The sequence below is a fragment of the Pseudomonas ficuserectae genome (genome assembly GCF_024584585.1).
GTDB lineage: Bacteria > Pseudomonadota > Gammaproteobacteria > Pseudomonadales > Pseudomonadaceae > Aquipseudomonas > Aquipseudomonas amygdali.
Genome location: NZ_CP085684.1, coordinates 3,565,274 through 3,622,944, shown reverse-complemented (window position 1 = coordinate 3,622,944; position 57,671 = coordinate 3,565,274). Strand labels below are relative to the sequence as shown.

The window sequence follows — 57,671 nt, the reverse complement described above, 5'->3', positions numbered from 1 at the left end:
TCAGAAGAGAAGCTTGGAGTGCTTAGGGTTTTTGTTGAGGGAGGGCTAGCACTTCCATATGGCTTTCTTTCAAAAGAAGCAAGTGGGGTTCATTTTGTCAAGTGTGATAAAGATAAAGGCAGTGGTATAGAAGATATATTTCCGAGGCACTATATTTACGATCCGTCAAGGCAGACTGAATATGTTGAATGGAAGTTAAGTGATGGGCTTTTAAGAGCCCGCACTGACGCTGGCGAGTGGGTTCAATATGGAAGCAAGGCTGATAGCCAATATGCCATGCATGAGTTTGTAGGTGGCTGCTGGTTTGTTTTTGAAGGTGTTTCCTTTTCAAAAAGGATAACTACTGAATACGCAGCGGATCGTAAAAGATCAACTGGCAATGAAACAGTCGAAGAGTTTGGCTGTCGTGCTTATATTGAGCAATCTTCTAGAGAGTATTTATTAGAGGGGGTTCTAAATGTTTCGCCAGGGCCAGGCTGGATGTCTTGGGAGATTCATTCAGAGTTATTTTATATTGAGGTCCCAGAAAAGTCGGGGGTAGGCCACGGTTAACTAGCTTTTCTGCTTTTACCGTTGTGATATATATCCTGTTGTGATTGCTTGGTGCAAAAGCGACAGGTGGTGCAGTAGAGCTAACGTTTGACAAGTCTACCCGGACCTGGACAACTCCAGCCGGTCTAGACTATGGACAAGGATCGGTTCAAGGAAAGAGAGTTTTGCATGTTTTAGAGCATGCGGAGCCGAATCCGGCCAAGACAACACGTAGCGTCTTTAATATGGACAGAAAAGAGATTTTAGGCGCTGTCGATGAAGCATGGCTCAAGAAAGGTAGTTCTGTAGTAGATGATCCGGGTGCATATGTTGTCCCGAGTGGGCGAGCGATTGGTACTTCGGGAGAAACGAGTATCAAAATTATTGTTCGGCCTAGGACCAATCAGGTCATTACCGCTTATCCTGTTAAATAAAGAGGTTTTATATGTTGTGTCCAAGATGTGGGTAGGGAGATATTGATAAGGCTAAAGTTATAGCTAGCGACACTTGTCTGTTCGTATGTCAAGAGTGCGAGGCGTCATGTTTTTTATACGAATACATTGGGTTAGGGCCTTTTTCGACTATGGGACTTATATGGAAAGTTTAGGACTGAAACCACTATTGAGTGAGTTAAAAATTATTCCTGAGTAGGTGCAAAAGCGACAGGCGTTGCGGATGAAACTGCAGGTTCAATTAGGAACGTCAACCCAGGTTATCCAGATGCTGGACGAACCCACAACTGCGTTAATTGTTCGATTGCTACTGATGCAACACTGGCAGGTAACCCAGCATCCCTACGCCCGGTATAGTAGGGCCAGGACCTCAGCGAATTGTGGTAGTTAAAGGCGGCGAAATATATTACACAGCCGACCACTACAAAACCTTCATGATGTTGGCGGACATGCTCAGGCGTGTAGTCAAGGTGGTACTTGTGATGGTTATAATCTTTTTCCACAAGATGCAAGTTTTAATAACTCTGTTTATAAAGTATTTTATGAAAATAAAATCAAAGCAGCTTTGAATGATCCTGCTCAAGTGGTTGGTAAAATAACTATAAAGTATGAAAGAAAAGGTCCGAGCTCTCCTGGGCCAGATTCTCTACAGTTACATATACAATTAATGGTAAAGTAAAGACTGTTGATTTTAAGAATTAAGCAAAAGCACCGCCGTTGGAGTGATTATGATTGCCAAAGATTTTGAAGTGGTACAAGAGATTTTTTCGCTAATTAGGGATGGCATTGTTAACGGGTATGATTCATTTTCTTTTAAGGCGGAGGTTCACTCGAGCTACATAGAGTCAGAATTGTTAGGGAAACTCTGAAAAAGACTTCCTAATTTGGCAAAATCTCCGGACACCAGTCGCCGAGCTTTTCGATGATGAAACAGATGACCTTCGCCGACGCCGAGTATGCCGGCAAGCGCAAGCAGACCCGTAAGGAATTGTTCCTGATCGAGATGGATCAGGTGGTGCCCTGGAAAGGTTTGATTGCCCTGATTGAGCCCTATTATCCAAAAGGAGAAGGTGGCCGGCCCGCCTACCCACTGATGGCGATGCTGCGTGTTCATCTGATGCAGAACTGGTTCGGCTACAGCGATCCGGCGATGGAAGAAGCGCTGTATGAGACGACCATCCTGCGTCAGTTTTCAGGCCTGAGCCTGGAGCGAATTCCAGACGAAACCACCATTCTCAACTTCCGTCGTCTGCTGGAAAAGCACGAGTTGGCGACCGGGATTCTCGGCGTAATTAATGGTTATCTGGGCGACCGTGGCTTGTCGTTGCGTCAAGGCACCATCGTCGATGCCACGCTGATTCACGCGCCCAGTTCGACCAAGAACAAGGATGGCAAACGCGATCCTGAGATGCATCAAACCAAGAAAGGTAACCAGTACTATTTCGGCGCCAAGGCTCACATCGGCGCCGACGACGAGTCAGGCCTGGTGCACAGCGTGGTAGTAACAGCGGCCAATGTGGCAGACGTCACGCAGGTTGCCAAACTGCTGCACGGCGAGGAAAACGTAGTCTGCGCCGACGCAGGTTACACCGGGGTCGAGAAGCGCGAAGAACACGCTGGGCGCAAGGTCATTTGGCAGATTGCCGCCCGCCGCAGCACTTACAAAAAGCACGGAAAACGCAGTATTTTGTACAAGGCGATCCGCAAAATCGAGAAGGCCAAGGCCCAGGTTCGCGCCAAGGTCGAGCATCCGTTTCGGGTCATCAAACGCCAGTTTGGCTATGAAAAAGTGCGCTTTCGGGGCTTGGCCAAGAACACCGCGCAGATGGTGACGTTGTTCGCCCTGTCAAACCTGTGGATGGCCCGCCGACATTTGTTGGCGAGCGCAGGAGAGGTGCGCGTGTAATGCAGGAAATGGTTACCGCAAAAGGCTTTGCAGCGGCCGAAAGAGCTAAAAAGCGAAGATAATTGAGCAAATTTCGACATGCATCGTTTTTTGAAAAGTGCTGAGGACTCGGTAGCCGGAAAACATCCGGCTACTTCAGACCTTCCTTAGAGCCTTGTGACGACGCCTATGGCATTGCCAAACGAGGGGTGGCTGCATTTATTGAAGAGTTGCTGAAGCCGCGTAATAACAACGAGCCGGTCAAAAAAGCGCTGGTTGACCGGATGATTACCGAGATTGACGTCAAGCTGAGTCGCCAGATGGACGAGATCATCCATCATGTAGAATTTCAGGCATTGGAAGCTTCATGGCGTGGTTTGAAGTTACTGATTGATCGAACCGATTTTCGTGAAAATATAAAAATCGAGTTATTAAGCGTTTCCAAACAAGACCTTCTAGAAGATTTCGAAGATTCACCTGAAGTGGTTCAGTCGGGCCTCTATAAACACGTCTACACCGCTGAGTACGGCCAGTTTGGCGGTAATCCCGTTGGCGCAATCATCGCCAATTACTTCTTCTCGCCAAGCGCCCCTGATGTCAAGACCATGCAATACGTTTCAAGCGTTGCCTGCATGGCGCATGCACCTTTCATCGCTGCTGCGGGTGCCAATTTTTTCGGGCTTGAGCAGTTCACCGGTCTGCCTGATCTCAAGGATCTGAGCGATCATTTCGAAGGCCCGCAGTTCGCCAAATGGCAGAGCTTTCGGCAGCAAGAGGACGCTCGGTATCTTGCCTTGACGGTGCCGCGTTTCCTGCTGCGCAGTCCTTACGAGCCAGAGGAAAACCCGGTGAAAACGTTTGCCTACAAGGAAAACGTTGCGAACAGCCACGAGCACTATCTATGGGGAAATACGGCCTATGCATTTGCGACGAAGCTGACAGACAGTTTTGCCAAATTTCGTTGGTGCCCCAATATCATCGGGCCACTGAGTGGTGGTGCGGTGGAAGACCTTCCCTTGCACCGATTCCACAGCATGGGTGAAATCGAGACAAAGATTCCGACGGAGGTCCTGGTCTCTGATCGCCGTGAGTATGAACTCGCAGAAGAGGGGTTTATCGCGTTGACCATGAGAAAGGGAAGCGATAACGCCGCGTTCTTTTCCGCCAGTTCCGTGCAAAAGCCCAAGTTCTTTGGCAACCATTCGGAAGGCAAAATAGCCGAGCTTAATTACAGGCTGGGGACCCAACTGCCCTACATGATGATTGTCAACCGCCTCGCGCACTACCTCAAGGTGTTGCAGCGAGAGCAGATCGGGTCCTGGAAAGAGCGAGCGGATCTGGAGAGTCAACTTAATAAATGGATTCGCCAGTACATTGCAGACCAGGAAAATCCGAGCGCGGAAGTGCGAGGAAGACGCCCGTTACGCTCGGCGCAAATTATTGTAAGCGACGTGGAAGGTGACCCTGGCTGGTACCGTGTCAGTTTGAATGTCCGCCCCCATTTCAAATATATGGGGGCTGATTTTACTCTGTCGCTGGTCGGGAAAATGGAGAAGGAATAGGTAGTGCTATGGGATCTCTCAGTAGCCTTTTTGAACGCCTTGCCGGAGTGACGTTACAGCAGCCAGGTATTTCTGAGGAAGAACAGCTAAAGGCATCGATAGCGGCACATTTGTCGAACATGCTTGGCGCTCGAGCAGGAAGCGTGAAAATGCTACCTGATTATGGCTTGCCTGACTTGAATAACATGAGTATGAGCGCTCACGAGATATTGAGGCAATCCCGTGTGGCAATTGAAAACGCTGTCAGGCTCTATGAGCCACGCTTGTCAGAGGTTTACGTTATGTCTGAAGGGCACTCGGAAAATAGACTGATACTGCAATTTTTTATTGACGCAACTTTAAAAGCTGACGACCTTAAAAAGGCTGTTCGGTTTTCCGCAACTGTCAGCGAATCCGGGAAGGTGAGGGTGAGTTGAGTATGCCAAGTGGTTCTCACGAATCAGTGGTCTCCTGTTTCTCTACATAAACTCCGTATTCATTCACAAAACAAGATCCAGCAGGTGAGCATTGTCATTTAACCATTACTATCAAGAGGAACTAATGGCCCTGCGTCAGTCGGGCCGACAGTTTTCTGATCGCAATCCGGCACTGGCTTCTTTTTTGGGGCAGGCAGGTCAGGATCCTGACGTTGAACGGTTGCTTGAAGGGTTTGCTTTTCTGACGGGTCGTTTGCGTCAAAAGCTCGATGATGATCTGCCTGAGTTGACTCATTCGCTTATGCAGTTGTTATGGCCCAATTATATGCGACCGATGCCGGCAGTGAGCATGTTGCAATTCGATCCGTTGATGGCTGTAGGGCCTGGCATAAGGGTCGAGCGCGATACCCCGGTAGAAAGTGAGCCCGTGAAGGGGCAGGTCTGTCAATTTCGTACCTGTTTTCCAACCGACATTCTTCCACTGAAGTTGGCAAATGTTTCCTACTCGGCCAGCGCGGAGGCGGCGACATTGACATTGTCTCTGGTGATGACAGGTGATGAACACCTGGGGGCGCTGGAGCTGAATAGGCTACGCCTGCACTTTGCCGGCGATCGCGCTATTAGCCAAGCGCTGTATCTTGGCCTCATGCGCAAACTTAAAAGCGTTAAGTTATTACTGTTGGATGAACAGGGCAAGCCGCTTCTGAATGGGGATGGCAAATCATATGAACTGAGCATTTCTGCAGATCAAGTGCAGCCAGTGGGCTTTGCAGAAGATGAGTCATTGATCCCTTATCCGCTGAACACTTTTCGCGGTTATCGCTACCTGCAAGAGTATTTTTGCTTTCCGGAGAAATTCCTTTTTTCTGATATTGGCGGTCTTCAGATCATCACATCAGTGAGTGAAGATGTATTGAAAGTTGCTCGTGGCTTTCAGCTGATCTTTGAAATGCATGGCGAGGACATGCAGCACCTTCGGCCGAGTGTTGAGCATATAAAATTATATTGCACACCTGTGGTCAACCTATTTAAACAGGATGCACTACCCATTCTGGCCGATGCACGACAGGATGAATACCTGCTGATTCCTGCGCATTACGGTCACGACAACTGCGGGGTTTACTCGGTTGATACCGTTACCGGATGGCAGCCGGGAGGCAGGGGATATCAGAACTATGTGCCCTTCGAGTCATTCGAACATGACCCGGCCGTCGATGTGCAGAGCAACTCCCCTTATTACAGTGTGCGTCATCGTGACTCTGTAGCGCATGGAGGGCTGGATACGTACCTGAGCTTCGATACGCGTGGCGATCGAGACAACGAAACAATCTCGATTGGATTAACCTGCACCAACCTTAACCTTCCACAGAAGATCAGGGTCGGTGAAATATGCAATTCGTGCGAGGGCACTCCAGACTTCCTGAGGTTCAGGAATATTACACCAGCAACTAAAAGCTATGCGCCACCCATAGGGCGTGACTTTCTATGGCGCGTCATTAGTAACATGTCGCTGAATTATCTGTCTCTGGCAAGTATCGAAGCGTTAAAAGTCATTATCGAAACCTATGACTTGCCGCGTTATTACGACAAGCAAGCGGAGAAGGTCAGTCAGCATTTGTTGAATGGACTGAAATCGATACGTCACCAGCACGTTGATCGCTTGCATGATGGCCGGCCGGTGCGAGGCATTAAAACCGAGCTGCTCATTGCCCCAGGCGCGCTTGCAGACGAAGCCAGTCTGTTTCTGTTTGCTTCAGTCCTAAATGAATTCTTTGCGCTTTATGCCAGTTTGAATTCTTTCCATGAACTGCATGTAAAAACCGCTCAGGGAGGTGCTTACGAATGGACGCCACGCATGGGGCAGCAGCCGCTGCTCTGACTACGCTCAGCCAGCATATACGGGAATATTCGGTGTATCAGGCGGTACCTTTGATCCTCGGGGTTTTACGTGAAGTTCACCCGGATGCCGATGATGAGCAGCTGCATGCTTTTCTTGAATTAAGGGCAAATCCCAGTCTTGGATTTCCCTGTGTATCTTCTGAAAAAGTCCATTTTTTTGGAGAGGAACCGGGCTGGAGCGCCTGTATTTACTGGCTTCGACTTTTGAAGAAAAGGCTTTTTCAGACCTTCCCTGTAGCGACATAGAACGTCTGGATTTTTTTCATGAGCACACTGACCTGTATGTCCGGTTGTACCTCAACGTGATGAGCCTGGTCGGGTCCGGTTCACCGCTGCCGGCTTTCTATGCCGAGCAGGCGTTGGGGGAACGGGACAAGCCTAATGCCACTCGGGATTTCCTGGATATTTTTAATCATCGCCTGCAAAAACTGATGTTGCCTGTCTGGCGCAAGTACCGCTATCACGCGGTGTTCGCCAGTGGCGCAACCGATCCTTTTTCCGAACATCTCTTTGCATTGATCGGTTTACATGGCGCGCGCATTCGAGAAACAACCGAGTTGAACTGGAAGCGGCTGTTGCCCTATCTGGGGCTCTTGAGCCTGCGTGCTCATTCTGCCGCGTTGATCGAGTCGGTGCTTCGTTACTACTTCAAGCATGCCCGGATGTTCATCGAACAATGTGTCGAGCGAACGGTTGAGATCAGTCGTGCTCAGCTCAATTGCCTTGGCAAAGCCAACAACCAGCCAGGGCGGAATATGGTGCTGGGTGTTCGTGTTCCAGATCGGAGTGGCAAGTTTCGCATTCATATAAAACAGCTTGATTGGGAGCGCTTCCACGAATTTCTACCCGCCGGCCGGAGCTACCAACCGTTGGGCGCACTTGTGCGGTTCACGTTGCGCGATCCACTGGATTACGACGTTTGTCTCGAGCTTCTTAATTCGGATATCAGGGATCTGCGCATTGGCCAATCGAACACTTGCCACCTGGGTTGGACCAGTTGGCTCGGGCGCGAGCATGCCCAAGGGCTTGTGACGTTCAACAGACCGACTAATAAGGACTATTCATGATCGATGTAGACCTGCAGCAGCTCGTCAGAGCCCTTGATGCCCCTACACGCAGCGAGCTTGAGGGTGCCGCCGAACGTTGTGTTTCCAGAGGCAGTAGTAAAATTTCGGTTGAGGATCTGCTGGTTGCCCTACTGGAACGGCCTGATGGAATGCTTGCGCGTGCGCTGCTGGAGGCCGATGTTGCAGCTGACGAATTTGCAGTCTTCCTTCGCCAGCCGATCGAGCAAAGTGCAATCCGTAACCCGGTATTCTCTGCCGAGCTTGTTCAGTGGCTTCAAGACGCGCTGTTGATTTCCAATCTGGATTTGGGCGAAAGCCTCATTGACCAGGCTGCGTTGATTCTTGCCTTGCTGCGCAATCCTTCGCGCTATGCGGACCGTCCATACCAGCCGTTATTGGGCAGGATCAAGATTGAACGCTTTCGCGATTACGCCCTTGCCCAGCAATCACCGGACGTAGCAAAGCCAGCCCGGAATCAAAGTGAATCGCTGCTTGCACGTTTCACTCATAACCTGACGCAGCAGGCCCGAGAGGGTTTGCTGGATCCCGTACTATGTCGTGATGACTGCTTGCGCCAGATGGTCGACATACTGGCTCGTCGACGCAAGAACAATCCGATTGTGGTGGGCGAGGCGGGTGTCGGCAAAACGGCAGTTGTCGAGGGACTGGCGCTACGGATCGTTCATGGTGAAGTGCCTGATCTGTTGAAGGATGTCGAGCTACTGTCGCTGGATATGGGGTTGCTCCAGGCGGGTGCCAGTATCAAGGGTGAGTTCGAGCGTCGTTTGAAGGGGGTCATTGAGGAAGTCCAGTCTTCACTCAGGCCTGTCATTCTGTTCATTGACGAAGCCCACACACTCATCGGGGCCGGTGTTCAGGCCGGAGGGTCGGATGCCGCCAACCTGTTGAAGCCTGCGCTGGCACGCGGGGAGCTGCGGACCATTGCAGCGACAACGTGGGCCGAATACAGACAATATTTCGAAAAGGATCCGGCGCTTGCACGTCGCTTTCAACCGGTCCGCGTAATGGAGCCCACGGTGGAGCAGGCCATCACCATTCTGCGTGGGCTCGCGCCGTTATATGAACGCAGTCATGGCGTCTATCTGCGCGATGACGCTGTGGTTGCCGCTGCCCGGCTTTCGGCCCGCTACCTTTCCGGGCGTCAGTTGCCGGACAAGGCAGTTGACCTGCTCGATACAGCGTGTGCTCGTGTGCGAATCGGTCTGGTTGCCGTGCCTGAACGTCTTGAGCATCTGCGAGGTGAACTTGCTCGGCAACGAAGGCATTTCGAGGCAATACAGCGTGATGCCGATGCCGGGTTGTCGGTTGATGAAAGCTTGCTGAATACGCTGGTTTCTGACCTGTCACTAATGCAGAGCGACGCGGATGCGCTTGAGTGCAGGTGGGTTGATCAACTCGCAGCCGTCAAGCGGCTCATTAATCTGCGCAGTCAACTGGCTGACCGAAAAGTACAGCAGGCAGGCGAGGGGAGCGACTCTCAATACACGCACGCGCTGGAGTCCGAGTTGACTGAAGTCCGGCAGGCTCTGATCGATACGCAAGTGGACGAGCGTCTGGTGAGCTTTGAAGTGTGCCCCAGACTGATCGCAGAAGTGGTGAGTGCCTGGACTGGAATTCCGGTATCGCGATTGGCTCAGGAGCACAGTGAACGGATTGACCGCTTCTCTTCGGAGCTACGTTTGCGCATCAGGGGACAGGAGCAGGCGATGCAGGCGATTGAAAAATCGGTGAGGGCATCGGCTGCCGGTTTGAATACACCCGGTGCTCCAACCGGAGTATTCCTTTTGGTCGGCCCAAGCGGAGTCGGCAAGACCGAAACAGCTATTGTTCTGGCTGACCTGCTGTATGGCGGCGAGCGTTTTCTCACGACGATCAATATGTCCGAATTTCAGGAAAAACACACCGTTTCCCGTTTGATCGGCGCACCGCCGGGCTACGTCGGTTATGGCGAGGGAGGCATGTTGACTGACGCTGTTCGACAGAAGCCCTACTCGGTGATTCTGCTTGATGAGGTTGAGAAGGCGGACCCGGATGTGCTGAATCTGTTCTATCAGATATTCGATAAAGGCGTAGCCAACGATGGAGAGGGCCGGGAAATCAATTTTCGCAACACGCTAATTCTGATGACCTCCAACCTCGGCGCTGAGGTGATCCATGCCAACTGCCACGAGAGCACGCTCCCGGATGCCAAACAGCTGGCGATGCGGCTGGAGCCGGTACTCAGCGCCCATTTCAAACCGGCATTACTGGCCAGAATGCGCGTTGTGCCTTACTACCCCATTACGGGTGTAGCGCTTCGTGAACTGGTTGAACTAAAGCTGAGTCGCCTTGGAGAGAGACTTGAATCCCGTGCTCTCACCTTCAGCTACTCGCAGAGTCTGGTTTGTCATCTGCTGGAGCATTGCACACAAAGCGACAGCGGCGCCCGACTGATTGATCAGTTACTCGAGTCTTCCCTGACCCCGTTGATAGCGGACCGTTTGCTCAGCGCCATGAGCAGCGGTAAAGCCTTATGCAGGGTTCATGCCAGGCGGAATTGTCTGTGAATTCGAATAACTATGGGCTTACAGGACGTAGCGCTGCCCTGGGCCGAACAACCCATCTTCTGGGCAAGATTCTCGACAGCACCTGCACTGTATTGCTCACTGGCGAGACCGGAACGGGCAAGGAGGTTGTGTCTCGCGCTATCCACGAGCATGGACCTCGCCGCTCCAACGCATTTGTTGTGCAGAATTGTGCTGCGTTTCCCGAAGCTCTTCTGGAAAGCGAGCTGTTTGGCTATTGCAGGGGCGCGTTTACCGGCGCTGATCGTGATCGACCTGGCCTGTTCGACATTGCTCATGGCGGCACGCTTCTACTCGACGAAATTGGCGATATGCCGATGCTGCTGCAAGCAAAGCTACTGCGAGTGTTACAGGAAGGAGAGATTCGGCCGCTGGGCGCCAACAAGGTTCGCAAGGTCGATGTGCGAATCATTGCCGCTACTCATCGCGATTTGCCAACGCTCATTGCAGAAGGGCGTTTTCGTGAAGACCTTTACTACCGTCTGGCACAGTTTCCCATTGAGCTTCCTCCGCTTCGTCAGCGCGTGGGTGATATAGAAATATTGGCCCGGCATTTTTCCGACAAGGCATGCCTGCACTCACAACGAGATCTGGTGCAATGGTCGCAGGCTGCATTGAGAGCTTTATCGGGATACGCCTTTCCGGGCAACGTTCGGCAGTTGAAGGGGTTCGTCGAGCGCGCAGTGTTGTTATGCGATGACGGTGAGTTGAAACCGGAACACTTTCCCATCCCCGCCAACCCGATAAGCCATCTGGCTTGCCTTTCGCTACGTGAGCGCATCGAACAGTTCGAACGCGACGTACTGCTTGAGTGTTTGCGCGATTGTAACGGCAACCGGAGTCGTGCAGCACGCACTCTCGGGGTGTCACGACGCACGCTGCTTTATCGCCTGGCGCATTTGAAGATCGGTGCTGCTCACGGACGGCCTGATTAACTGCTGAATCACCACGATTGCCTAACTCATTATCTGGGACCTTTTTCCAATGAACGTTCATTGTCGGCGCTCTGCGCCTTTTATGCTCGCTGTGATGATTTGCCTTGGAGGGTGCACTGGCCATTTCAAGTTCAGCGATGATCAATACCGGGCTTTGGGCAGCCCTGAACCCACCAGCCGAAACGAAGTAGTAGACGAATCGAGTGTGGGGCTCCTGGACATTCCCCACCCCAGTGTCAGCGCATTCTATAGGCGTGAGCTGTTATGAGCCGCCGTTCGGTTGTATCGCTGCCTCCATCAGGATTTACAGGGCTGAATTCAATGAGTCTTCACGTTAGCCGAGTCAAACGGTCACTAGTGTTACTGCTGTTACTCACGCTCAATGGTTGTTCAGCACTCTCACCGTACTCAACGCAAACCCGTTTGGATTTACGACTGAATGCAGACAATCAGCTTAACCCTGATGTCAATGGCAGGCCCTCGCCGATTGTTCTCAAGGTCCTGGAGCTCAGGCGTCCGGTGACCTTCGAGAATATGGATTTCTTTTCGCTTTACCAACGGACTGCTCAGGCACTCGGGCAAGACCTGATTGCAAGCGAAGAGTTTGAACTTCGTCCAGGCGAGAGTATTGAACTGAAGCTGAAACTGGATCAAGGCAGTCGTTACATCGGTGTACTGGCTGCCTATCGAAATTTGCCGGAAACCCAATGGCGTCACGTGATCAAGGTTCACCCCAAACAGCAGAATCGAGCCGTTTTCGTACTGGGTGAATCCGGCCTTCAACGGGCAGATAGCCAGACAGGCACAGGAAATCCTACATGAACGCGCACAAGGTTATCTGGCAGGAAGGCATGTTGCTGCGGCCGCAGCACTTTCAACATAACGATCGTTACTACGACCATCAATTGCGGGTTCGCACTCGGTTGGCGGGCGCCTACAACTGGGGGTTCACGGCCCTGGAAATAGATCCGCATTTTTTGGGCTCGGGACAGATCGTACTGGCTCAGGCCTCGGGTATCCTGCCGGACGGTAGCGTGTTCGACATATGCGACCGTAACAGTCCATTGGCGCTGGATATTCCTGCAAACACTTCAAACATGCCAGTGTACATAGCGCTGCCGACAATGGCGGGTAATTGCATTGAGACACGCAGCCACGAACAGCCGGAGGTGATCGCACGCTTTACAGCCTACGCAACGGATGTTTTGGATTCGAACGCCGGAGCAGACTGTTCCACTTCGGTGTTATGCGCGCGCCCGGAATTTCGTCTGTTAGTGGGAGAACCTCGCGGAGAGCACGCCTACACCTTGCTCAAGTTGGGGCATATTCTTATCTGCAGCCCTGACAAGGCAATAACGCTGGACACCGGTTTTTCACCGGCCTTCATCAACGCCAGTGGTTCACGCTACTTGATGTCGTGCCTCAAGGAAGTTGTAGGTCTGCTGCAGCATCGAGGCGACATCATCGCCGAGCGCATCGGAACATACGGCCAGGCGCGTGGTGCAGAGACGGGCGATTTCATGATGTTGCAACTGATTAATCGCAACGCGTTGGTACTTCAACACTATCTCACTACCCGGCAGGTGCACCCCGAAGAACTGTATCGGGCGCTGTTATCTCTTTTTGGCGAGTTGTCGACGTTCGGCGATGAAAGCAGACGTCCTCGACTGGAGGGCAGCTATCAGCACAGTGATCAGGGCGCAACGTTCAAACGTTTAATGTTTGCCATTCGACAAATGCTGTCGATGGTTCTCGAGCAGCACGCGCAGGAACTTGAGTTGCAGCCCAGGCAGTACGGCATTCTGGTCTCGCCTCGGGTGGATCGTGAGTTGCTGGGGGATGCCTCATTTGTCATTGCCGCTCGTGCTGATTGCGATACCGAAGAGCTGCGTGGGCGACTGCCTTCGCACCTCAAAGTGGGCTCTGTGGAAAGTATTCGCGAACTGGTGAGTCTGCACCTGCCGGGTATGCGGCTCAGGCCGCTGCCTGTGGCTCCGCGGCAAATACCGTTTCACGCTGCAAAAGCCTATTTCATTCTCGATATCGATGACCGGGTCCAAAGCGGAATCGATAAGTCAGGTGGATTTGCTTTCCATGTATCAGGTGAATTCCCGGGGCTTGAGTTGCAGTTCTGGGCGATCAGAAATTGAGTAGAGTGATGGATATGCAAAGCAGTCGCGAAGACCATGCCGTTACCTATGGCCGGGACAATGTCTGGCCGGGTGATGACATGTTCACGAGTCCCCACGATGCGAATCTTTTCGAAGGTCTGCAGGAACGGTTGATCAACAACACCCTGCAAGTATCCGAAAAGCGGGTCAGTATCCATGTCAATTCGCTGGTTGCTGCCGCGAGCGAATTGCTGGCTCAGGTGTCCAGGCTGTCTGCAGCCGAAGAGTTTGGCGATATTGCGCTGCTGAACGTACAGCTATCGGACCAGATCAAGCTGTTCGAGGCCGAGGGCCGGCGAAACGCTATAGAAAATGATCAGCTACTGGCTGCGCGCTACGTGCTCTGTACAGTCGTGGATGAAGCTGTGTTGAACACGCCCTGGGGCAGCAAGAGTGACTGGTCGAAGATCAGTCTGCTGAGCCGGTTTCACAAGGAGACATTTGGCGGCGAAAAATTCTTTCACCTCCTCGAAAAGCTTTCTGCCAATCCGTTCAAGCATCTGCCGATGCTCGAGCTGATGTACCTGTGTCTGGCGCTCGGGTTTGAGGGGAAATACCGCTCGCACCGCTTTAATGGCCACGAACTGGAGGACATCCGCGATAGCCTCTATCGGCAGATAAGGCATGTGAGAGGCGACGTGTCCCGAACTCTTTCACCTCGCTGGCAGGGAGCGCAATCCAAGTCTTCTGAACGGCTGCGTGTCGCACCGGTATGGCTGGTTATGCTGTTCACGGTTATCAGCCTGGCTGTGCTGTATTGCGGATTTACCTGGGTACTCGGTGAGCAGCGTGAGGTCGTGCTCAAACCCTATCAGACAGCGTATCTGGCAGCGCTTGAGCTCCGGTCTTGAAATGAGAGATGCAATGAAAACCCTGTTCAAAAAACTTATCGCGCTGCTGTGCAGTACCTGGGCCTGGTCGCTGCTGTTGGTGCTCGTGCTGGCCGCTTGTATATGGATATTCGGGCCACTGCTGGCGGTGGCGGATAACAGGTTTTGGGAGAGCCCCATTGCGCGACTCGTATCGATCAGTGTGTTGTTTCTGGTCTGGGGTCTCGGGATTGTCTTCAACAACTGGCGCATTGGTTTGCAGAAAAAACAGGCGCAAGACAGTCACGCAGGTCAAGAACTTCTGCGTAAGTCTGTCGCCATGGAAAAAGAGCACCTGGAGCTTGCCAGTCGTTTCAAGGATGCCCTGCGCGTTCTCAAGGATTCTGCGCTGTATGGCAAATTGGGTGCCCGGGGTCGAGTCGAGCTGCCCTGGTATGCGCTGATCGGCCCGCAGGGCAGCGGCAAGACCAGCCTGCTGGACTCTTCCGGGCTCGACTTTCCCCTGCACAGGCGTGGGCGCAAACTGACGCACGACACGAGCAGCACCAGCAGTTGTGGCTGGTATTTTACCGAGCAGGCTATTTTGCTGGATACATCGGGCCGCTATCTTGACCAGCCTGTACCCGAGGTCGACGGCAGCGCCTGGATGACCCTTCTGGGGTTGTTACGGGGCCGCTACCGCGTACAGCCGCTCAGCGGTGTGCTGGTGACGTTGCCAGTGGACATTTTGTTTGACGAGCGTGACAAGCGTCTGGAGAAAACGGCTGAAGACGTGCGCGCGCCTGGACGAAGTTTTTCAGCAACTGCACGTTGATGTGCCGGTTTATCTGGTACTGACCAAGGCTGACTCGATAGCAGGTTTCGATGATTTTTTTGATCAACTGTCCCGTGAGGAAAGTGAGCAGGTCCTTGGAGTCACGTTCCAAAACGGCCAGAGTGGCACCGACAGCGGTGTTCTCATTCAGGAGTTTGAGACGTTGCTGCAACGGCTTGGCGGCCAGGTCATCACTCGCATTCATCAGGAACGAGACAGCCAGCGCCGTGGCAAAATGCTTGAACTCCCCAACCTGCTTGGAGGTGTCGCACACAGACTGGGTGTTTTTGTCGAACTCGCGTTCTCTGGAAATCGCTATCAGCGCGCCAGCCAGTTTCGTGGGTTCTACCTGACCCGTGCGCCGCAACTTGTTCAGAGCTCTCAAAAAGCTGATGGGGAGGGCAGTACCGGATTACAGGTTCCACAACCTGGAAAAGCACGGTTCATTCACGATCTGTTGCGGCATGTGATTTTCCCTGAGTCCGATCTCGCTGTTCTCAACAAGGAAGCACGCGGAAAGATTCTTTGGCGTCAGAGGGCAGTGTATTGCTCCGCGCTATTGCTTTTATCTGTGTTCGGAGTGCTATGGACGACTGGTTTCAGTGCTAACCACGACCGGCTGGAGCGGCTTCGTATTCTGGGTGAACAGTGGACGCAACAGCGTTCATCGCTCATCGCCGAGGATGATCTACTGACAGTCCTTGATAGCCTGAACACCCTTTACCAGGCCGCTCAGGTATTTCCGGACAACAGTGATGTCACTCTGTATGAGCGCAACGGTCTTTATCAGGGCGAGCCTGCAAATGATGTGCTTTTGCGCGCTTATCATGCCCAGTTGCAGGGCCAGTTGCTGCCACGAGTGGTGCGGATGTTTGAAGCCCGCATAATGGCCAGCCTGCAGGATCGCGAGCAGTTACTGGACAACTTGCGCGCCTATCTGATGCTGGTTCAGCGTGAACACCGGATACCTTCTGCGCTGAAGGAGCGGGTGGCGACCGACTGGTCAATTCGTTATGTCGGGCATGCACAGGCTCAGCACGAGTTGAATCAGCATTTTGGGCGTTTGCTCGAACAGTCTTTTGCCTATCCGCTAAACGACACATTAGTGGCGCAGGCTCGGCAGGTGCTGCGTAACGAATCCTTCGCCAACGTGGTTTATCGGGTATTGCGTGAAAAAGCGCGTGTACTTCCGGACTACAGCCTTGGCCACCACACCGGCCCTCAGGCAAAGCATTTGGCTGGTACTGACTATCGGATTCCCGGGTTCTATACACGCCAGGGCTACGAGCAGTATTTCGTTACCCGTGGTACAGCCGTGGTAACTGAAATCATGCGTGACAACTGGGTCCTGGGTGAAAGTGAACAGTACAACGCACATCAGTTGCGAGCATTGATGGTCGAACTGGAAAAATTGTACTTTCGTGATTACGCCGATCATTGGGCCGAAGCGATCGGTCGGGTTTCACTGCAGCCCTTTGAAGGAGCCAGCCAGGCTGCCGTGCAACTGGCCGGGCTGACGGCAGCGCATTCGCCTTTGCTGCAGTTGCTGGTCGAGGTGCGTGACAACACACTTTTCCCGGTCCTTGCAGACAGTCTCGGAGCTATGAAAGCCGAGGCTGAAAAGATTGCACCGGGCCCTGTGGCGCTCACCCAGGTTGCTGCGATTGGCGATACGTTGCAGCAGACGGTTACCGATAGCCTGCCCACAACTGCGAAGCAATCATTGCAGCGTCGCTTCGATCCTTTGCACCGCTTGCTGGATGAAGAAAATGGTCCTGCCGCCGATCTGATTACAGCATTGAACGCCATCAATGAATTGCAGATGCAAATGGCCGCACTGGGCCGATCCGGTCAGCCCGAACTGGCGGCCTACGAGATGGCAAAGGGACGAATGTCTGGACAGCGAGACGCCTTGAGCAATCTGCGTAATGCCGCGACTGTGTTACCCCAGCCTCTGGGCGGCTGGTTGAGCGCGTTGGCTGAAGATACCTGGAGCTTTGTGCTGTATCAGTCTCACCATTACCTCAACCAACGCTACAAGGCAGAGCTTTACAGTTTCTATGAACAGTCTCTCGCCAAACGCTATCCATTCCATGCGCACAGCAGCAGTGATGTGGCGCTTAATGATTTTCGCGAGTTCTTCGGCGCGCATGGCATAGCCGAGCGCTTCTTCGATAGCTACCTGAAGCCCTTCGTCAGTGGCGATCCTGGTCGTTATCGACTGCGCACGATTGACGGCTACAGCCTGCCGATGAGTCGTGCCTATCTGGATCAGATGGCGGGTGTTTATAAAATCCGCAGTAGCTTCTTTGCTCACCGCACGCAGGAACCGCAGGTGCAATTCACTCTAGAACCTCACACCCTCGATCCTGCTGTACGCCGCGCTCAGTTCCGCTTGGGTGATCAGTCACTTGAGTATCGTCATGGCCCCATCGTACCGATGTTATTCAGGTGGCCCGCTGATACTGAGGATGGACGTACAAGTCTGGTGATGGAAGGCATGGTCGGCCGGCCGCTGGGCATCGAAAAGAATAGCGGCCCATGGTCGCTGTTCCGCCTCTTTGACCTGATGCAGACCGAGCCCCTGAAGGGCCGTGATGTACTTGTGCTCAAGGCCGATGTCGGAGGCATGCGGGCCAACTATCTGTTGTCGAGCCAGCGTGCGCCGAATCCTTTTGATATGAGTGCATTACGCGATTTTCGTATGCCTGCTCAGCTGTGATGATATTCAGATGGGCTCTCGCACTTGATGCCTATCTGAGTTGTCAGTCAACCAACTGCACCAGCGTCGGCTCCATCGAATCTGCGCCCATCTCAAGCAACGCCAGCGTCACCGGCAACTTGAAACGCCGCCGCCCGGCGCTGCCCGGGTTCAGATACAGCGTGTCGCCGCGCCAATCGATAAGGGGTTTATGTGAATGGCCGGTAACGACCAGTTTCACGCTGTCATCAAGTAGTGCCGGAACATCGGCGATGTCGTGAACCAGTAGGGTTTGCCAGCCTTCGATGTCGAAGCGCAGGTGATCGGCGATGTTTTTTGCCCACTCGGCGTCCTGGTCGTTGTTGCCGCGCACGATGTGCAGCGGGGCGATGGCGCTAAGTTGGTCGACGATGTCCTGGCTGCCGATGTCACCGGCATGGAGGATGGCTTCGCAGCCCTCAAGCGCCGTAATGGCTTCAGGACGAAGCAGTCCGTGGGTGTCGGAAATCACGCCAACTTTCATCAGGGGCCTCGGGTCAGGAGCAGGGTAGGGAGGCAGTGTAACCCTTTGAGTTCGAATGGTTGATGGGGGACTGTAGCGTGCGACGCTCAGGAAGTGCCCGCGCGTCGCAACCTCAAGACCGTATCAGGCCTGATCAACCTTGATCACCACCTTGCCAAACGCGCCTCTGGCCAAGTGCTCGTATGCCTCGCGAGCTTGCTCAAACGGGTAAGCGTGATCGATTACCGGACGAATCTTGTGCTCGTTAAGAAAGGCGTTCATCCGGTCAAACGACGAGCGAGGTGCTACGGCGATACCGCGAAAGGTGGTCTGGCGGAAGATCATCGGCATCAGGTTCAGCGCCGAAGTCTGGCCGGTCAGAAAACCGATCTGCGCGATGCTCCCGCCCGCTTTGGTGGCCGCAACCGACTGATTGATGCCGTCGCCACCGGCGACGTCCAGTAACAGGTCCACACCCTTGCCGTCGGTGAGCTTCAATACTTCTTCTGCCCACTCGGGATGGGTTCGATAGTTCACTCCGGCGACAGCGCCCAGCTTCTTCACCGTTTGCAGATTTTCGTCCTTGCTGGAAGTCGCGATGACCTTGGCACCCAGGGCTGTCGCTATCTGTACAGCGAAGATCGATACGCCGCCTGAGCCCTGTACAAGGACGGTTTGCCCAGCTTCGATCTGACCGAAATCGACCAGCGCGTACCAGGCCGTGAGTGCGGCAATCGGCAATGTGGCGGCTTCTTCATCCGACATGGCGTCCGGTGCGCGTACGGCACTGTCTTCATGGATGATCATGTATTCAGCAAGGCCACCCGGCAACGGCGAACCGAAGCAGAAATCCGGCTCGTCCGGGCCTGGTGGGCCGTCGATCCAGCGCGAGTAGAGGTGCGAGTTCACGCGATCGCCTACTGTAAAGCGACTGACGCCTTCGCCTACCGCCACGACAGTACCGGCTGCATCGCTGACCGGAATCAATGGTTTGGGTATGCGATGCGGCTCGTAGATACCGTCGACGATGGCCTTGTCACGAAAGTTGAGGGATACCGCACCGACTTTCACCAGCAGTTCACCCGCTTTGGGAACCGGCGTTTCAGCTTCTCCGAGCACCAGATTGTCGAGCCCGAAATCTTTTAACAGCCACGCTTTCATTCAATGTCTCCAGCAATCATGTGTGGGCTCACAGAGGCGGTTGCCTTGTGGGCGCTGAAGTCATTGTTGGTAAAACGCTAGTACAGATAAATGGGCGCAAATCGACAGGATTGTTATCCTGTCAGGCAACAATCGCTCGGTATTTGTTCGGGGGAATTCAGCGGTGGACCTTTTACAGTCAATGCAGGTGTTCACGAAACTTGCCGAGCTGGGCAGTTTTACTAAAGTGGCGGAGGCCACGCAGATAGGGCGTCCCCATGTGACCCGGATCATTCAGGACCTTGAAGCGTCGCTGGATGTCCGGCTGTTTCAACGTACGACCCGCAGTGTAAAACTCACTGCGGAAGGTCAGCGTTTTTACGAGCGCGTGAAGAACAATCTGGCCGATCTTGCCGAAACTACTTCCATGTTCGACCGAAACGGCTCGACCCTGCGGGGGCGTCTTCGGATTGATATCCCGGCAGCGTTCAGCCAGCGTAGTTTCATGGAGAGCCTGAAAGGGTTTACCCAGGCATTCCCCGACATCGAGCTGGCCCTGGGAGTAACGGACCGCACCGTGGACCTGGTCGCAGAGGGCATCGATTGCGCGCTGCGCATTGGGGATTTACCCGATTCAAGTCTGGTGGTCCGGGAAATTGGCAAGGCCACGATGGTCACCTGCGCCGCGCCGTCCTACCTGCAAGCCTTTGGCACGCCGGAAACGCTGGACGAGCTGGCAGGTCATTGCGGTGTCAGCTTTCTGTCGGGTCAGAGTAATCGACCGTTACCCTGGCATTTCTCGTTGAATGGCGACGACTTTCCTGTTCTGCCGCGTGGTGGCATTACTGTCAACGAGTCCAACGCCTACGTGCAGTGCGGCCTTGCCGGGTTCGGTATTCTTCAGGCTCCGGGCATTACCGTTGAGTCGTTTCTGGCCAGCGGAGAGTTGGTCGAAGTGCTTGAAGCGTTTCGCCCGTTGCCGCGCCCGGTTTCTGTGCTGTACCCGAGCCGTACACACCTTGCGCCGCAGGTGCAGGCATTCGTCGCCTGGCTGAAAGAACATTTTCCGAAACTTCATCCTCGTTGGTTTGAAGTGCGATAAATACCTGCAGCAGAGCAGAGGAGCGCCTCCTTGCAAAGGCGCTCCTGGCCAAGCGGGATTAATTACACTCAAGCGCCAACACCAGCCGCTCCAGCCCGATGCCAAACCCGGCACCTTCCCTGTAGGCTCCGCCGCCGACCACCTGCTGCTGTGCACCCAGGCGTGAGCAGCGTACCTCGAAGCCGTTGCCGTTCACGTAGTAACTCAGCCCGCGTTTGACGGCGGTATTGAGTTCATAGTCCAGACCCAGCGAGTCCAGAAAGCCTGTGCAGATGGCCTGGCTGCGTTGCAAGGCTTGCTGCGGTGACGGGCCGAGAATTTCCAGCCCCAACTGGGTGAACTCACGGTAGCGTCCGGCCTGCGGTCGCTCGTAGCGATAACAACGTGCGACATAGAAAAACACTGCTTCGCGTCGCCCGTTGAGCAGGGCTTCACTGCGCTCCTGGAACAGGGCCGTTGCTTCCGGGATCAGGCAACAGGCGCGTCCGGCCTTGTCGTTGAATGCCCACATCTGGCTGATGATCTCGCTGCCGCCGGCTTTTTCGATAAAAGTGTCCTGACCCCACAACGCGGGGACTATCGCTTCTTCAGCACCCGCTTCGATGAAGATAGCTCCGGAAGCGGCTTTCTGTCTCACGCAGGGTTGCGGCTTCTGTTCCGGTCACGATGCGGGTTCCGCGTAGCATGGTCATGGTGGTGATCTCCGTTGTTTTCAGGTGGTTGTTTTCAAAGTAATAGGCAATAAAAAAGGCGCCGTGGGCGCCTTGGTTTGTTTCACTGATGGGTCAGAACGTGGATCTATGTCTGGCCAATCGATGAGCGCAAGCAACCGCGGCACCTGAGGTGGGGCCTTGAGGGTGATGTCGGTTACTTTTAAGAAATTGATTCATGGCTGATCCTTGCATGCTTTCAGCTATCGCTCAAGCAGTAGCTTCAGGGGCACGGCTTATCTCAGCCGTGCCATGCTCAAGGCATCGACGAATACGCCATCGCGCACGGCGTAGTTGCGCAGGCGTCCTTCCTGTTCAAAACCATACTTGCGATAAAGGCCTTGTGCTGCCTCATTGTCGGCAAACACGGTCAGTTCTACCCGGTGCAGGTTCATCCAGTTGTCTGCGATGTCCAGCGCTGCCGCCAGCAGTTTCGAGCCGATGCCTTTGCCGTGCCAGGCCGACGCGACGCCCATGCCTATAGCGCCGACATGGCTTTGTCGGCTGCGCGAATATTGTTCCAGGCCGAGGCTGCCGATGACTTCGCCGCCACTCAGCGCGACCAGTTTCACATGTCGCTCTGTGCTGGCTGCCAGGCGTTTGCGCCATACGTCGATGGACTGAAACGGCATTTGTAGCACCTGACGACAGACCGCAGGCTCGTTGTAGAGCGCAGTAACGCCTTCAATGTGGATTTCGGCCATGCGCTGAATGAGGATTTGCGGGGCAGGGGCGTGCACGTTGATTCATTCCTTGAACGGTCAGTGGCTGGCCAGTGTAAGGCGCAGGCAAGGTGTGCGGCCAGTCGGATCAATAAGAGGTTGCGCAGACTTTTTCATAAGTGTACCGTTGTGTTCACTTATGAAGAGGGTCGCATCATGTTAGCCACTTCGCTCGTTCAGCTGTCCCAGGAGCCCATCAAGCCAGGTATTGGCACGCGTATTTTCAACAGCAAGCAGGAACTGCTGTCGGGTCAATTCGCCGGGGAAATCCGGGAACTGTTGGAGCAGCGAGGTGTGCTGGTGTTTCCGCAGATTGATTTTTCCGATGCAGAGCAGATCGCTTTCACCCGCACGCTGGGTACTTGCTGTCCGGAAGCCAGTGATGGCCAGAACATCACCAAGATCAGCCTTGATGTCAAAGAGAACCCGGCAGGCGCTGAGTTTCTCAAGGGCTCGCTCTACTGGCATATCGACGGTACGAGCAGCGATGTGCCCATTCTGGCGTCGTTGCTGTCTTGCAAGGTGCCCGCCAGTTGGGGAGGCAATACCGGTTTCTGTAATACCTATGCGGCTTACGAGGCGTTATCGAGCGCCGATAAACAACGTTACGAACGCTTACGAGTAATTCACGCGCCATGGGCATCGTTACTCTATTACAATCCCGAGCCTGGCCTTGCGATGCTCAAGGCCATGCAGGCTATCGGCGAGAAGGAGTTGCCGCTGGTCTGGAGGCACCGGTCCGGTCGCAAGTCGCTGATTCTGGGATGCACTGCGCAGCAGGTCGTTGGCGTCGGCGTCAGCCTGGCGCAAAGCGCGCAGATTCTGGTTGGCCTTCGCGAGTGGGCTACAGCCGAGGCGTTCAGTTACAGCCATGCGTGGCAGACGGGTGATCTGGTGATATGGGACAACACCGGCACCATGCACCGTGCGGAAGCTTACGACCCCGCGTGCGGGCGAATGATGCACCGCACCAAGTTGCAGGGCGAAGAGCCTTTCGAGTGATCTGCCGGGCGCGACACACGGGTGACGCCGTGGCTGTTATATCGAGTTGCTCATTGTGAGCTGAATCGTTTTGCCGGATTGGAGAAACGAGAATGTGCAGACCTAAAGAGCCCATCGCGGGCGTATTTCTACTGTTGGTTCTGGCGGCCGGAGGCTGGGTAGCTCAGGAGCCATTTCCTCATTTCGGGATTGATCTGCCTGCCGAGGCGTTATTGGAAGGCGAGCGCCCGGTCAAACCTGTGTCGCCTCGACACCGAACGCAATTTGATGAAAGCCAGTTCAGCAGCGCCATGCTTGAGCTCGTGCCCATGTATGCGACCGTAGAGTAAACCGTAGGCTGTGTACGAAAAGTCGGCCAGCGTGGCCACTTTTTGTACAGAGCCTGTTTGAAGCGCTCAGGCAGCCCGTTTGCCCAGCAACTTCAGGCGTTTCAGCCAGCCATATTTCTTGCCGGTCGTCTGGACCTGAACGATTTCCGGCATGTCGCGCAACTTCACCCAGATATCCCCGCGCCATTGCAGCGTACTCAGGGTTGTGCCCTGCCACTGCATTTGGCAGTGAGTGGGGCCGTCGTTATTGATATCAAAGGCGCGGGCGCTCAGTGCGGGCAGCACGTCTTGTGTCAGCCAGCGTCGCAGGGCGCGGTTTTCCGGGATGTAATGGTGAATCAACAGGGCGAATACCGCAGACTCGCTGATCAGCAGGCATTTTTGCCATTCGCCGTGGGTCAACAACCATGCGGTGCGGCGCTGATCGGCGTCGAGCTTGCGGGTGTTGCGCTCGTCCAGACGCTTGCCCATCAGGCGGGCGATGTCTTCCAGCGGGAACCAGGCTTCTGCGTGCATGACAACAGCACGCAACATGCGACGGTGGCGCAGGAAGAGGGTGGGTTGGTGGTTTTCGGTGCAGGGAAGAAGGGGGAATGGGAGATCCATTGATTAAACGCTCCATAGCGAACATAGAGCCCCAATCACGTCGCTAAACGAGAAGGTGGCAGCTGTGCGAAGGTTAGCGAACCGGTCTCTAATCTTTCGCACACCGGCAGACCCGAAGGTCTCCGACGCACAGCCGCCATAACGCGATGTTCATGTTGAGCATGAAACGCGATGTCGAGAATAGAGATTCGGATCGCTAAATCCGGCCGCTGATTTTGCAGCGACGGCGCACCTTAAATCCTCGATACAGCCCGCGCAAGCAACTGAAGTCTTCTCGGAAACTTCACACAGGGCGAAGAGATTTTTCAGTCGAGCGACTTCATCCTTTCCTGCAAAATCAACGCTTCGTCCGCATGAAACGTGTTTTTCACCCGCATCAAGCGGCAGCTACATCAGTCTGTTTCGCTGATGTTGGCGAAGAAAATACAGCCGATCAATCTGGCAAACAGAGTCAGTGTTTCCGCCAGATCGGGGTCGTCAAACAACGTCACGTCGGAGTCGAGCGCACATAGCGCGCCGTACAACTGTCCGTTCGGAAGATGGATCGGCACGCCTGCATAACTCTCGATGGCGTAGCGCTTTACCACCGGCCGGTTCGCGTAGCGGCCGTTTTTGCTGATCTGCGGTACGAACAACGCTTCGGGGTTGACGCAAAACTCACTGCACAGCGTGGTCTCCAGTTTGAACACGTCCCCATCGTCGATGCCCAGGTCAGTCGGGTCGTATACAGAACAGGCGATCCAGTCCGCGTCGGTGAACTTTGCGATACCTGCAAAGCGCATGCCTGTCAGTCGGGTGACCAGCCTTAAAATGTTGGTCGTTGCCTCTATTTCGGCAATCGCAGAACGTTCCTCTGTGGTCAGGCCGTCTCGAGAAGCTGTCAACTCCAGACTCATGCAATTCTCCGAAATACTCGATGTGTAGGTACAGCGGCCCATGCTAACCGACTGGCGTGAAAGGCCATACGGGTTATTCGACGAGCCGATGTTTATTTTCGAGCATGATTTTTGACGTCAACTTTTAAAGTTTGAAGCTGCCCCGCCGACAACTGTGGGTTGTATCAATGGCAAGGACAAGCCGCTTATAACCCCCACAATGACCAGACAAGAGCAATTTACGGTGAACACTATGCTGAACAATATTTCTGTAAGGTCCAAGCTTGTGCTCGGGTTTGCCTTGGTCATTGTGCTGACCGTGCTGATTGCACTCACCGGCTGGACGGGGATCAGTTCGCTGAGCGAACGAAGCGAGAGGATTGCCGATATCGGCAAGCTGAGCACGCTGACCCGTGATGTCCGTATAGCCCGCCTGGCTTATGCGCTCAACTACGATGCCGAGCGCGCCAGCAACTGGCTGAAAGCTATCGATAGTCTCGAAAATCATGTGAAGTATGCGCAGAAAGTTTTCGACTCTCCGCTGAATACCCCGCTGGTAAATGCTTCTGCTGAAGCGATGAAGGATTATCGTGTCCACTACGACAATCTGATGCAGGCCACTGCCGCCCGCGAGGCGACCCGGTCAGTGTTTGGCCAGTACGCTGACGCAGCCGCTGACGATTTGCAAAAACTGAACGCCATTGCCCGATCAGATGACGGCAGCGCCTCGCAGCGTGACGACATTATTCAGGCGATGACGTTGTTTCAGAAAATGCGCTTCGACTTGCGTGGTTACACCTATTCCCTGAAAACCGAGAACCGGGCACCGGCTGAAACGTCGATGAACACGGTTATTAATTTTGTTAAAAATCTGAAAGGCTTCGATGGCCAGTCAGCGACGATCAAGCACCTTGTGGATGCTCTGCTCGGCTATCAGAACACGTTGAATCAGTTCACTGCGGCGCAGGAAAAGATCGATCAGGCACAGGCAGGGATCACTAAAACTATCGCCATTCTGTTTGATTCTGCCGACAAGCTGTCAGCCAATCAGGTCAGTCTGAGAATAGAAGACGTGGGCGAGGCCAAGACCCTTCTGTCTGTCTGGCTGATTGCAGCGTTAATCATGAGCGCTTTGGCGGCCTGGGTGATCACTCGTCTGATCGTCGGCCCGTTGCTTGACACACTGAAGCTGGCCGAGCGTGTAGCGGATGGCGATTTGACGTACAACCAGCCGGTCACGCGCAAGGATGAACTGGGCTTGTTGCAAGGCAGCATGCTGCGCATGACCAGCAACCTGCGCGAGCTGATTGGCGGCCTGCGCGATGGTGTGACACAAATCGCCAGCGCAGCCGAACAGTTGTCGGCTGTCACTGAGCAGACCAGTGCCGGGGTGAACAGTCAGAAGAGTGAAACGGATCAGGTTGCCACTGCAATGCACGAAATGTCTGCGACTGTTCAGGAGGTCGCACGCAACGCAGAGCAGGCTTCCCATGCGGCGGTTAATGCTTCGAAGGAAGCCCGCGATGGCGAAGGTGTGGTTTCCAAGGCGGTTGTCCAGATCGAGAAGCTCGCGACTGAAGTCAAACACTCCAAATCTGCAATGGACGAGCTCAAGAGCGAAAGCAACAAGATTGGCGGCGTGCTGGACGTGATCAAGGCCGTTGCCGAGCAGACCAATCTGTTGGCGCTCAATGCTGCCATTGAAGCGGCGCGTGCAGGTGAAGCCGGACGAGGCTTCGCGGTGGTGGCTGACGAAGTAAGAAGCCTGGCCCAGCGCACGCAGACATCGACGGAAGAAATTGCTGCGTTGATCAGTGGCCTGCAAAGCCGTACATCGCAAGTGGCTACTATCCTCGACAATAGCCAGGCTCTGACTGAAAACAGTGTCGAGCTGACACGCAATGCTGGGGTTTCCATCAATAACATGACCCAGGCGATCTCGACCATCGAGACGATGAACCACCAGATTGCCGCTGCTGCCGAAGAGCAGAGTGCGGTTGCCGAAGAGATCAACCGCAGCGTTCTGAACGTGCGCGACATTTCCGAGCAAACGGCGTCCGCCAGTGAAGAGACCGCTGCGTCCAGCGTCGAGCTGGCGCGCCTGGGTGTGCATCTGCAGAGCATGGTCAGCCGATTCAAGGTCTGACCGGCAAACTCCGGTGCGGGCAGCAACGCGCGCACCGGCGTCGGTTCGATGACATTTGGGCGGTAAGTGCTTACCGCCCCCAGAGCCTCATCGCGTACTCCACAAAACTTCTCACTTTAGGCAGCCGATAACGATCCTGCACATACAGCAGGTTCGTCGGTCGTCTGGGCAAGTGATAGCCCGGCAGCAGCGCAACCAGCCGGCCTTCCTGCAAGTCTCGCTGAACCAGCGCGTCCGGTAGCATCACTACGCCCATTCCAGCACACGCAGCCTGATAAAGACCGGCAGAGGTGTTGGCAACCATCGAGCCGTCGACATCCACCAGCACTTCACCTTCGGGGCCGGTCATACGCCATTGGGTGCCAGCCGTGCGCCACTCGTCTCCTGCCGGGTAGGAGAACGCCAGGCAATTGTGCGCACCAAGGTCTTCGGGGTGCGCAGGCGTTCCATGACGAGCCAGATAACTCGGCGCAGCGCAGATGGTCAGGGTGTAGTCCTGCATGGGGCGCGCAATCAGTGGCGAGGATTGCGGGATGTTTCCCAAGCGTATAGCGATATCGAAACCATTGTCGATCATGTCCAGACGCTGGTTGGTCAGCACCAGATCAAGTTTGACCTCGGGAAAACGTAGCGAGAACCCGGCAAGGGCCGGTGCCAGCACTTCCGAACCGAACGTCAGCGGCGCGGTGATGCGCAATGTGCCGCTGGGATCGCCCTGGGCCTGCTCGGCCAATTGCTCGGACTCGGCCACCAGCCCCAGCACTTCAAGGCAACGCTCGTAATACGCCGTGCCGAATTCCGTCAAGCGCTGACGGCGAGTGGTGCGCTGCAACAGGCTGACGCCCAGGCGCTGTTCCAGTGCGCGCAGGTGGTTGCCAACCATGGTGGTAGAAATCGAACACGCCTGCGCTGCCGCCGTCAGGCTGCCTGCTTCGACCACCTTTACGTACACACGCATCGCCTGAAACAAATCCATTATCAAGCCCTGCTTTAAAATGATTGAAGTATTTCGCTGTTTATCCATAAAGAGTGGTTAACGATACTGCAAAAACCGAAACATACCCAAGGAGCTTCACGTCATGACCAATGCCTGCCTGATGAGCACTTACCAGCCTTTGGCCCTGAGCTTCACCCGAGGCCTGGGCACGCGTCTGTGGGACCAGAGCGGGCGCCAATACCTGGATGCTGTGGCGGGCGTGGCGGTGACCAATGTCGGCCATTCGCATCCGCTGCTGGTTGAGGCCATTCGGGATCAGGCGGGGTTGCTGTTGCACACTTCCAATCTTTACAGCATCGACTGGCAGCAGCGTCTGGCGCAGAAACTGACCGGTTTGTCGGGGCTGGATCGGGTGTTTTTCAATAACTCTGGTGCCGAGGCCAACGAGACTGCGCTGAAGCTGGCGCGCCTGCACGGCTGGCACAAGTACATCGAACGGCCTTTGGTGGTGGTCATGGAAAACGCCTTTCACGGCCGCACGCTGGGCACGCTGTCGGCCAGTGACGGACCGGCTGTGCGCCTGGGCTTCAGCACCTTGCCGGGGGATTACGTCAAAGTACCCTTTGGCGATCTGGCGGCGTTCGACAAGGTCTGCGTGACTCACGGGCACCGCATTGCCGCAGTACTGGTGGAGCCGATTCAAGGCGAAGGCGGCGCGCAGGTCGCGCCAACCGAGTATCTCAAGGCGCTGAGGGAGCGCTGCACGCGGCGTGACTGGCTGTTGATGCTCGACGAAATCCAGACCGGCATGGGGCGGACCGGCAAGTGGTTTGCCTTTCAGCACGAGGGCATCGTGCCGGACGTCATGACCCTGGCCAAGGGTTTGGGCAACGGTGTGCCGATAGGTGCCTGTCTGGCAAGGGGCAGGGCGGCGCAATTGTTCACCCCCGGCAGCCACGGCAGCACCTTCGGTGGTAATCCGCTGGCCTGTCGGGTCGGCTGCACGGTGATCGACATCATCGAACAGCAGGCCTTGGTGGAGAACGCTGCCCTGCAAGGCAGCCGCTTGCTGGAGCGGCTGCGCAACGTGCTTGGCGCTCACCCGCAGGTGCTGGAGATTCGTGGCCTCGGGCTGATGATCGGTATCGAATTGCGGCAGGCCGTACCCGAATTGACCCGGATCGCGGCCGAGGACTACGGCCTGTTGATCAACGTCACGCGCGGTAAGGTCATCCGTCTTCTGCCGCCATTGGTGCTGAACGCTGCCGAGGTGGAACAGATCGTTCAAGGCCTGCTGGCGAGCCTCGACAGCGCCCTTTACAAATCGCTTGAGCGCTCTGCCTGAAGCAAGGGATTAAGGAAAAGGACTACATCGGGCTGTACCGGGATGACCCATATGCGGTAGAACAGTCCAGCATCGCGTATGTCTGCGCGCGATGGCTACCCAATGGATTTGAAAGGAGCCCACCATGTTAATCCGGTCCCTGACCCTCGCCACCCTGCTTGTCGCTGCCGGTACAGCACTTGCCGCTGACAGCGATGGCCCTTTGGCCCAGGAGCGCGGCAAGTCGCGCCCGCTGATCATCATCGCACCCAGCCCGGCTGATCCGGCGCTGAGCCACCTCAAGGACGCGCTGAAGGAGTCTGCCAATCATAAAGACTTCACAGAGCGCAATATGGTGCTGTTCACGGTGGTGAACACTATCGGCGAGCGTGACGGCAAGAGCATGGACCCCCAGTCGACCATGGCCTTGATTCGTGAATTGAAGCTGGGCGCGGGTGTCGGTACCAAGGTCATTCTGGTGGGCAAGGACGGCGAGAAAAAGATCGACAAGACTATCGGCAAGTCAGAATCGGTAGACCTTAAAGAGATCTTCGCCACCATCGACCAGATGCCAATGCGCGAGAAAGAGGCATCCGCGCCGCCACCAGAACCAGAGGCCAAGCCTGCACCGGCCGAAAAACCGGCCAAGTCAGTCAAGGGCGGGGCACCTGGCAAGACGCTGGATGACTGAGTGACCGGCGCAGCGTGCGGTAATCGCGCGTTGCGCCTGGCGTGCCGTTCGGCTCACTCGCCGCGAATGTACTGCTCAAGCTGCTGAATGAGACTGGCCTGTTCGGCAATGGCTTCCTTCACCAGGTCGCCGATCGACAGCAGGCCCAGCAGCCGGCCGTCTTCCACGACCGGCAGATGGCGCAGATGGCTGTCGGTCATGATCCCCATGCACGCTTCGACGCTCTGTTGCGAGTCGACGGTAATGACTTTGTTGCTCATGATTTCTCTGACCGGCGTGCCCACCGAGGAGCGCCCCTTGAGGATCACCTTGCGTGCATAGTCGCGCTCACTGACTACGCCGACCACCACGTTGCCCTCGACCACCGGCAGCGCACCGATGTTCTTTTCCGCCATCAGCCTGAGCGCATCGAGCACCATCTGGTCCGGGCCGATGGTATGCACTTGCTGGTTTTGCAGGTCTTTCAATTTCAGTAGTTGGGCGACGGTTTTCATGGTGCTCTCCGTGATCGGGACCTGTAAGACTGTAGTGCATTTTCAGGCGCACTACAGAATCGTGCAGCGCGCAGAATCGAGCAACAAATAAATAGGGATAAAGGGCATAGACGCAATTAATTGACAGCGCCTGAAAATGGCCTGAATTCGACTGCAGACCGCGCGCTTGATCTCACAGCCAAGTAGAATCAACGGTTTCGCCATGCGGTCGAGGTAGCAGCGTTGGATTTACAGCAGGGCTTCATCCTGAGTCGGCACTGGCAAGATACGCCCGCCGGGACCGAGGTCGACTTCTGGTTGGCCACCGATCAGGGGCCTCGCCATATTCGCCTGCCTTGCCAGCCCTCTGTCGCCTTTATTCCCGCCGAGCAGGGCGAGCGTGCGCGGTCGCTGTTGCGTACCGAGCGCGGGGTGGAATTGCGTCCGCTGGAACTTTGCGATTTTCGCCATCGACCTGTGCTCGGTGTGTATTGCCAGCAGCACCGCCAGTTGATGAACATCGAAAAACTGCTGCGTAGAGGCAATGTCGATGTTTACGAGGCAGACATTCGCCCGCCCGAGCGCTATCTAATGGAGCGCTTCATCACCGCGCCCGTGCAATTCAGCGGTACGCCGAATGCCGAGGGCGTGCTTTGCGACGCGCAAATCAGGCCGGCACCCGATTACCGTCCCAGCCTGAAGCTGGCGTCGCTCGATATCGAAACCACGGCACGTGGCGAGCTGTATTCGATCGCGCTGGAGGGCTGTGGTCAGCGCTAGGTGTACATGTTGGGGCCACCCAATGGTGGCGACGAGGAGCTGGATTTTCAGCTCGATTATTGCGATACCCGCGCGCAGTTGCTGGAGTGCCTGAATGGCTGGCTGGCGTTGCACGATCCTGACGCAATCATCGGCTGGAACGTCGTGCAGTTCGACCTGCGGGTTCTGCATGAGCATGCCCAGCGCCTGCAAGTGCCATTGCGGCTCGGGCGTGGCGGTGAAGCAATGGGCTGGCGGGAGCATGGCAGCCGTAACAATCATTTTTTTGCCGAGGTCAGCGGGCGGCTGATCATCGACGGGATCGAGGCCTTGCGTTCCGCGACCTGGAGCTTTCCGTCGTTCAGTCTCGAGAATGTCGCGCAGACCCTGCTGGGCGAGGGCAAGGCCATTGATACGCCTTACCAGCGCATGGACGAAATCAACCGCATGTTCGCCGAGGACAAGCCTGCGCTGGCGCGTTACAACATCAAGGATTGCGAGCTGGTGACGCGCATCTTCGCCAAGACTCAGTTGCTGACCTTTCTGCTCGAACGCGCCACCGTAACGGGCCTGCCCGCTGACCGCAGCGGCGGTTCGGTGGCCGCGTTCTGCCATCTGTACATTCCGCTGATGCACCGCCAGGGCTTCGTCGCGCCCAATCTGGGCGAACGCATGCCGGAGGCAAGCCCCGGTGGTTTTGTAATGGATTCCCAGCCGGGGCTCTATGAGTCGGTGCTGGTGCTGGACTACAAGAGCCTTTATCCGTCGATCATTCGCACTTTTCTCATCGACCCGGTGGGGTTGATCGAAGGCATGCGTCATCCCGAGGACAGCGCGTCGGTGCCAGGCTTTCGCGGCGCGCGCTTTTCCCGCACCCGCCATAGCCTGCCAGCGATCGTGGAACGAGTGTGGCAAGGTCGGGAGACCGCCAAGCGCGAGCACAATGCGCCGTTGTCCCAGGCCCTGAAAATCATCATGAATGCCTTCTACGGCGTGCTGGGGTCGAGTGGCTGCCGGTTCTTCGATCCGCGGCTGGCCTCATCGATCACCTTGCGCGGGCATGAAATCATGCTCAAGACCCGCGACCTCATCCAGGCACAGGGCTATACCGTAATCTACGGCGATACCGACTCGACATTTGTCTGGCTGGGCCGTCCTCACGGGCAGGAAGAAGCGGCAAGCATCGGCAAGACGCTGGTGCAACAGGTCAACCAGTGGTGGCGCGAGCACCTGCACAATGAATATGGCTTGCACAGCGCGCTGGAGCTGCAATACGAAACGCATTTTCGCCGCTTCCTGATGCCAACCGTGCGCGGAGCGGAGGAGGGCAGCAAGAAACGCTACGCCGGACTGGTCACTCGCGCCGACGGTTCCGAGGAGATGGTCTACAAGGGCCTGGAAACCGTGCGCACCGACTGGTCGCCGCTGGCTCAGCAGTTTCAGCAGGAGCTATACCTGCGCATCTTCAAGCGCCAGCCGTATCAGAATTATGTACGTGACTACGTGCAACGCACCTTGTCAGGCGAGCTGGATGACCTGTTGATCTACCGCAAGCGCCTGCGCCGCAAGCTCGATGATTATCAGCGCAACGTGCCGCCACACGTGCGCGCCGCGCGGCTCGCCGATGAATACAACGATCAGCAGGGGCGTCCGCGTCAATATCAGAGCGGCGGCTGGATCAGCTATGTGATGACCACTGCCGGGCCGGAACCACTGGAGATTCGTCACGTGCCGATTGACTACGACCATTACGTGACTCGCCAGTTACAACCACTGGCGGATGCGATCCTGCCGTTTGTCGACGATGATTTCAGCACGCTGATCGGCGGGCAATTAGGGTTGTTCTAACGCGCGCCGAGCTGCTCGGCGATCCACGGCAGTACCTGCTCGCATGATGCTTCGATCTTCATTTCAAGCAATTCGTCCGCGCGGGTCTTGCCGTGGTTGATGGCGATGACCGGTTTGCCCTGTTCGACCATTGCCTTGCACAGGCGGAACGCCGACCAGGCCATCAATGACGTGCCAACCACCAGCAAGCCTCCCGCCTGTTCGACACTCGACGTTGCCTTGGCAGCGGTCTGCGGCGCGACGTTCTCACCAAAGAACACAACGTCCGGCTTGAGTCTGTCGCCCTCGCAATGCGGGCAACGGGGCACCTTGAAACCAGCCTCGAAAGCCGGGTCCAGCAGTGTGTCGCCATCGGGTGCCTGTTTGGCATCAACGCCTAGCAGATAGGGGTTTTGCTCCAGCATCTGCTCTTGAATATCCGCCCGCTCGCTGCGTTGCTGACAATCCAGGCACAGTACACGGTGCAGGCTGCCGTGCAGCTCGATGACGTCCTGGCTTCCGGCCTGACTGTGCAGTGCATCAACGTTCTGGGTAATCAGTCCGCTGATGGCATTTTCAACCTGCAATGCAGCCAGTGCCCGATGCGCGGTATTGGCCTGCGCCGCGCGAATACGCGGCCAGCCCAGCATTGCCCGCGCCCAGTAACGTTGGCGCGCAGCGGGGTTGCCGACAAACTCCTGATACATCATCGGCTGTTTGCCACGCCGCACGCCGTCCTTGTCGCGGTAGTCCGGAATGCCGGACGCGGTGCTGATACCTGCGCCGGTGACGACCAGAAAGGACTTGCCGGTCATTGTCTCGCAAAGTGTTTCGAGCTGACTGTAGGTGGTAGTGTCCAGCATCTTCAAACCTCGAATGACTCATGTTGTCCGGACCTGTGTCTGCCAGATTAGCAGGCGAGTGCGAGCTGTGAGCGGCCAAGGCGAGCGTTGGTTCAATAGACCGTTGTCTACCCGGTGGCGTGCGTGGCAACCTTGGTTCTTTAACACCTTGCCAAGGAAGCTCAGATGCGCTCGTTTCATTTCAAACAACTGGATGTGTTCAGCGATCAGCCTTTGCTCGGTAATCCGCTGGCGGTGGTGCTGGGCGCGGACGGGCTGAGTGATGAACAGATGGCCGCCTTTGCACGCTGGACCAACCTGAGTGAAACCACGTTTCTGCTCAAACCGACAGACCCGCGTGCCGACTATCGTGTGCGTATCTTCACCACACTTGAAGAGCTGTCTTTCGCTGGGCATCCCACCTTGGGCAGCTGTCACGCCTGGCTCGAAAGCGGTGGCGCGGCGCACGGTGAGGAAATTATCCAGGAGTGCGGGATCGGTCTGGTGCGCATTCGTCGCGAGGGCAGCGGGCTGGCATTCACTGCGCCGCCTTTGTTGCGTTCGGGCACTGTAGACCCTGAATTGATCGAGCAGATCCGCCTCGGTATGAAGCTGGGGGCGGGTGAGATTCTGGATGCGCGCTGGGTGGATAACGGCCCGGGTTGGGTCGCCTTCAGGCTGGCAGATCGCGCCAGTGTTCTGAGCTTGCAGCCGGATTACACACTATTGAGCGGCCTGATACTCGGCGTCGTTGCGCCATGGGACCCGGCAATCGATGGGGATGAGGCGCAATTTGAAGTGCGTGCCTTTATCCCGGGCGACGGTATGGCGGAAGACCCGGTGACCGGCAGCCTCAATGCCGGAATCGCTCGCTGGTTTCTGGAAGAGGGGCTGGCACCGGACAATTACATCGTCAGCCAAGGCACCGTGCTCGGCCGCAAGGGGCGAGTCTCCATTCAGCGTGTAGGTGAGGATATCTGGGTGGGCGGCTCGACGGTTACCTGCATTGAAGGGCGCGTTTCGCTTTAGGCGCTTGTCGTCATAGACAACACCTGAAGAGCACAGAGTGCCGGGTAACAAGAGCCCGAGAGCGAAAGACTCAATCCCTGTGCGCAATCTTCTTGCCACGTCTGGCGGCGATATCGCTGGCCTGGCCGTCGCGTTGTTTGCCAGTCCGGGCCTGGGTGATGAGCGCTGGAATCAAAGGGCCTTCGGGCAGATTCTTCCAGAAGCGCGAAGGGAAGTGGCCCTCCATGACTTTGGGGTTCAGGCGTGCAGGGTTGAAGATGTGGCTGTAATAGGTGAGCCACAACTCGCCATGCGGGTCTTCGACCTGCCGGGCCATGGTCTGCCAGGCTTCAGGGCAGCGGCGCTCGTGGAACAACTGTTTGCCGTCGTAATACACGCCGTCCTGAGGGGTAGCGATCATCCAGCGGTGCTGGCCCATGCGGCCGATGAAATGCTCACTGGCACTGAGCAGAATATCGTGCGCCGGCTCATGCCAGGCCACGTATTGCGGGCGCATGATGGCCGCGTCATCAGCGACAGGCGGCAAGGCGACAAAACGTAGAAACGCGTGCAGATGATGCGCCTCACGTCTGACCGACTTGAGACGACGGTGCAGCTCGCTGCCGAGTTTGTCGCCGGCCATCATGGCCGTGCGATCACCGTGGGTGACGCGCCACAGCACTTCGTACAACAGGCTCCAGCGCTGATCGCCCCGGTAGCGCGAGGCGCTTTCCAGCAGTTGCACCAATTCCAGCGGAACCCGGGCCTGAAAGGGGCCCTGTTCCTGCGGGTATTCTTCTTCGCTGCCAAACAGGTCGGCGGCGTCCGGTGACTTCCAGCTGACCTGGCTGGGGTCGATCTCATGGCTCAGCAGCCAGCGTGCCTGTTGCCGCCAGGTGCCGAACAGGTCGTCGCAGTCCAGGCAGATCATCCCCACAACCCCATTTGCTGAGGCTGCGGCCGGTCTCGCAGCTGGTGATGCAGAAATTCGCTGGTGGTTTCCGCATGCGGCGGGTGGTAGTCGCTGGTAATGATAAACGGCTTGGCCTTGGCCAGTATGCAGCGCATGCGGGTGAGGTCTTCGTAGCGGATACGCCGCTGCCTGCGCAGCTCGACCAGCCGCTGGGTGGTACGAATTCCGATGCCTGGCACCCGGGCAATCAGCGCCGCGTCGGCCTTGTTCAGGTCCAGCGGAAACACCTGCCGGTTGCCCAGCGCCCAGGCCAGCTTGGGGTCAATGTCCAGCGCCAGGTCACCGGGGCCGCTGAGCAATTCACCTGCAGTAAAACCGTAGCCGCGCAAAAGGAAGTCGGCCTGGTACAGCCGGTGCTCGCGCATCAGCGGCGGTGCAGCCAGTGGCACACTGTTGGGGCTGTTGGGGATCGGGCTGAACGCTGAATAGTAGACCCGGCGCAGTTTGAAGTTGCTGTACAGCGACTGCGCGCTGTGCAGGATGGTGCTGTCGTCGGTAGCGTCGGCACCGACGATCATTTGCGTGCTTTGCCCGGCCGGGGCAAAGCGCGGCGAGCGCGGCTCGTTGCGCACGGTTTGCTCGCCGGTGTAAATGGTTTGCATGGCTTGTTTGATCGACGCGACGTCTTTTTCCGGTGCAAGGGTTTGCAGGCTCAGGTCGGTCGGCAGCTCGATATTGACGCTGAGGCGGTCGGCATAGCGACCGGCTTTTTCGATCAGCGCCGGATCGGCGTCGGGGATGGTCTTGAGGTGGATATAACCGCGAAACTCGTGCACCTCGCGCAACAACCGGGCGACCTCGACCAGTTGCTCCATGGTGTAGTCCGCAGAGCGAATGATCCCGGAACTCAAAAACAGCCCGCTGACGCAATTGCGACGATAGAAGTCCAGCGTCAGGGTGACCACTTCTTCGGGCGTGAAGCGCGCACGGGGCACGTCGCTGGAGCGGCGGTTGACGCAGTACTGGCAGTCGTAAAAGCAGAAATTGGTCAACAGGATTTTCAGCAGCGACACGCAACGGCCATCCGGCGTATAGCTATGGCAGATGCCCATGCCGTTGGTGGAACCCAGCCCGGATTTGTCCTGCGAGCTGCGCTTGGGTGCTCCACTGCTGGCGCACGACGCATCGTACTTGGCGGCGTCCGCCAGAATGCTGAGCTTGTCGATAAGCTGCATGAAGTACCCCTTTACTGTTTGCATGTACAGTATAGGGCTGTGCGCCTCGCCACAAGTACCGCACGGCGGAGTTATAAGCCCTGGCTTGTCCTTATCAACTCATAGGCCTTGCGCACCAGCGGGTTCAGGGTATTGGGCCGGATCCACAGGTGGTAGGTTACGTCCGGTAGCCGTGGCAGGCCGTCGTTCTCACCCAGCACGCGCATATCCGGGCCGAGCATTTCCATGCTGCGCGGCGTTACTCCCAGGCCTGCTCGGGTTGCAGCCTTGATACCGATCAGGTTGGACGCCAGATACGCTTGACGCCATGGAATGTTGGCAGCTTCCAGCGCCTGCAAGGCATAGCGCCGGTAAATGCTCGGTTCGTCGACCAGAATCAACGGCAGCGGCTCGCTGGGTACATGGATGTAGTGCGCCGAGCAGATCCACCAGACCGGAGAGGTGCGCAGTGCGAAGCCCTCCAGGGTCGGATCTTCACGAGTGGAAATAACCATGTCGACCTTGCCACGATGCAGGTCGTCCATCAGAAACGGGCTGCGCCCCACGTCGATTTCCAGCCTCAGGCGCGGAGCTGAGCGAGCGATGTGGCTGAGCAGCGGCGGCAAAATGGTGTCGGCGATGTCGTGTGGTGAGCCGATGCGCAAGATGCCGCTAAGGCTGCTGTCGCGCAAGGAATTCAGGGCGTCGTCGTTGAGCGACAGCATTTGCCGGGCATGCCTGAGCAACTGCCGACCCGATTCGGTCAGGTGTTTCTGCCGCCCCTGTTTCTGAAACAGGCTGACGCCGACCTGCTGTTCCAGGCGCTGCATGTGTTGAGTTACCGAGGATTGGGTGCGCGCCAGTTGTGCACCTGCCAGGGCGAAGCTGTGGTAGTCGACCACCGCAACGAAGGTGCGCAGCAGTTCCAGGTCGAGGGTCGATGTCGGCATTGTCGAGTCGGGCGTTTTCAAGGTCGAACTCATATCAGGGCGGTGGGTTAATACATTACGTAGTTTTATGTTTATTGTGCAGTCTGTGTGACTGACTTCCATAGCTATCAACGTTTATTGAGTTTTAAGCCTGCAGAATCGCTTGCCGTACTTAAAGTTATAACCATATTTGATATTTGAATTTCCGTTAATGGATGGCGATCCGTAGTGTCGCGGCATCAGGTCGGGGGACGCCGATCATCAGCCGGGGAATTTCATGTCGAACAAGCGCTCATCCGTTTCAGGTTTTTTTCCCGCCATGCTGGGTGTTCTGGCCAGCCTGACTGTGAGCAGCGCGGCGCTGGCCGATGCCACGCTTGACAGGATTCAGGAGCGCCATCGTCTGGTGGTCGGCGTGTTGCTGTCGGGTGGACCGTTTGGCTCTATCGACCCGCAAACCCGCAAGCCCAAGGGCGTCAATGTGGAACTGGCCGAAGATATCGGCAAGCGTCTGGGTGTCGACGTTGAACTGGTGTCGGTACTGACCGCCAACCGTGTGCAATTTCTGCAGCAGGGTAAGGTGGACCTGTTGATTGCCAACATGGAATGGACGCCCGAGCGCGGCCAGCTGCTGGGCTCGGTGCCAACGCCGTTTTACCGCGTCGGTGGCACGGCCGCTGTGCTCAAGGACAGCAAGATAACCCGCTGGGAAGACCTCAAGGGCCAGCCAGTCTGCACCTCGCAAGGCAGCAGCTATATCAAGGCGCTGACTGAGTTCGGTGCCGACATCAAGGCGTTCAAAAGTTCGTCCGAATCGCTGTTGGCGCTGCGAGGCAACAATTGCGTGGCTGCTGTGCACGACGCCACGCTGGTCAACCCGCTGCTGGCTGGAAATGACGAATGGAAGGACTATCGCGCCATCACTCCGGAACTCAACCCGGCCCCGTCGGTGATCTGGACCCGTTCCGGGGAGGCCGACACGCAGAAGCGGCTGGACAGTATCGTTCAGGAATGGCATCGCAGCGGTTGGCTGATCGAGCTGGAAAAACGCTACAACATCACTCCTCCTTCTCCAGCGCTGGTCGAGCTGCATGAGCAGTTCACGAGCAAGGGCGCCTGATCTCACCTTTCCCGTTTCACCATTCCCACGCCGATTCGCACGACCTCGGCCAATAAGGAAGGCATTCATGAGCAGCATTTTTTCGGGCAGGACGTGGACCGCACTCGGGTTGATACTGTGTGCAGGTCTGGCCCAGGCTGATGCGACACTGGAGCGTATCAACGAGCGCCACAAGGTCAGTGTGGGAGTCCTTCTCAGCGGTCCGCCGTTCGGCACTATCGACCCGGCAACCGGCGACCATCAGGGCTATAACGTCGAGCTGTCCAAAGAGCTTGCCAAACGACTGAGTGTCGACCTGGAAACAGTTTCGGTGCTGGCACCCAACCGTGTGCAGTTTTTGCAGCAAGGCAAGGTCGACCTGTTGATTGCCAACATGCAGTTCACCGAAGAGCGGGCGCAGATTCTGGATTACGTGCCCACGCCTTATGAAGAAGTGGGTGGCGCGGCGCTGGTGCGCAAGGGCTCGGGCATCAGCATGTGGGAGGACCTTAAAGGCAAGCCGGTATGCGTGTCGCAGGGCAGTAATTTCATCAAACCCTTGCAGGAACTCTACGGCGCGCAGATCAAGGCGTTCCGAAGCCAGTCCGAATCGCTGCTGTCGCTGCGCGGCAATGGTTGTGTCGCGGCCGTGCATGTCAGCCCGACCATGCGCACCTTGCTGTCCGAAAAGGAATGGTCCGGCTATGAAATACCCATGCCGACCGATCTCATCCCGTCCAGCTCGGTGATCTGGGTTCGCAAGGGTGAGCACGATATTCAGGCTCGCCTGGATACCATTGTCCGTGACTGGCATCGCAGTGGCTGGCTGATAGAGCTGGGCAAGCGCACCGGTATGGAGCCATCGCAGGCGCTGCGCGATCTGCATGAAAAGTTTCGCGACAGTGCGCCACTGGCTGTCACACCATGAGCGAGCCGTTGTTCGCTGCGTTGCAGCAATTGTTGGGCGACAGCCATGTGCAGCGGGGTGCCCAGGCCAGCGATCGCTTGATCGACCGGCAAGGGCGCTATACCGGGCAGGTGATTGCTGTGGTGCATCCGGGTGATACCGCGCAGGTTGCCGAGGTGGTACGACTCTGCGTGGCACATTCAGCGCCGGTGGTGGTGCAGGGCGGTAATACCGGTTTGATGGGCGCTGCGACACCCGATGCCAGTGGTCGGGCGGTGCTGTTGTTGCTGGATCGCATGAATCAGGTGCGCGAAATCGACACTGACAATGACACCCTGACGGTCGAAGCGGGCTGCATCCTGCAAGATTTGCAGGATGCAGCCCGGCAGGCGGATCGTCTGTTTCCGTTGAGCCTGGGCGCGCAAGGCAGTTGCACTATCGGGGGCAACCTGGGCACCAACGCAGGAGGCAATGCGGTGTTGCGCTACGGCAACATGCGCGAGTTGACGCTGGGGCTTGAGGTGGTTACCGCTCAGGGCGAAATATGGAATGGCCTGCGTGGTCTGCGCAAGGACAATACCGGTTATGACCTGCGGGATCTGTTCATTGGCAGCGAAGGCACGCTGGGTATCATCACCGCTGCGACGCTGAAGCTTTTTCCGTTGCCCAAGGCTCAGGCAATTGCCTTTCTGGCGTTTGACTCCCTGGCCGATGCGGTTGCCTTTCTGTCTCACGCCCGCGCCGGCCTTGGCGCTGGGCTGACGGCTTTCGAGCTGCTCAGCGCCGATTGTCTTGCGCTGCTGCGTGAGCAGTTCACGCAGGGGGCGCAGCCGTTTCGTAACGCACCGCAACCCTGGTTCGCGTTGCTGGAATTGTCGGATAACCGCAGCGAGGAACACGCCCGTGAAACGTTTGAATCGGTGCTCGGTGATGCGATCGAGCAGGGTTTGCTGGCTGATGCGCTGATCGCCGAGAGCCTGGCGCAGGGGCAGGCGCTGTGGTTGCTGCGGGAAAACATGAGTGAGGCGCAGAAACGTGCCGGTCGCAATATGAAGCACGATATTTCTGTGCCGATTTCTCGCGTCGTCGACTTCGTGACCCACACCGATGCCTTGTTGCAAGCGCACTTTCCAGGTGTCCGTCATTTCACCTTCGGGCATCTGGGCGACGGTAATCTGCATTACAACGTCGCACATCCGCTGGGCTCCAGCGTCGAGGCACACATGGTCAACTACGCCGCGTTGAGCCGGTTGGTGCATTACAGCGCGTATGCACATGGCGGCTCGATCAGCGCCGAACATGGCATCGGGCAACGCAAGCGGGACATGTTGACCGATTACAAGAGTCCGGTGGAGCTGGACTTGATGCATCGTATCAAGCACGCGCTGGACCCGCTCAATTTGCTCAATCCGGGCAAGGTACTGGAGGCTCGGACATGAGTATCGTTCTGTCAAAGCGAGTGCAGCGCGTTTCGCTGTCAGCCAATGCTGCAGCCAAATCACAGGCGACGGCCTTGCGTGAGGGTGGTGCCGATATCCTCGACCTGACCACCGGCGAGCCTGATTTCGATACCCCGCAGCACATCAAGAACGCTGCGTTCGAGGCCATTGACCGTGGCGACACCAAATACACGCCAACACCGGGGGGGCGTGCATTGCGTGAGGCAGTGCAGCGCAAACTGCGACGGGAAAATCATCTGGATTACTCATTGGCTTCCGTCGTGATCGCCAACGGTGCCAAACAGATCATCTTCAATGCCTTTGCCGCGACGCTGAATGACGGCGACGAGGTGCTGATACCTGTCCCTTACTGGCCGTCGTTCCCGGATAGCGTGCGTTTCAATGGTGGCGAACCGGTATTCATCGAGTGCGGGCTGGAGCAGGGCTGCAAGCTGACCCCGGAGCAACTGGAACAGCACATCAATGAACGCACCCGCTGGTTGATCCTCAACGGGCCGGGCAATCCCAGCGGTGCGGTGTATGACCGAGAGGAGTTACTGGCTTTGGCGCATGTGCTGCGTCGTCACCCGAACGTGCTGATTCTTCTGGACGAGTTGTACGAACATATCCGCTTTGACGGTCAAGCGGCCCTGAGCCTGCTCAATGTAGCTGCGGACTTGCAGTCGCGCTGTCTGCTGGTCGGCGGCGTGTCGAAAACCTATGCCATGACGGGCTGGCGTATAGGTTTCGGTGCCGGTCCGCAGGACCTGACCAGTGCGATGACGGTCGTTCAGTCGCAATCGACTTCGGGTGTTTCATCGGTGGGCCAGGCGGCGGCGCTGGGGCAGGTGGCCGGGCTTGAGGTGCTGGTACCGCAAGGTGGCTTTTTTGTTTTTGTGCGCTGTGCCGGGTTGCTGGGGCGTTATCGTCCGGACGGCCAGCGCGTGAACAGCGATGCCGACGTGGTTGCCTGGCTGCTGGAGTCCGGAGTGGCCGGTGTGGCAGGCAGCGCCTATGGCTTGTCGCCCTGGTTTCGGCTGTCCATCGCGACGGCGACTGATACGGTCCGCGAAGCCGGTCGACGTATTGCCCGCGCCTGTGCGCAATTGCATTCCGGTGAAACCACATGAACCACTGGCTTGAGTCGTGGGTGCAGTGGGCGGCCAGCATCGGTTTGAACTACACCTTTTTGCTCGATGCCTATCAGCGCGGCACGATGCTGGAGGGGGCCGTCACAACCCTGTGGTTGTGCCTGTTCACCATCATTGGCAGCTTGCTGACGGGTGTCGGTCTGGCGGCAATGCTGACCTCGGGCAAGACCTGGCTGGCAGTGCCTGCGCGGGTATTTATCGAAGTGACTCGCAACACACCGACGCTGGTGCAGCTGTACTGCGCTTTTCTGGTGTTGAACATGCTGCTGACCCAGGCGGTCGGTGCAGCGAACCCGTTGACGCCTTTCGCCTGGGTGGTGATCGTGATTTCCCTGCATAAGGGTGCATTCCACGCCGAAGCGCTGCGGGCCGGTATCGAGGCAGTGCCCGCCGTGACCCTGGAAGCTGCCAGTTCACTGGCCTTTAACAGTCGCCAGTTGTTGTGGAACGTCCAGTTGCCGCTGGCCGTGCGCTTCGCCTTGCCGTCGTTGGTCAACAACCTGATTGATCTGGTGAAGATGACCGCCGTGGCGTCGGCCATTGCGGTGAATGACATCACTTACGCATCAATCATGATCTGGACACAGAGTGACAACGTGCTGGAACTGATGATTCTTCTGCTGAGCTTTTTCGCGTTACTCAGCTTTGCGGTCAATTGTGCGGGGCGTGCCCTGGAAGCCCGTTTGAGGATGCCTGGTTATGGCGATTGATTCTTCACTGACGACGCTCCCTGCGTGGTCGCGTCGTCACCTGGTTTCACTAAGCCTGTTGGTGCTACTGGTGATCGCGCTGGCGTGGTGGACTGCGGAAAGTCCGGTGTTCAGCGCGCTGCTGCAATGGTCGCCTGCGCTGGCGGCCGGATTTGCACAGAACATTCTGATCAGCCTGGTCGCCATCGCTCTGGGTTCGATATTCGGCCTGTTGGTCGGGGCGCTGGGGCTTTCGCCATTCAGGTTGCTGCGTCTGCCGGCACGGCTCTGGGTGCAGGTGTTTCGTAACGCGCCCTGGCTGGTGCTGATCTACTTTACTACCTATGTTTTTCCGTTCGAGATAAAAGTCGCCGGGACTTACATTGCCTTTCCTGACTGGGTGAAAGTCACCCTTGGCCTGGCACTGCCGGCCAGCGCCAACGTGGCCGAAATCTTTCGTGGCGCTGTGGCGTCGATTCCCGCTACCCAGTGGGAAGCGGCGCGCTCGCTGGCGTTTACCCGCGGGCAGATTTTTCGCTCGATCATCCTGCCCCAGTGCCTGAAACGCATGCTGCCGCCGTGGATGAACCTGTATGCAGTGATCACCATGGGCACTGCACTGGCTTCGCTGGTGGGTGTGCATGATGTGATCGACACAGCGCAGATCGCCAGCAATACGGTCAACCAGACAAGCTTCACCGTCATCATTTATTGCAGCCTGCTGGCGCTGTTCTTTGCCTATTGCTACCCCATTTCCCGTCTGACTCACTATCTGGAGCGACGTTATGCTTTCCATTGATCCCGCCGCACGCTCACTGGTCAGCCTGCGCGACCTGCACTTGTCGTTTGGCAGTAACCGTGTGCTCAAAGGCATTGACCTGGATGTCGAGCGCGGCCAGGCGGTGTCGATCATCGGGCCGTCCGGCTCCGGCAAGTCGACCATCCTGCGTTGCATCACCGGTTTGTTGCAGGCGCAGGGCGGCAGCATTCGTGTGGGCCAGACGCAAGTTGATGAGCTGACGCGTGAAGCCGAGCGTATCGAGCTGCGCAAGCGCGTGGGTTTTGTGTTTCAGCAATACAACCTGTTTCCGCATTTATCGGTGTTGGAGAACCTGGTCATAGCGCCACGCAAGGTGCTGGGCATCGAGCGCGGCGAGGCTGAAAAACAGGCGCGTGCATTGCTGGCCAAAGTACGCATGGAACACAAGGCTGATGCCTATCCAGGGCAGTTATCCGGTGGGCAACAGCAGCGCGTGGCCATTGCTCGTGCGCTGACGATGCGCCCGGAACTGATCCTTTTCGATGAGGTGACATCAGCGCTGGACCCGGAGACAGTCGGCGAGGTGCTGACTGTGATCCGCGAACTGACCGAAGAGGGCATGACCTGTTTGCTGGTCACCCACGAGATGCGCTTTGCCGAAGAGATCAGCGACCGGGTGTATTTCACCGAGAACGGGCGGATTGTCGAACACGGCAGCGCCGAGCAGATATTCCAGCGCCCGACCAGCGAACGCACGGCAGAATTTCTGCGTCATGCATTGGGCGAATCGGGACGTCGACAAGCGCCTGTAGGCGATCCGTTTTTATTGAGCAATATCAGCCGCTACAGCTTGTCCGTTTGAGCCAGAACTTCCAGCGCCAGAACTTGAAAAACCGGAGCAACTGCATGAGTCATCACGACCGAACCCACGTAATAGAAACATTTCTGCAACAGGTACGTATCATCCATCAGCGCGGCGTAGACCGTAAGGCCCTGACTGAAATCGTTGCGCTGCTGGAGACCCTGGCCGAGCGTCACGACCTGTTCAATTTCAGCGAGTTTCCCGCACCGGTTCCGGGCGAGGGCGATACTGCGTTCCGCTATCGTCTTAACGACGATGGGGAAACCCCGACGCTGTACATGAATTCGCTGCTGCCCGGTAAAAGCACGTTGCCGCACAACCATGAAACCTGGGCGGTGATCGTTGCGGTACAGGGCCAGGAAATCAATTACGTGTGGGCCCGTACCGATGATGGCAGCGATCCGGCCTTTGCCCGGCTGAAACTGGAAAAAGAAGTGGTGGTTCAGCCGGGCACGCCGATTTCGTTCCTGGGTGAAGACCTGCACGGCATCAAGGTCGAAGGCGATCAGCCGACCTTGCATTTCCACCTCTACGGGCGTCCGCTGGAATCGCTCAACGGCCGCTATGGAGTCAACCAGGAGGGGCGCGTGCTCAATTACAACGCTTCACAGATGGCACCTTCAATTCAGGCGTATTGAGCCGACGCCGCCTGCGTTCAGCGTTGTTTCCCTTAAATTCAAACGAGCCACCCAATGAGCCAGATCATCACCCCGGCGCAACTTCAACAATGGCTGTTCGACGGTCAGGAAATTGCCCTGTTCGACGTACGAGAGCACGGCCAGTATGGTGATGCGCATTTGTTTCACGGGGTAACGCTGCCCTACAGCCGTCTTGAACTGGACATCCGTCGTCTGGCACCCAACCCCAATGTCCGGTTGGTGATTTACGATCAGACAGGTAGCGACGTAGCGCCGCGCGCAGCCTTGCGCCTTGTTGCGTCGGGATACTGCAACGTACACCTGCTTGAGGGCGGTGTGCAGGGCTGGCAAGCGTCGGGGCGACAATTGTTCGCCGGTGTGCATGTGCCGTCCAAGGCATTTGGCGAGTTGGTCGAGCAGGTCAGCCATACCCCGCACGTCACTGCCATCGAGCTGGCGCAGTGGCAGGCGAGTGGCGAGCCGTTGGTGGTGCTGGACGGTCGGCCGTTTGACGAATACCGCAAGATGACCATCCCCGGTTCCGTGTGCTGCCCCAACGGCGAGCTGGGTTATCGCATCCCGGAACTGGTTAGTGATGAAAGCACGCCGATCGTCGTCAACTGCGCCGGGCGCACGCGCAGCATTATCGGTGCCCAGACCCTGATCGACATGGGCGTGAAGAACCCCGTCTATGCTCTGGAAAACGGCACTCAAGGCTGGTATCTGGCCGATCTGCAACTGGAGCACGGCAGCGTGCGGCGTTACCCGGATCAGGTCGCGCCTGCGGCATTACCCCGTCAGCGCAGCGCTGCCGAGGCGCTGGCAAAACGGGCTCAGGTACACACCGTGACCGCCGAACAGGTCAGGCGCTGGGCGCAGGATTCAGCGCGCAGTCTGTTCCTGTGTGATGTGCGCAGCGCTGAGGAGTTTGCCACAGGCAGCCTGTCCGGTGCGCGGCACACACCGGGTGGGCAGCTCATCCAGGCCACTGATCTGTACATCGGGGTGCGTAACGCGCGGCTTGTGTTGCTGGACTCCGACGGCATTCGCGCACCGATTGTGGCGAGCTGGCTCAGACAACTGGGGCATGACGCTTGTGTGCTGGCTGACGGTGTCGACAGCGGGTTGTCATTGCCCACGACGTTGCCGGATGTGACGGTCAGCGACGTGTTTACCGTTGAGGTGCCTGCCATCGGCGTACAGGCACTGGCGGATGCGCTGAAAGACGCTGCGGTGGCACTGATCGACCTGCGTTCAAGCACGCGCTATCGCAAGGCCCGTATCGATGGCGCGCGCTGGTCGATTCGTCCGTTGCTGGCCAGTGCTCTGGCCTTTGAAACGAGGCCGGTTGTGTTGGTGGCCGACGACCCGATGATTGCGCAACTGGCCGTGCAGGAACTGCCGTTTGCGCAGCGTCAGCAGGTTCGCCTGCTCGAAGGCGGAGTTGATGCCTGGCAGGCAGCCGGGTTGCCGATGAGTGAGGGCAAGGCGAGTCTGGCCGATGAGCAATGCATCGACTTTTTGTTCTTTACCCACGATCGACATTCAGGCAACAAGGATGCTGCACGTCAGTACCTGGCTTGGGAGATCGGCTTGCTGGGGCAAATGACCGACGAGGAGATCGCTGGCTTCAAGCCATTGCAGCCCGACCATGCAATCGGCAAGGAGCGTGACCCGCTGGTGCGCACCCGCCTGGTGCATGCCGCACGCACGGTCAAGGGCAGCGGGGTGCGTGGCGTGAATGTGCCGGTCACGCGCTTGAGCACGGTGCTGTTCGACAGCCTGAGCGAGATGCGCGATGTACGTAAACGTCGCGACAGCGAGCGCTTGTTGAGTTATGGCGCGCGGGGCAACCCCACAGGCTTCGCTCTGGAAGATCTGGTCACAGAACTTGAAGGTGGTTATCGCACCCGGCTGTTCAGCAGTGGCCTGGCTGCGGTGGCGCAGACGTTTCTGGCCTATCTGCGTCCCGGTGATCATGTGCTGTTGACCGATGCGGTCTACTCGCCGGTGCGGCGCGTGGCGCAGGAGTTCCTGCAACCCTTCGGCATCGAAGTCAGTTATTACGCTGCCGATGGCCAGGGGCTGGAAGCGCAACTGCAGGACAATACGCGAATGGTCTACGCCGAGGTGCCGGGTTCGCTGCTCTATGAGCTGTGCGACCTGCCGGCGCTGGCTGGCCTTTGCCGACCCCGCGGCATTCTTCTGGCGGTGGACAACACTTGGGGCAGCGGCTACCTGTACCAACCACTGCAACTGGGCGCGGACATTTCGATCATGGCCCTGACCAAATACCTGTGCGGCCATAGCGATGTGGTGATGGGCAGCGTCTGTACGCGTGAAGAGGTCTGGTCGCCGCTGGGGCGGATGGGCGACACCCTGGGCAACGCGGTCAGTCCCGATGATGCCTGGCTGATACTGCGTGGCGCACGCACTCTGGCTTCACGCATGGATGTTCATGAGCGTCAGGCGCTGGACGTAGCGGTGTGGCTCGCTGCGCACCCTCAGGTCGGCCGGGTTTTTCATCCGGGTCTGCCCGAGCATCCGCAGCATTCGCTGTGGAAACGCGATTTCAACGGCAGCAACGGCTTGCTATCGTTCGAGTTGCGTGACGACAATCCCGCGCTGGCAGAGCGATTTATCAGCGCTTTGCAGCTGTTCGGTCTGGGGGCTTCGTGGGGCGGTTATGAAAGTCTGGTTACGGTTGCCGAACTGGGTAATCGGCAAGGCGAGCAGGGCAGCCAACTCAATACCGTGTTGCGTCTGCACATAGGACTGGAAGATGTGTCGGCGCTGATAGAGGATTTGCAGCGAGGATTTGACGCTTGTCTGGAGGTACAATCTCGCATGAATGTTATTTAATAACATTTTCGTGACTGGTATGTAATACTGTAACAAATAGTTGCAGGTTACTTTCGCGTGAAAACTCCTTTTGCCTCGATAGCAGGCTCCGTGCTGGCCCAATCGGCCTGGAAGCGGGTCCTGTTTTCTCTTGCGGTGCTGATATTGCTCTGGCTGGCCATCGGCTGGTCGGTGGCCATTCCATGAGTGCAGCCATTGCTCTGGAAAACCTTACTGTGGCCTATGAGCGCCGCCCGGCGGTGCACCACATCAGCGGGCGGTTCGAGGCGGGCAGCCTGACGGCCATCGTCGGGCCGAACGGGGCGGGTAAATCGACCTTGATCAAGGCCATCGCCGGCACCATGAAGCCTGCGCAGGGGCGCGTCGACCGTGGCCGCCTGGCGACCCGCACGATCGGCTACCTGCCCCAGGCCGCAGAAATCGATCGCAGTTTTCCGCTAAGCGTCGCCGATACCGTTTCGATGGGGGCCTGGCACAGCATCGGGCCGTTTCGCAGCCTGACACGCAATCATGCGCGACTGACCGGAGAAGCGCTGAGCACGGTCGGCCTGGAGGGTTTTGAAGGGCGCAGCGTCGGTTCGTTGTCGTCCGGCCAGTTCCAGCGGGTGCTGTTTGCCCGATTGCTGCTGCAGGATGCTTCTGTGATTCTGCTCGACGAGCCATTTACCGCCATCGACGCACGCACCACCCGTGATCTGCTGGAGCTGGTGCGCGCCTGGCATGGGCAGGGGCGCACAGTGATCGCGGTCCTGCACGATATCGAACAGGTTCGTCAGCACTTTCCGCAAACCCTGCTGATGGCCCGTGAAGCCATTGCCTGGGGCGAAACCTCGCAAGTGCTCAGCGCCGCCAACCTGCGCAAGGCGCGCAACATGGCCGAGTACTGGAGCCCGGACGCCTTGCTGTGTGATAGCGAGGACGAGCGCTCATGATGCTCTATAGCCTGGTCGTCGAGCCTTTTATCGAATTCGGTTTTATGCGCCGCGCGCTGGTGGCTTGTCTGGCACTGGGGATTGGTTCCGGGCCGGTGGGCGTGCTGTTGATGCTGCGCCGTATGAGTCTGGTGGGCGATGCCATGAGCCATGCGGTGCTTCCCGGCGCGGCGGTGGGCTTCATGGTCGCCGGTCTGTCGTTGCCCGCGATGGGCTTCGGCGGGCTGATCGCCGGGCTGGCAGTGGCTTTGCTGTCAGGGCTGGTGAGCCGGCTGACTTCGCTGCGTGAAGACGCCAGTTTTGCCAGCTTTTACCTGACCTCTCTGGCGGCCGGGGTGCTGATCGTTTCGCTGCATGGCTCCAGTGTCGACCTGCTGCATGTGCTGTTCGGAACCATTCTGGCCATCGATGACACGGCTATCTATATGGTCGGCAGCATTGCTTCCTTCACGCTGATTCTGTTGGCAGTGATCTATCGCCCATTGGTGCTGGAATGCTTTGATCCGGGCTTCCTGCGTGCGGTCGGCGGGCGCGGCTCGCTGTACCACGTGTTGTTCCTGCTGCTGGTGGTGCTGAACCTGGTCGCAGGTTTTCAGGCGCTGGGCACCTTGATGGCCGTGGGCATGATGATGCTGCCGGCAACCGCGGCACGTTTCTGGACCAACTCGCTGAGCGGCCTGATGGTGATTTCGACACTGCTGGCGACCTTGTCAGGCCTGATCGGCCTGATCGTTTCCTACCACCTTGGCGTCGCCTCGGGCCCGGCCATCGTGCTTACCGCCAGTGCGTTCTACGGCCTTTCCCTGTTGTTCGGGCGCACGGGAATCGTGCGCCGACTGTTTCCCAAACCTCACCTGGCTAACTGAAAAGGTACGTCATGAAACGATTGATGGTGTTGAGTTCCATAGCTGCACTGGCGCTGTCTGCGTTCGCCAGCCTGGCCCAGGCCAAACCGCTGGAAGCCGTCGCGTCGTTCACGGTCATCGCGGACATGGTCAGTACGGTCGGCGGCGACCGTGTTCACGTAAAGTCCCTGATCGGCCCGAACGGCGACCCGCATGTCTACGAGCCAACGCCAAGTGATGCTCAGGCATTGAAAAATGCCGACCTGGCGTTTGTCAGTGGCCTGCATCTGGAAGGCTGGATGGATCGTCTCATCAAAGCGTCGGGCTACAAGGGCAAGCCGGTAGTGCTCTCTGAAGGGATCAAGACCCGCAGCATGGACGAAGATGGCAAGCGTATTGTCGACCCGCACGCCTGGAACAGCGCCGCCAACGGGGTGATTTATGTGCGTAACATTATCGCCGCGCTGAAGAAAGCCGACCCGGAAGGAGCAAGCGAGTATCAAGCCAATGGCGATCGCTACATCGTCGAGCTGCAACAACTGGACATTTACGCCCGCGATCAGATTCATTCGATTCCGGCCGCCAAGCGCAAGATCCTCACTTCTCATGATGCGTTCGGCTACTTTGGCGATGCCTATGGCGTGACTTTCCTGTCACCGTTGGGCTTGTCTACCGAATCGGAAGCGTCGGCAGCTGATGTCTCGAAACTGATTCGCCAGATCAAGGCCGAGCATGTCAGTGCCTACTTCTTCGAAAACTCCAGCGACCCGCGTCTGGTCAAGCAGATTGCCGAAGCCAGTGGTGCCCAGCCAGGCGGTGAGCTGTACGTCGAAGCCTTGTCGCCAGCCGACGGCCCTGCGTCAACCTACGCGAAGATGTTCCGTTACAACGTCGATACCCTGACTGCGGCAATGAAGCGCAATCAGTAACCTCGAGAGTCGCCAGCCCCTGGGTTTCAGGGGCTGGGCGACTTCAACGTCCCTAGTTATTGAGAAACTTGAACACGGTGGTCTGGGTGTAGGCTTTGCCTGGGTCCAGTCGTGTGCTGGGGAATTTCGGCTGATTGGGCGCATCAGGATAGTGCTGGGTCTCCAGGGTAAAGGCACCCCAGTGCGGGTAGACCTTGCCCGCCTTGCCATGAATGCTGCCATCCAGGAAGTTGCCGGTATACAGTTGTATGCCTGGCTCTGTGGTGAACAGCTGCAGCCTGCGGCCTGATTGCGGGTCGCTGACCTCGGCGGCCAGTTTCTTCACATCACCCTTAGTGTCGAGCACCCAGTTGAAATCAAAACCGCCTTGTTTGGGTTCGGCATATTTCAACTGCTGGTGATCATCCTTTATGTGCTTGCCGAACGCGGTGGGCTTGAGGAAGTCCATCGGCGTGCCCGCGACGGCAGGCAGTTCGCCGGTCGGGATCAGCTTGTCGTTGACCGGTGTGTAGTGCGAAGCGTGCAGGGTGGCGACCTGTTTGAGTACATCACCACTGCCTGCACCCGCTAGGTTGAAATAGCTATGGTTGGTCAGGTTCAGCACTGTCGGCTTGTCAGTGGTGGCGCGGTAGTCAATCTTCAGCTCGTTTTTCTCATTCAGGCTGTAAGTGACTTCAGTTTTCAATGTGCCCGGAAAGCCCATCTCGCCATCCGGCGACACGTAGGTCAGCTTCACGCCGACCGAATCACCGGTCTTGGTTTCTTCTGCCTTCCAGAGTCGTTTGTCAAAACCCTGAGTGCCGCCGTGCAGGGCATTGGTCTTGTCGTTGAGCGGGACCTGGTAGGTCTTGCCATCCAGGCTGAACTTGCCGCCTGCCAGGCGGTTGCCGAATCGGCCGATGGTCGCGCCGAAATAAACCGTGCCGTTGTTCTGGTAGCCCTGAACATCGTCGAAGCCCAGGACGATGTCCTCGACCTTTCCGGCCTTGTCAGGCACCAGCAGCGATTGCAGCGTCGCGCCGTAGGTGATGATGCTGGCCTGCACGCCACGACTGTTGCGCAGGGTGAATTTCTCGACGGCAGTGCCGTCGGGCAGTTGGCCGAAAGTGCTGTGCTCGCTGGAGAGTGCTGCGGCCTGTGCAGTCAAGGTGCTGATCATCAAGGACAGTCCAAGGGTGCTGAGGAGAGCATGTTTTTTCATCTGATCTGCCTGCTTTTATTTTTATTGGTAAGACTATTTGATCGGATTAAAGCCGATGCATGGATTTATAGCCTATAAAATGCCACTTGAAAAATAAATTGTAATACTATTTAGTAGTGCCAGCTTCACTGAAGCCGGTCGATCCGCTGGATGCCTGCGAAACCGGTCGACTGGGCACGCAGGTTGGACAAGACTGCGACGCAAACATCCAAAAAGTGCCTTTACAACAATAACAAAGGACATTTTTCATGAACTGGCTGCCCGTTTCCGAGCACCGTTTCAAGCTGGCCGAGGGCTCCTTCTGGGATGCCGCAGAGCAGGCCTTGTACTGGGTCGACATTGCCGGTTTTCTGGCTTGTCGGCTGGTTGCCGGGGAGTATCGCCAATGGCGCATGCCCGAGCCGGTGTCTGCGTTTATACCGACCGGGCAGGGCGACGCACTGGTGACTCTGGCCAGCGGCGTGTATCGCCTGGACCTCACATCCGAAAAAACTTCACTGGCGTTGTTTTGCGTCGCAGACCCCACCCCTGGCAATCGCGCCAATGAGGCCCGTTGTGACGCGCGTGGCCGCCTGTGGCTGGGCAGCATGCAAAACAATATCGATGCCGAAGGCGAAGACGTACCTTTGGTCCGTCGTTCGGGCGGGCTGTTCCGGGTTGAACCCGACGCCCGCGTGACGCGTTTGCTGGACGGGCAGGGGATCGTCAATACCCTGCTGTGGAATACCGACGGCAGCGTGCTGTACAGCGCCGATACCCTGGACGAAGTGATCTACCAATACCCTGTGCAGGAAGATGGCTCGCTGGGACCACGTCAGGTATGGGCGGCCGAGCAGGGCCAGGGTTCGCCCGACGGCTCGGCAATGGATGCCGAAGGTTATGTATGGAACGCGCGCTGGGGAGGCAGCTGCCTGATCCGCTTTGCCCCCGACGGCAGTGTCGACCGGGTCATCGAGCTGCCCGTCAGCCATCCCACCAGTTGTGTGTTCGGTGGTCCTGACCTGGAGACACTGTATGTCACCAGTGCAGCGCCTGCCGATGCTCATGGACGGTTCGATGGCGCGGTGCTGATGGCGCATGTTGGCGTCAAAGGAACGCTGTGTCAGCGCTTCAGCGGTTGAAAAAAATGCCGCGCCGTCGCCTTTTCTGCGGCGGCGTCGCGGTGGAAAATGCAGGAGTGACATTCGGTTACATAGCGGTCATTCATTATATGGTATGACTATTTAATCGGTTCTCGGACGCCTCCGCGTTTGCAACCGCCACCTCGCTGAACGCTGTAGCTATTCAATAAAAATAAGGAGTTAGCTATGTTGAGTCGTCACGGGATTCGTTCCCTGTGCTGTGCCGCCGTCACCACCGCCATTCTGGGCATGAGTGGCATCACCTCCGCTGCTGATGAAGTCAAAATCGGCTTTCTGGTCAAACAGGCTGAAGAGCCATGGTTCCAGACCGAATGGGCGTTTGCTGAAAAGGCAGGCAAGGAGCATGGTTTTACCGTGCTCAAGATTGCCGTGCCAGATGGTGAAAAGACCCTTTCCGCTATCGACAGCCTGGCCGCCAACGGTGCCAAGGGCTTTGTGATCTGCCCGCCTGATGTCTCTCTGGGCCCTGCAATCGTGGCCAAGGCCAAGGCGCTCGGTTTGAAAGTCATGGCCGTGGACGATCGTTTTGTCGACGCCAACGGCAAATTCATGGAGGACGTGCCATATCTGGGCATGGCAGCCTTTGAAGTGGGCCAGAAGCAAGGTGCCGCGATGGCCACCGAAGCGAAGAACCGCAAGTGGGATGAGGGCGGGTGGAAAGGCACCTACGCGATCATCAACACTTACAACGAGCTCGACACCGGTAAGAAACGCACTGATGGTTCGGTGAAGGCGCTAGAAGAGGCCGGTTTGCCGAAAGATCACATCCTGTTCACCGCGCAGAAAACTCTTGATGTACCAGGCAGCATGGACGCCACCAACTCGGCGCTGCCAAAACTGCCTGGCGATGCGAAAAACCTGATCATCGGCGGCATGAACGACAACACTGTTCTGGGGGGCGTACGCGCGACGGCGAGCAATGGTTTCAGCGCGAAAAACGTTATCGGGATCGGCATCAACGGCACCGATGCCATTGATGAGCTGAAGAAAAAAGAGAGTGGCTTCTTTGGCTCCATGCTGCCAAGCCCTGACAAGGAAGGCTACAACACCGCGCTGTATATGTATAAGTGGGTCACCGAGGGTGTTGAACCGCCTAAATATACTGCTATGGACGATGTGACACTGATTACCCGCGCCAACTTCCAGGAAGTATTGACCAAGATTGGTCTGTGGAAGTGAGTTGACTGAGGGGCCTGATTTTCAGGCCCCTCACACGTGCGAGGAGGTTGGTTTCATGCAACAGGCTATCGAGCAAACATCCATAAACGGTGCCTTGCGCTTCAATGGCATCGGCAAGGTCTTCCCCGGCGTAAAGGCGCTTTCGGACATCAGCTTCGAAGCGCGCCCCGGCAGTGTTCACGCCTTGATGGGCGAGAACGGTGCCGGTAAATCCACGCTGCTGAAAATCCTCGGCGGCTCTTATCAGCCCAATAGCGGCACCTTGCAGATCGGTGAGCAGAGCTACCAGTTCAAATCCACCGCCGAGAGTATTGCGGCGGGTGTGGCGGTGATTCACCAGGAATTGCATCTGGTGCCGGAAATGACCGTCGCCGAGAACCTGCTGCTTGGGCACATGCCCAATCGTTTCGGTTTGATCAATCGTGGTGCGATGTACCGTCGGGCAGGTGAGCTGCTCAAAGGCCTGGCTGACGAAATCGACCCGCGCACTCGCCTGGGTGATCTTTCACTGGGCCAGCGGCAATTGGTGGAGATCGCCAAGGCCATGTCACGCAATGCGCACGTCATCGCCTTTGACGAACCCACCAGCAGCCTGTCGGCACGTGAAATTGACCGGTTGATGGCGATTATCGTGCGGCTGCGCGACGAGGGGCGGGTGATTCTCTACGTGTCTCATCGCATGGAAGAAATCTTCCGTGTCTGTGATGCCGTAACAGTGTTCAAGGACGGTCGTTTTGTAAAAACCTTCGAGCAGATGGCTGATCTGGATCATGACCGGCTGGTGACCTGCATGGTCGGCCGGGATATTCAGAACATCTACAATTATCGTCCGCGCCAGCATCAAGGGCCTAGCCTGCGAGTGACCGGGTTACTGGGGCCGGGGCTGCACGAACCCGTGAGTTTTGCCGTAGAGAAAGGTGAAGTGCTGGGTTTCTTCGGGCTGGTGGGCGCCGGGCGTACCGAGCTGTTCCGTCTGCTGTCGGGGTTGACGCGCAGCACGGCAGGCACGTTGCAGCTGGACGGCAAGCCATTGACGCTCAAGTCCCCACGCGATTCGATCGAAGCAGGCATTCTGCTCTGCCCGGAGGACCGCAAGAAGGAAGGTATCGTGCCGCTGTCCAGCGTCGCGGAGAACATCAACATCGGTGCACGGCCCCGGCATGTGAATCTCGGCTGCCTGATTCAGGGCCGCTGGGAGCGCGACAACGCACGCAGCCAGATCAAGTCGATGAACGTCAAGACACCATCGCCTGAGCAACAGATCATGTTCCTCTCCGGCGGCAATCAGCAGAAGGCGATTCTCGGTCGCTGGCTGTCGATGCCGATGAAGGTCCTGTTGCTGGACGAGCCCACCCGCGGGATTGACGTCGGTGCCAAGTCCGAGATCTACGAGATCATTCACAACCTGGCCGCCGACGGGATTGCGGTCATTGTGGTGTCCAGTGACCTGATGGAAGTCATGGGTATTTCCGACCGCATTCTGGTGATGAGCGAAGGCGCGATCACTGGTGAACTCAACCGCGATGAGGCTGATGAATCGCGACTCCTGCAATTGGCTCTGCCTCGCACGCGCAGCTGATAACCGGTCCCCTGACCATGAACAATAATAAAGAGGTGCATATGTCTACCGAATCCAGCCTGCAGGCTCCCCGTCAGGGCATGAACCTGCGTCGTTTTGCCGATGACTGGGTGATGCTCCTGGCTGCCGTGGGAATCTTCCTGCTGTGCGCCGTGTTCATCGACAACTTCATGTCACCGCTGAACATGCGGGGGCTAGGCCTTGCGATTTCCACCGTGGGCATTGCTGCCTGCACCATGCTCTTTTGTCTGGCGTCCGGGCACTTCGACCTGTCGGTCGGTTCGGTGCTGGCCTGTTCCGGGGTCATCGCCGGTATTGTTATCCGCGACACCGACAGCGTGTTTCTCGGTGTTTCTGCCGCGCTGGCGCTGGGGCTGGTGGTTGGTCTGATCAATGGCATCGTGATTGCCAAGCTGCGCATCAATGCCCTGATCACGACCCTGGCGACCATGCAGATTGTGCGCGGCCTTGCGTATATCTTCTCCAACGGCAAGGCCGTCGGCGTCTCCAACGAGGATTTCTTCATCTTCGGCAATGGCCAGATATATGGCGTGCCGGTGCCGATCCTGATCACCATCGCCTGTTTCATATTCTTCGGCTGGTTGCTCAACTACACCACCTACGGGCGCAACACCATGGCCATCGGTGGCAACCAGGAAGCTGCATTGCTGGCGGGTGTGCATGTCGATCGCACCAAGATCATCATCTTCGCGGTTCACGGGCTTGTCGGGGCACTGGCTGGCGTGGTGCTGGCTTCGCGTATGACCTCGGGGCAGCCAATGATCGGTCAGGGCTTCGAGCTGACCATCATCTCGGCGTGCGTACTGGGCGGTGTTTCGCTGAGCGGCGGCATCGGCATGATCCGCCATGTAATCGCTGGTGTGCTGATTCTGGCGATCATCGAGAATGCGATGAACCTGAAGAATATCGATACGTTCTACCAGTACGTGATTCGCGGCACGATTCTGTTGCTGGCGGTGATCATCGACCGACTGAAACGTCGCTGAACCTGTTGGCCGCTGTTATGGCATTGCTGTTTAGTCGCGAGGGCATGAGCGACATGGATGGAGATGCGAGTAGCGGCTGAGTTCAGGGGACTGATCACTTGCAGAGTGGACAGGTAACAACGGTATTGTTCTATAACGGTGCAGCCGCAAAGTGACTACTTTGCGGCTGTTTTTTAACCGGTGCTTTTAGCCGCGAGGCGGGCAAGGGAGGCCGGTATCGTCACAGGCGGTGTTGATACGGAAGCCGTTTTTCAGCCTCGTCGCTACTTGCAGTGGTGCAGAGGTGGTGCGGGTGGCTTCAGTCTTGCCGGCCTCTTGCACGAGCGCGTGTTTGCCATCGACAGCTGGTGCGGTTTGTATACCGGTGGCGGCAAATGCCGTGCCCTGCAGGCCGATGATTGCAATGGTTGTCACAACGAGAGCTTTCAATGCGGACTTTGCTGTTACTCGGTTCATGATGTTTTCTCTGCGTGGCTTAATGATGGGGTGGCTACAAATAACTGCATTAAAGTTGCTGAATGGCAGGTTATCGGCCACGTGAATAATGTATA

General features: G+C 57.0%; 45 protein-coding genes and 8 pseudogenes (1 of these 53 cut by a window edge). 39 read left to right on the top strand and 14 right to left on the bottom strand.

Annotated features, from left to right (window positions below):
• From LJU29_RS15915 to tssM, 13 genes and pseudogenes are all read left to right on the top strand, one after another.
• Window positions 1–552, top strand: the 3' portion of a protein-coding gene (locus LJU29_RS15915; RefSeq protein ID WP_257110916.1) for a hypothetical protein. It extends 57 nt beyond the left edge of the window; only the last 552 of its 609 coding nucleotides appear in the window; its start codon lies off the left edge, out of view; its stop codon occupies window positions 550–552.
• Window positions 553–1,908: 1,356 nt separating this feature from the next.
• Window positions 1,909–2,889 (top strand): IS5-like element ISPsy2 family transposase, encoded by a 981-nt coding sequence (locus LJU29_RS15910; RefSeq protein WP_054078085.1) that lies wholly within the window; start codon window positions 1,909–1,911, stop codon window positions 2,887–2,889.
• A 146-nt stretch (window positions 2,890–3,035) separates the two neighbouring features.
• A pseudogene (tssC, locus tag LJU29_RS15905) lies at window positions 3,036–4,430 on the top strand (type VI secretion system contractile sheath large subunit); the annotation flags it as partial.
• 8 nt (window positions 4,431–4,438) lie between these two features.
• Complete coding sequence (gene tssE, locus LJU29_RS15900) at window positions 4,439–4,846, top strand: type VI secretion system baseplate subunit TssE (RefSeq protein ID WP_122321090.1); 408 nt, start codon at window positions 4,439–4,441, stop codon at window positions 4,844–4,846.
• A gap of 91 nt (window positions 4,847–4,937) precedes the next feature.
• Window positions 4,938–6,725: a type VI secretion system baseplate subunit TssF gene (gene tssF, locus LJU29_RS15895; protein ID WP_057422657.1), complete on the top strand. Its 1,788-nt coding sequence runs from the start codon at window positions 4,938–4,940 to the stop codon at window positions 6,723–6,725.
• Window positions 6,689–6,868: pseudogene (locus LJU29_RS29660) on the top strand (type VI secretion system baseplate subunit TssG); the annotation flags it as partial. The gene tssF and the pseudogene LJU29_RS29660, both read left to right, overlap by 37 nt.
• A gap of 105 nt (window positions 6,869–6,973) precedes the next feature.
• Window positions 6,974–7,812, top strand: a pseudogene (gene tssG / locus LJU29_RS15890) (type VI secretion system baseplate subunit TssG); the annotation flags it as partial.
• Window positions 7,809–10,389, top strand: a pseudogene (tssH, locus tag LJU29_RS15885) (type VI secretion system ATPase TssH). The pseudogenes tssG and tssH, both read left to right, overlap by 4 nt.
• 1 nt (window position 10,390) lies before the next feature.
• Window positions 10,391–11,332: pseudogene (locus LJU29_RS15880) on the top strand (sigma-54 interaction domain-containing protein); the annotation flags it as partial.
• 321 nt (window positions 11,333–11,653) lie between these two features.
• Window positions 11,654–12,154, top strand: a complete 501-nt coding sequence (tssJ, locus tag LJU29_RS15875; protein ID WP_054996203.1) for a type VI secretion system lipoprotein TssJ — start codon at window positions 11,654–11,656, stop codon at window positions 12,152–12,154.
• Window positions 12,151–13,482 (top strand): type VI secretion system baseplate subunit TssK, encoded by a 1,332-nt coding sequence (gene tssK, locus LJU29_RS15870; protein WP_257110914.1) that lies wholly within the window; start codon window positions 12,151–12,153, stop codon window positions 13,480–13,482. The genes tssJ and tssK overlap by 4 nt, the downstream gene beginning before the upstream one ends.
• A gap of 8 nt (window positions 13,483–13,490) precedes the next feature.
• Window positions 13,491–14,354: a type IVB secretion system protein IcmH/DotU gene (icmH, locus tag LJU29_RS15865; RefSeq protein WP_257110913.1), complete on the top strand. Its 864-nt coding sequence runs from the start codon at window positions 13,491–13,493 to the stop codon at window positions 14,352–14,354.
• Between the two features lie 13 nt (window positions 14,355–14,367).
• A pseudogene (gene tssM / locus LJU29_RS15860) lies at window positions 14,368–17,869 on the top strand (type VI secretion system membrane subunit TssM).
• A 43-nt stretch (window positions 17,870–17,912) separates the two neighbouring features.
• Here the strand turns inward: tssM and LJU29_RS15855 are convergent.
• Both LJU29_RS15855 and LJU29_RS15850 read right to left on the bottom strand, forming a co-directional pair.
• The gene (locus tag LJU29_RS15855) at window positions 17,913–18,371 is read right to left on the bottom strand and encodes a metallophosphoesterase family protein (RefSeq protein ID WP_057454160.1); all 459 of its coding nucleotides are present in this window, start codon (window positions 18,369–18,371) and stop codon (window positions 17,913–17,915) included.
• A gap of 123 nt (window positions 18,372–18,494) precedes the next feature.
• Window positions 18,495–19,511 (bottom strand): zinc-dependent alcohol dehydrogenase family protein, encoded by a 1,017-nt coding sequence (locus tag LJU29_RS15850; protein WP_257110912.1) that lies wholly within the window; start codon window positions 19,509–19,511, stop codon window positions 18,495–18,497.
• Between the two features lie 181 nt (window positions 19,512–19,692).
• On the opposite strand from LJU29_RS15850, the gene LJU29_RS15845 reads away from it, so the two are divergent.
• Window positions 19,693–20,592 carry a LysR family transcriptional regulator gene (locus LJU29_RS15845; protein WP_122321076.1) on the top strand — a complete coding sequence of 300 codons (900 nt, stop codon included), beginning with the start codon at window positions 19,693–19,695 and terminating at the stop codon, window positions 20,590–20,592.
• Window positions 20,593–20,650: 58 nt separating this feature from the next.
• Here LJU29_RS15845 and LJU29_RS15840 read toward each other — a convergent pair whose 3' ends face one another.
• Entirely contained in the window at window positions 20,651–21,229 is a 579-nt protein-coding gene (locus LJU29_RS15840; RefSeq protein ID WP_257110911.1) for an ATP phosphoribosyltransferase regulatory subunit, read from the bottom strand.
• A 309-nt stretch (window positions 21,230–21,538) separates the two neighbouring features.
• Window positions 21,539–22,042 (bottom strand): GNAT family N-acetyltransferase, encoded by a 504-nt coding sequence (locus LJU29_RS15835; protein ID WP_054077284.1) that lies wholly within the window; start codon window positions 22,040–22,042, stop codon window positions 21,539–21,541.
• Window positions 22,043–22,180: 138 nt separating this feature from the next.
• Between LJU29_RS15835 and LJU29_RS15830 the strand changes: the two genes are divergently transcribed.
• Window positions 22,181–23,026, top strand: a complete 846-nt coding sequence (locus tag LJU29_RS15830; protein WP_054077369.1) for a TauD/TfdA dioxygenase family protein — start codon at window positions 22,181–22,183, stop codon at window positions 23,024–23,026.
• A gap of 92 nt (window positions 23,027–23,118) precedes the next feature.
• Window positions 23,119–23,355: a hypothetical protein gene (locus LJU29_RS15825; protein WP_054077285.1), complete on the top strand. Its 237-nt coding sequence runs from the start codon at window positions 23,119–23,121 to the stop codon at window positions 23,353–23,355.
• 66 nt (window positions 23,356–23,421) lie between these two features.
• Here LJU29_RS15825 and LJU29_RS15820 read toward each other — a convergent pair whose 3' ends face one another.
• Both LJU29_RS15820 and LJU29_RS15815 read right to left on the bottom strand, forming a co-directional pair.
• Entirely contained in the window at window positions 23,422–23,961 is a 540-nt protein-coding gene (locus tag LJU29_RS15820) for a BRO-N domain-containing protein (RefSeq protein WP_122321072.1), read from the bottom strand.
• Between the two features lie 392 nt (window positions 23,962–24,353).
• Entirely contained in the window at window positions 24,354–24,857 is a 504-nt protein-coding gene (locus LJU29_RS15815; RefSeq protein ID WP_005744147.1) for a GAF domain-containing protein, read from the bottom strand.
• 199 nt (window positions 24,858–25,056) lie between these two features.
• Here LJU29_RS15815 and LJU29_RS29915 point away from each other — a divergent pair.
• Window positions 25,057–26,127: pseudogene (locus LJU29_RS29915) on the top strand (methyl-accepting chemotaxis protein); the annotation flags it as partial.
• Window positions 26,110–26,982, top strand: a complete 873-nt coding sequence (locus LJU29_RS29910; protein WP_442628808.1) for a methyl-accepting chemotaxis protein — start codon at window positions 26,110–26,112, stop codon at window positions 26,980–26,982. The pseudogene LJU29_RS29915 and the gene LJU29_RS29910, both read left to right, overlap by 18 nt.
• Window positions 26,983–27,052: 70 nt before the next feature.
• On the opposite strand, the gene LJU29_RS15805 is transcribed toward LJU29_RS29910, so the two are convergent.
• Complete coding sequence (locus LJU29_RS15805) at window positions 27,053–27,958, bottom strand: LysR substrate-binding domain-containing protein (RefSeq protein ID WP_057454157.1); 906 nt, start codon at window positions 27,956–27,958, stop codon at window positions 27,053–27,055.
• Between the two features lie 103 nt (window positions 27,959–28,061).
• Between LJU29_RS15805 and LJU29_RS15800 the strand changes: the two genes are divergently transcribed.
• Together LJU29_RS15800 and LJU29_RS15795 are read left to right on the top strand one after the other, a co-directional pair.
• Window positions 28,062–29,264 (top strand): aspartate aminotransferase family protein, encoded by a 1,203-nt coding sequence (locus tag LJU29_RS15800; protein WP_257110909.1) that lies wholly within the window; start codon window positions 28,062–28,064, stop codon window positions 29,262–29,264.
• Between the two features lie 124 nt (window positions 29,265–29,388).
• A complete protein-coding gene (locus LJU29_RS15795) occupies window positions 29,389–29,934 on the top strand; it encodes a DUF4174 domain-containing protein (RefSeq protein WP_054996166.1) in 546 nt (181 codons plus the stop codon).
• A gap of 53 nt (window positions 29,935–29,987) precedes the next feature.
• Here the strand turns inward: LJU29_RS15795 and LJU29_RS15790 are convergent, their stop codons facing one another.
• Complete coding sequence (locus LJU29_RS15790) at window positions 29,988–30,428, bottom strand: CBS domain-containing protein (protein WP_011168615.1); 441 nt, start codon at window positions 30,426–30,428, stop codon at window positions 29,988–29,990.
• Between the two features lie 222 nt (window positions 30,429–30,650).
• On the opposite strand from LJU29_RS15790, the pseudogene LJU29_RS15785 reads away from it, so the two are divergent.
• Window positions 30,651–33,014, top strand: a pseudogene (locus LJU29_RS15785) (DNA polymerase II).
• Here the strand turns inward: LJU29_RS15785 and LJU29_RS15780 are convergent.
• Complete coding sequence (locus tag LJU29_RS15780; RefSeq protein WP_122321068.1) at window positions 33,011–33,856, bottom strand: NAD-dependent protein deacetylase; 846 nt, start codon at window positions 33,854–33,856, stop codon at window positions 33,011–33,013. The pseudogene LJU29_RS15785 and the gene LJU29_RS15780 overlap by 4 nt on opposite strands.
• 165 nt (window positions 33,857–34,021) lie before the next feature.
• Here LJU29_RS15780 and LJU29_RS15775 point away from each other — a divergent pair, with 165 nt between their 5' ends.
• Complete coding sequence (locus tag LJU29_RS15775; RefSeq protein ID WP_057423000.1) at window positions 34,022–34,864, top strand: PhzF family phenazine biosynthesis protein; 843 nt, start codon at window positions 34,022–34,024, stop codon at window positions 34,862–34,864.
• A 70-nt stretch (window positions 34,865–34,934) separates the two neighbouring features.
• Here the strand turns inward: LJU29_RS15775 and LJU29_RS15770 are convergent, their stop codons facing one another.
• From LJU29_RS15770 to LJU29_RS15760, 3 genes are all read right to left on the bottom strand, one after another.
• A complete protein-coding gene (locus LJU29_RS15770) occupies window positions 34,935–35,774 on the bottom strand; it encodes a TIGR03915 family putative DNA repair protein (protein ID WP_005757807.1) in 840 nt (279 codons plus the stop codon).
• Window positions 35,771–36,991, bottom strand: a complete 1,221-nt coding sequence (locus LJU29_RS15765; protein WP_005744136.1) for a putative DNA modification/repair radical SAM protein — start codon at window positions 36,989–36,991, stop codon at window positions 35,771–35,773. The genes LJU29_RS15770 and LJU29_RS15765 overlap by 4 nt, the downstream gene beginning before the upstream one ends.
• A 71-nt stretch (window positions 36,992–37,062) precedes the next feature.
• Window positions 37,063–37,920: a LysR substrate-binding domain-containing protein gene (locus LJU29_RS15760; protein WP_005777714.1), complete on the bottom strand. Its 858-nt coding sequence runs from the start codon at window positions 37,918–37,920 to the stop codon at window positions 37,063–37,065.
• A gap of 256 nt (window positions 37,921–38,176) precedes the next feature.
• On the opposite strand from LJU29_RS15760, the gene LJU29_RS15755 reads away from it, so the two are divergent.
• The 13 genes from LJU29_RS15755 to LJU29_RS15695 all read left to right on the top strand — a co-directional run bounded on the left by LJU29_RS15755 (window position 38,177) and on the right by LJU29_RS15695 (window position 51,012).
• Entirely contained in the window at window positions 38,177–39,019 is an 843-nt protein-coding gene (locus LJU29_RS15755; RefSeq protein WP_029240997.1) for a transporter substrate-binding domain-containing protein, read from the top strand.
• A gap of 67 nt (window positions 39,020–39,086) precedes the next feature.
• Window positions 39,087–39,926, top strand: a complete 840-nt coding sequence (locus LJU29_RS15750; RefSeq protein WP_257110908.1) for a transporter substrate-binding domain-containing protein — start codon at window positions 39,087–39,089, stop codon at window positions 39,924–39,926.
• Window positions 39,923–41,344: an FAD-binding oxidoreductase gene (locus LJU29_RS15745; RefSeq protein ID WP_257110907.1), complete on the top strand. Its 1,422-nt coding sequence runs from the start codon at window positions 39,923–39,925 to the stop codon at window positions 41,342–41,344. Before LJU29_RS15750 ends, LJU29_RS15745 begins: the two co-directional genes overlap by 4 nt.
• Complete coding sequence (locus tag LJU29_RS15740) at window positions 41,341–42,474, top strand: aminotransferase class I/II-fold pyridoxal phosphate-dependent enzyme (protein WP_257110906.1); 1,134 nt, start codon at window positions 41,341–41,343, stop codon at window positions 42,472–42,474. The genes LJU29_RS15745 and LJU29_RS15740 overlap by 4 nt, the downstream gene beginning before the upstream one ends.
• On the top strand, window positions 42,471–43,205 hold the full coding sequence (locus tag LJU29_RS15735) for an amino acid ABC transporter permease (RefSeq protein WP_057422998.1): 735 nt from the start codon (window positions 42,471–42,473) through the stop codon (window positions 43,203–43,205). The genes LJU29_RS15740 and LJU29_RS15735 overlap by 4 nt, the downstream gene beginning before the upstream one ends.
• On the top strand, window positions 43,195–43,983 hold the full coding sequence (locus tag LJU29_RS15730) for an amino acid ABC transporter permease (protein ID WP_005744130.1): 789 nt from the start codon (window positions 43,195–43,197) through the stop codon (window positions 43,981–43,983). Before LJU29_RS15735 ends, LJU29_RS15730 begins: the two co-directional genes overlap by 11 nt.
• Window positions 43,970–44,806, top strand: coding sequence for an amino acid ABC transporter ATP-binding protein (locus LJU29_RS15725; protein WP_057404015.1), 837 nt, complete (start codon window positions 43,970–43,972; stop codon window positions 44,804–44,806). The genes LJU29_RS15730 and LJU29_RS15725 overlap by 14 nt, the downstream gene beginning before the upstream one ends.
• 44 nt (window positions 44,807–44,850) lie before the next feature.
• Entirely contained in the window at window positions 44,851–45,444 is a 594-nt protein-coding gene (locus LJU29_RS15720; RefSeq protein WP_005744127.1) for a cysteine dioxygenase family protein, read from the top strand.
• 54 nt (window positions 45,445–45,498) lie between these two features.
• Window positions 45,499–48,306: a cystathionine beta-lyase gene (metC, locus tag LJU29_RS15715; RefSeq protein ID WP_257110905.1), complete on the top strand. Its 2,808-nt coding sequence runs from the start codon at window positions 45,499–45,501 to the stop codon at window positions 48,304–48,306.
• Between the two features lie 57 nt (window positions 48,307–48,363).
• Complete coding sequence (locus LJU29_RS15710; protein ID WP_002553552.1) at window positions 48,364–48,492, top strand: hypothetical protein; 129 nt, start codon at window positions 48,364–48,366, stop codon at window positions 48,490–48,492.
• Window positions 48,489–49,238 carry a zinc ABC transporter ATP-binding protein AztA gene (gene aztA, locus LJU29_RS15705; RefSeq protein ID WP_005733071.1) on the top strand — a complete coding sequence of 250 codons (750 nt, stop codon included), beginning with the start codon at window positions 48,489–48,491 and terminating at the stop codon, window positions 49,236–49,238. Before LJU29_RS15710 ends, aztA begins: the two co-directional genes overlap by 4 nt.
• Window positions 49,235–50,104 (top strand): metal ABC transporter permease, encoded by an 870-nt coding sequence (locus LJU29_RS15700; protein ID WP_002553554.1) that lies wholly within the window; start codon window positions 49,235–49,237, stop codon window positions 50,102–50,104. The genes aztA and LJU29_RS15700 overlap by 4 nt, the downstream gene beginning before the upstream one ends.
• Before the next feature lie 11 nt (window positions 50,105–50,115).
• Window positions 50,116–51,012 (top strand): metal ABC transporter substrate-binding protein, encoded by an 897-nt coding sequence (locus tag LJU29_RS15695; protein ID WP_011168621.1) that lies wholly within the window; start codon window positions 50,116–50,118, stop codon window positions 51,010–51,012.
• Window positions 51,013–51,064: 52 nt separating this feature from the next.
• On the opposite strand, the gene LJU29_RS15690 is transcribed toward LJU29_RS15695, so the two are convergent.
• The gene (locus tag LJU29_RS15690) at window positions 51,065–52,213 is read right to left on the bottom strand and encodes an aldose epimerase family protein (RefSeq protein ID WP_257110904.1); all 1,149 of its coding nucleotides are present in this window, start codon (window positions 52,211–52,213) and stop codon (window positions 51,065–51,067) included.
• Window positions 52,214–52,461: 248 nt separating this feature from the next.
• Between LJU29_RS15690 and LJU29_RS15685 the strand changes: the two genes are divergently transcribed.
• From LJU29_RS15685 to araH, 4 genes are all read left to right on the top strand, one after another.
• Window positions 52,462–53,334, top strand: coding sequence for an SMP-30/gluconolactonase/LRE family protein (locus LJU29_RS15685; RefSeq protein ID WP_054995544.1), 873 nt, complete (start codon window positions 52,462–52,464; stop codon window positions 53,332–53,334).
• 186 nt (window positions 53,335–53,520) lie between these two features.
• On the top strand, window positions 53,521–54,534 hold the full coding sequence (locus LJU29_RS15680; RefSeq protein ID WP_004664986.1) for a substrate-binding domain-containing protein: 1,014 nt from the start codon (window positions 53,521–53,523) through the stop codon (window positions 54,532–54,534).
• 55 nt (window positions 54,535–54,589) lie between these two features.
• On the top strand, window positions 54,590–56,113 hold the full coding sequence (gene araG / locus LJU29_RS15675; RefSeq protein WP_005757844.1) for an L-arabinose ABC transporter ATP-binding protein AraG: 1,524 nt from the start codon (window positions 54,590–54,592) through the stop codon (window positions 56,111–56,113).
• A gap of 41 nt (window positions 56,114–56,154) precedes the next feature.
• On the top strand, window positions 56,155–57,120 hold the full coding sequence (gene araH, locus LJU29_RS15670; RefSeq protein WP_004664988.1) for an L-arabinose ABC transporter permease AraH: 966 nt from the start codon (window positions 56,155–56,157) through the stop codon (window positions 57,118–57,120).
• A 186-nt stretch (window positions 57,121–57,306) separates the two neighbouring features.
• Here araH and LJU29_RS15665 read toward each other — a convergent pair whose 3' ends face one another.
• Window positions 57,307–57,549 carry a hypothetical protein gene (locus LJU29_RS15665; RefSeq protein WP_054996807.1) on the bottom strand — a complete coding sequence of 81 codons (243 nt, stop codon included), beginning with the start codon at window positions 57,547–57,549 and terminating at the stop codon, window positions 57,307–57,309.
• Window positions 57,550–57,671 lie beyond the last annotated feature (122 nt).

Excerpts from the sequence above, each read along its gene's own strand:
- LJU29_RS15695 (WP_011168621.1), top strand. The coding sequence starts at position 50,116 with ATGAAACGATTGATGGTGTTGAGTTCCATAGCTGCACTGGCGCTGTCT.
- LJU29_RS15850 (WP_257110912.1), bottom strand. The coding sequence starts at position 19,511 with ATGAAAGCGTGGCTGTTAAAAGATTTCGGGCTCGACAATCTGGTGCTC.
- LJU29_RS15820 (WP_122321072.1), bottom strand. The coding sequence starts at position 23,961 with ATGGATCTCCCATTCCCCCTTCTTCCCTGCACCGAAAACCACCAACCC.
- tssJ (WP_054996203.1), top strand. The coding sequence starts at position 11,654 with ATGAGTCTTCACGTTAGCCGAGTCAAACGGTCACTAGTGTTACTGCTG.
- LJU29_RS15740 (WP_257110906.1), top strand. The coding sequence starts at position 41,341 with ATGAGTATCGTTCTGTCAAAGCGAGTGCAGCGCGTTTCGCTGTCAGCC.
- araH (WP_004664988.1), top strand. The coding sequence starts at position 56,155 with ATGTCTACCGAATCCAGCCTGCAGGCTCCCCGTCAGGGCATGAACCTG.
- icmH (WP_257110913.1), top strand. The coding sequence starts at position 13,491 with ATGGATATGCAAAGCAGTCGCGAAGACCATGCCGTTACCTATGGCCGG.
- LJU29_RS15725 (WP_057404015.1), top strand. The coding sequence starts at position 43,970 with ATGCTTTCCATTGATCCCGCCGCACGCTCACTGGTCAGCCTGCGCGAC.
- LJU29_RS15775 (WP_057423000.1), top strand. The coding sequence starts at position 34,022 with ATGCGCTCGTTTCATTTCAAACAACTGGATGTGTTCAGCGATCAGCCT.
- LJU29_RS15800 (WP_257110909.1), top strand. The coding sequence starts at position 28,062 with ATGACCAATGCCTGCCTGATGAGCACTTACCAGCCTTTGGCCCTGAGC.
- LJU29_RS15685 (WP_054995544.1), top strand. The coding sequence starts at position 52,462 with ATGAACTGGCTGCCCGTTTCCGAGCACCGTTTCAAGCTGGCCGAGGGC.
- LJU29_RS15825 (WP_054077285.1), top strand. The coding sequence starts at position 23,119 with ATGTGCAGACCTAAAGAGCCCATCGCGGGCGTATTTCTACTGTTGGTT.
- LJU29_RS15745 (WP_257110907.1), top strand. The coding sequence starts at position 39,923 with ATGAGCGAGCCGTTGTTCGCTGCGTTGCAGCAATTGTTGGGCGACAGC.
- araG (WP_005757844.1), top strand. The coding sequence starts at position 54,590 with ATGCAACAGGCTATCGAGCAAACATCCATAAACGGTGCCTTGCGCTTC.
- LJU29_RS15700 (WP_002553554.1), top strand. The coding sequence starts at position 49,235 with ATGATGCTCTATAGCCTGGTCGTCGAGCCTTTTATCGAATTCGGTTTT.
- LJU29_RS15780 (WP_122321068.1), bottom strand. The coding sequence starts at position 33,856 with ATGCTGGACACTACCACCTACAGTCAGCTCGAAACACTTTGCGAGACA.
- LJU29_RS15770 (WP_005757807.1), bottom strand. The coding sequence starts at position 35,774 with ATGATCTGCCTGGACTGCGACGACCTGTTCGGCACCTGGCGGCAACAG.
- tssE (WP_122321090.1), top strand. The coding sequence starts at position 4,439 with ATGGGATCTCTCAGTAGCCTTTTTGAACGCCTTGCCGGAGTGACGTTA.
- LJU29_RS29910 (WP_442628808.1), top strand. The coding sequence starts at position 26,110 with ATGCTGCGCATGACCAGCAACCTGCGCGAGCTGATTGGCGGCCTGCGC.
- LJU29_RS15845 (WP_122321076.1), top strand. The coding sequence starts at position 19,693 with ATGCAGGTGTTCACGAAACTTGCCGAGCTGGGCAGTTTTACTAAAGTG.
- LJU29_RS15815 (WP_005744147.1), bottom strand. The coding sequence starts at position 24,857 with ATGAGTCTGGAGTTGACAGCTTCTCGAGACGGCCTGACCACAGAGGAA.
- LJU29_RS15830 (WP_054077369.1), top strand. The coding sequence starts at position 22,181 with ATGTTAGCCACTTCGCTCGTTCAGCTGTCCCAGGAGCCCATCAAGCCA.
- LJU29_RS15805 (WP_057454157.1), bottom strand. The coding sequence starts at position 27,958 with ATGGATTTGTTTCAGGCGATGCGTGTGTACGTAAAGGTGGTCGAAGCA.
- LJU29_RS15755 (WP_029240997.1), top strand. The coding sequence starts at position 38,177 with ATGTCGAACAAGCGCTCATCCGTTTCAGGTTTTTTTCCCGCCATGCTG.
- LJU29_RS15735 (WP_057422998.1), top strand. The coding sequence starts at position 42,471 with ATGAACCACTGGCTTGAGTCGTGGGTGCAGTGGGCGGCCAGCATCGGT.
- LJU29_RS15720 (WP_005744127.1), top strand. The coding sequence starts at position 44,851 with ATGAGTCATCACGACCGAACCCACGTAATAGAAACATTTCTGCAACAG.
- tssK (WP_257110914.1), top strand. The coding sequence starts at position 12,151 with ATGAACGCGCACAAGGTTATCTGGCAGGAAGGCATGTTGCTGCGGCCG.
- LJU29_RS15760 (WP_005777714.1), bottom strand. The coding sequence starts at position 37,920 with ATGCCGACATCGACCCTCGACCTGGAACTGCTGCGCACCTTCGTTGCG.
- LJU29_RS15730 (WP_005744130.1), top strand. The coding sequence starts at position 43,195 with ATGGCGATTGATTCTTCACTGACGACGCTCCCTGCGTGGTCGCGTCGT.
- LJU29_RS15790 (WP_011168615.1), bottom strand. The coding sequence starts at position 30,428 with ATGAAAACCGTCGCCCAACTACTGAAATTGAAAGACCTGCAAAACCAG.
- metC (WP_257110905.1), top strand. The coding sequence starts at position 45,499 with ATGAGCCAGATCATCACCCCGGCGCAACTTCAACAATGGCTGTTCGAC.
- LJU29_RS15795 (WP_054996166.1), top strand. The coding sequence starts at position 29,389 with ATGTTAATCCGGTCCCTGACCCTCGCCACCCTGCTTGTCGCTGCCGGT.
- LJU29_RS15765 (WP_005744136.1), bottom strand. The coding sequence starts at position 36,991 with ATGCAGCTTATCGACAAGCTCAGCATTCTGGCGGACGCCGCCAAGTAC.
- LJU29_RS15750 (WP_257110908.1), top strand. The coding sequence starts at position 39,087 with ATGAGCAGCATTTTTTCGGGCAGGACGTGGACCGCACTCGGGTTGATA.
- LJU29_RS15680 (WP_004664986.1), top strand. The coding sequence starts at position 53,521 with ATGTTGAGTCGTCACGGGATTCGTTCCCTGTGCTGTGCCGCCGTCACC.
- LJU29_RS15855 (WP_057454160.1), bottom strand. The coding sequence starts at position 18,371 with ATGAAAGTTGGCGTGATTTCCGACACCCACGGACTGCTTCGTCCTGAA.
- aztA (WP_005733071.1), top strand. The coding sequence starts at position 48,489 with ATGAGTGCAGCCATTGCTCTGGAAAACCTTACTGTGGCCTATGAGCGC.
- LJU29_RS15690 (WP_257110904.1), bottom strand. The coding sequence starts at position 52,213 with ATGAAAAAACATGCTCTCCTCAGCACCCTTGGACTGTCCTTGATGATC.
- LJU29_RS15910 (WP_054078085.1), top strand. The coding sequence starts at position 1,909 with ATGAAACAGATGACCTTCGCCGACGCCGAGTATGCCGGCAAGCGCAAG.